The following is a 57496-nucleotide window of genomic DNA, read 5'->3' as shown; positions in this document are numbered from 1 at the left end:
TCGGCAGTGGTCATCGGCCGAACGGCCGTGCCGCCAGTTCGGCCGCGATCCGGTGCGGGTCACCGGTGCGAAACTCGGGGGGGTCGTGTAGCAGGAAGTCGCGGTGGCTGATGTTCCACGCGTACGCGCCGGCCAGGGCGAACACCAGCACGTCACCCACGCCGATCGGACCGGCATCCGCCGATCGGGAAAGCACATCCTTCGGCGTGCACAGCTGTCCGACCACAGTCACCGGGCCTCCGTCGGTGCACGGCCCGTCACCACCGTGGCGCCGGTGTACGGCGAACGGCTGTGGGTGCCCCTTCGCCGCCGGTGTACGAAGGTGGTGCGTGCCCCCGGCCACCACCGCGAACCACTCGCCGTACGAACGTTTCACGTCGATTACTTCGGTTAGGTAGGAGCCACAGTAGGCGGCGATCGAACGGCCAGGTTCGATGCGTAACCGCAGGCCCGGATGCGCGGTCAGTAGATCGGCCAGCTCGCGGCCGTAACCGGCCCAGTCGAACCGTGCCGCCGGGTCGGCGTAGTCGACGGTCATGCCGCCGCCGACGTCAACCTCGCGGGCACCCAGCACAGTAGCCGCCCAACGGACCACCGCGGCGGCGACGGCGCCAGCAGTCGGGGCGTCCAGCCCACTGGCGAGGTGGGCGTGCACGCCGTACACCTCGACTCCGGCGGGTGGTTGACGGGCACATGCGAGGGCGTCGGAGGGGTCCATGCCGAACGGGCTGGGCTGGCCACCCATGACCAGGCTCGCTCCCGGCACGTCCAACGGGAGGTTCACCCGCAGCAGCACCCGCGCGGGTACGCCGAGGTCGTCGGCCAGGGCGCCGAGCCGGTGCAGTTCGGCAGGGGACTCGACATGGATTCGGTCTACCCGGGCGGCGAGCGCGGCGCTGAGGTCCGCATCGGTTTTGCCGGGCCCGGCGTAGGCGGCCGGGGTCCGTCCGGGCAGCACCTCGGCGAGACGCCGCAACTCCCCGCGGCTGGCGGTCTCGAAGCCGGCGACAATCGGTGCGAGAGTTCGCAGTACGCTCGGGTCCGGGTTCGCTTTGACCGCGTACAGCAGCTCGACTGCCCGGGGCAGGGCTGCCCGGACCGCGTGGGCGTGGGCGGCCAACCCGTCGAGATCGTGGACATAGACCGGGCGGATCACTGGCGGCCGCCGAATGGGTTCGGTACCGGGACGAAGGGCGCTGCCCGGTCAGCCTCACGTCGCCACCGGAGTAGCAGGTTGGCCTTCGCGACCAGCTGCTGGCCCGCCAGCAGCGCGTGTAGCTCGGGCGGATCGCCGAGGTCGGCGGCCACCACCGAGACCACCGCCCGCACCTCCTGCCACAGGGTCGACTCCACCTCCGGCCGGGCATCGGCGAGGGCGCCACAGATCCCGGCCAGGTGATTGACGAACAGGCAGTAGACGACGCGGCGCCGGGACTCTTCCGCAGTGTAGGCAGCCTGCGGTGGTACACCCTCCGGCCAGTCAACCCGGCGGGTGGTGTCCAGCTTCACTCCCTCCAGGTCCCGCAACAGCATCCGAACCGGGTAGCCCCCCGGTCCAAGCACCACGACCACGTTCTGCAGGTGTGGTTCGTACACCACGCCGAGCTGGAGCCAGCAGCGCAGTACCGCCGGCACGAGGAGCCCGACGTAACGGTGCCACCAGGCCACCGGGTCGTCCAACGGCAGCGGAGTGGCAGCCAGCGCTGCCGCCAGTACCGGGGTCTCCCCGGGCCCCAGGTGCGGGCGCAGGCCGGTACGCAGGATCGTTCCGTACGCCTCATCCACCCCGGACGTGTCGACGGTTCGGTAGGCGGGTTCGGCGAGCAGCGCGACGCCGTCCGGCAGCGGTACGCGCGACAGTAGTTCGGTCAGCGCCACCGCGCCGGAGAGTTCGTATCGGGCGTTCTTGCGCAGACAGTTGGTGATCCGTACGTGCAGACTGGTCTTGACGAACAGATCAGCGACGGGCGCGTAGAGGGTGCGGACACTCGCGGTCGGTCGGACCGGCGCCCCGGCCGGGCCGAGCCGGCGGATCCGGGAATCCGTGGGTGGCACCAGCGCCAGCTGCCACGGATGAACCGGCAGCACCTGGTGCCCGGCCGGCGGACGGGGCGGGTCCAGGGCCGCCAGCAGCGAATCGACCGGCCCGGCTTCAGCCACGAGGTTGTCCGGCACGGCGAGCCAGTGTAGGGGGAAGGCGGTGCGTAGCTCCGGTGCGTAGGCCCGCCAGCCATCCGGGTCTCCGCTGCGCCACTTTGGCGTGGGATGGTGCGGGTGGCCGAGGACCAGTGACTGCTCGGACGCCACGTACACGTCAATCGCGGTTTCTCCGGTCGGGGTCGGATCGGTGGCCGGTCGTTCGGCGAGTAGTCGGGCCACGACATCCCGGCTGGCCCGCACCTGCCCGAGGAACTCGGGGTTGGCGCGGCCGGTACGGGCGGTGAGTTCCGCCGCGACCAGCTCAGCCAGCTGTTCGGCATCCAGGTTGTCCCATTGATCGTTGCGGAGTTGGCGTCGTACGGGGCCGTGGTAACTGTGTGCGCCGACGGGGGATACCCGGGTCACGTCGCAGCGCAGCATCACCCCGGTGGCCGGCAGCCGCAGCCGCATCTCGTTGCCGGATACGCTGGCCTCGCCGGCGGGGGAGGCAACCTCGCGGACCAGGCAGCCGAACACGGAGTGCGCGGTGGCCAGGTCGGCCGAGTGGGCCGGCGCCAGCCGGAGACGGAGGCCGGTGCCGGTCATCGACTCTCCCGCAGGTAGTTCGGGCCGGTGCGCCGGTAGACCTTGTTCACATCGGTGCAGTCGAGCCGCTGCTTCGACAGCAGGGTGCCGGCGGTGACCATCGCCTTCACCGGCAGACGGTCGGCGTGCAGCACCCACTCGGTGAACATCCGAGCCGCCTCCGGGTCGCCCCACCGGTCGCGGGCCGCGGCGAGCCGGGGAGCCAGCGCGGCAGCGGGCGACGGCAGGTGAAGGCCCCGGGCGGTCAGCGCCAGCAGTGGCGCGGTGGCGGCGAGATGCAGGGTGATGGTGATGAAGACGTCGGCCAACTCGTGCGGATCGCGCACCCACATCCGCGTGTCTCGCAGTGCGACCGAACCGCGGTGGCGCGGGTCGAGGCGGGCGCCGTCGTTGTCCTTGTAGAGCAGGCCGACCGTCCCGTCCGGCGCGAGTAGCAGGTGGATGTTCTGTGGGTGGGCCTCCAGTGCCACGCCGTACCGTAGCCACAGGCAGACGTGCCAGTCGAGGAGTAGGTCCAGGTAGGAGTTCACCAGCGCTAGCGGCTGGCCCCGGCTGACTCGCTCCAGGACGGTGCCAGCCTCCGGATCCGGCGCGGCGAGGGCCGCTACCGGAACCAACCGGGTGCCGGCCAGCTCGCGCGGGAATCGGCGGAGCAGGAACGCGCGGCGGTCGTCCTCGCCGAGGTGGCCGTAGGTGTGCTCGTCGGCGTGTCGAATCCGGCCGGTGAAGGCGGGTTCGGCGCCGGCGATGCGGTTGAGTAGCTCGGCCACCGACGCGCCGTCGGCCAGGCTGTCCGGTCGCAGCCCACGATGGTTGCGGGCACCCAGCGTGGCGGTCGGCAGCGGCAGCTTCAGGTGGGTGTACGGGTCGTCGGCGAGCGCCACGGTGCGCATGGACAGCGTGGGCCGTACGGTCACCGCGGCCCGGGGGATCACCGGTAGGGCGTGTCGAAGTGCGGTGAGTGGGTGCACGGGCAGCAGCAGGTCGGCGCTGCGGTCCGCCGCCGGCCACCAGCTTGGTAGTGGACCCGTGAGCCGTACCTCTGCGCGGGGCGCGACATGCCACCGTAGCGGGAAGCGGGGGGCGTGCTCCGGGGCGAACCGGAGCAGGTCGGCGTCGTCCAGCCCGTGCCGGCACCGGTCGGTTGGGTAGACCGGGTGGCCGGTGTGCGCGGCGAGCACGTCGTCGAACAGCGCTGTCGACATGCCAGCCGGGACGTTCGCCCGCTCGGAGACCACCGCGGCGAACACCGACGGCCGGGCTCGCCGGGCGAGCCGGCGGGCCCGCAGGTCGGCGTGGCACTCGGCGGTGAACGTCCGCCAGCCGGCCTCGGCCTCCGGATCGCCGGTTGGCGCAAACAGCGTGAGTAGGCCGTTCAACGTGTTGACGCGACGGTAGCTGCCGCGACCGTCGCGGACCTGCAGCATCGGCGTCGCGGAACGGAGCGTTGCCTGGAAACCGTCGGCGCGGACCGGGATGCGAACGACCCCGTCCGAGTGCGGCACCTCCCACTGGTCCGGGGCCGTGAGCCGCCCGCGGTGGAGTAGGCCGAGGTGGTCCTCCCGTAGCAGAGCGTCGAGAACCCGGGTGAACACCTGCCGCTCGCTTCCGTCAGCCATCCGTGATCGTCCAGCGCATCCCGTCTCGGAACGCGGCCAGCGCCGTCCGCACGAGGTGCGTGTCCGGACCGATGCCGTGTAGTGCCGCCAGATAGTCGCGGTTGGTGCCGGTGTACTCCCCAACCCGGCCCACCGCACGCATCGGCCGGTTGGACAGCACGACACCGTTGTGAGTCGTGTCCACTCTTCCGGGCGCCTTGGTGAGCCGACCGGAGCGATCCGCGCAGACGTATTCGACCCGGGCATGCCGGCTGATCGCCGCCGGGTCGGGGAGATCGAATGCGGCCAGCGGTTCGCCCAGATGCAGTCGGATGACGTGGGCGAAGAGTGGCACCCGGAGCAGGTCGGTGAGGATGAGGTCCATCCGGTCGCCGATCAGGCGATCGTTCACCTCGATCAGTCGGACCTGGTCGTGCTGTACAACGTACTCCGTGTGGCAGGCGCCGAAACGGACACCGAGCAGGCCGAGCAGCATGCGGAGCCGGGCCTCGTGGTGGGGCGCCGGGAGCGACCAGTCGAGGCTCAGCTCGGTGAAGGTCGGTGGTGGGCCGAGGCTCGTGTGCCAGCCACCAAGAACGGCCAGCGACTCGGCGTCACCCAGCGTCTCGTAGGTGTGCAGCTCACCAACCAGGTACTCCTCGACGACGAGGGCGACGTCCGGCCGTCGCCGCCGGATATCGACGACCCGAGCCGTCAACTCCCTTGGATCGACGACCAGATAGGCGTCCTCACTGGCCACACCAGCACGGGGCTTTACCACCGCTGGAAAGAGATCCCGGGGCACGGTGGGTGTGGCGCCGGGGTTGACGGTGACCGCGCGCACCGGGTCCAGGCCGGCGGCGGCGAAGACGCGGCGCATGGCGGCCTTGTCTTTGCAGAGTCGGGCGGCGTCCGGGTCTTTGCCGGGCAGTCCGAGCTTGCCGGCGGCGATGGCGGTCGCCTCCTGCAGGTGATCGCTGTTGGAGAGCAAGGCGACCGGTGGGTCGGTCGTCGTCGCCGCGACGATCGCCGTCGCGTCCCGAACCGCGCAGTAGTCCACCGGTACGCCGGTCGGCCATTCCGCGGGGCGGTCGGTCAACACCGTGACTGGCAGGCCGAGCGAGTCCGCCGCCGGGAGGAAGCCCTCCAGGACGGCGTCGGTGGGATTCAACGCGGTGAGGTACAGCCGCATCCCGCCTCCTTGGCAATCTCCCCTGACAGCTCAAGATAGCCGAATCTGAATTTAAGGCTTTAGCATCCAGCGTGGGATGTCTCAATCACGGGCGGACATGCGGTCGGCCTGGTGCAGCAGCGCGGCGGGCAACAGCGCGGCGAAGCGGGCGTTGAGCACCGCACCCAGCACGGCGATTCGAGACTGCTGCCAACCTCGGTCATGGTGCCGTCAACGCCGGCCCCGGCGCCCGCCTTGTCCGTGGGGATCGCGCTCGTCACCGCCTCGACGATGGCCGGGTTCGCCAGCGCGCAGCCCGTACCCATGATGAGTAGCCCGGCCAGCAGCGTGCCGTAGCCCTCCACAGGGCCATGGGGGTTGACCGGCGTGGTCGCGGTCGCTGAGGCGCCGCTCATCGCATCGCGGCTTCGTCGTTCGTGGTCGGGCTGTCGAGTCGGTCTATCAGGTGGCCCGCCAGTAGCCGAGGGAGGTGAGCTGGTGTTTGCCGACGCCGAGCGTCCGCCGTACGTGCCGGGTGATGCGGCGGGTGCTGCCGGCCTCGCACCCCACCCAGTAGTGCGCGGTCTCGCCGGACGGTAGTGCGGCGCAGACGGTGTCGACCAGGTGCTGCCCGTCGTCGCGGCGCGGCACCCACGTCACGTCGTGGTGCGCCCGGGCGCGCGGAGTCAACGCCTTCTCGTCTTCATGGGCGAACTCCAGCCACACCGTTGCGGGGATGCCGGCGCCAGCGTCGAGGAGGCTGTTGACCGCCGGTAGCGACGCCGCGTCCCCGACCAGGTAGAGGTGTTCCGGCGCCGGGTCGGGCAGCTGGAAGGCGCTGCCCTGCACGGTCGCGTCGATAGTGTCCCCGGCCTGCGCGGTGGTGGCCCAGCGGGCGGCGCAGCCGTCGTGGATGGCGAACTCCAGGGTGAGTCGCCCGGTTGCGGGATCTGGGTCGACCAGTGTGTACGCCCGCTGGTGTGCCCGGCCGTTGGTCTCGAACCAGAGCCGGATCCACATCGTCGGGTGTACGCCGCACACCGCCAGGAGCCCACCGTCGTCAAGGAGTAGCCGCTGGTAGCGCCCGGCAACCGACTCGGTGCCCAACACGGTGAGCCGGAAGTCCCGACCGCCCATGGCCCGGAGGACCAGACCCTCCCAGTTCCGTCTCACAAGACCTCCAGCTAAGGTCAGCCTAAGTTGGGAGAGGTTAACCTAAGCGGAAGCTTCGATGGTACCGCTTCCCGCCCGCCGGGCACCAAACTGCTGGCCCGATGCTCATCCGCGCACCCAACGAAGGGCGCGAGATCACGTGATCTATCAGGAGTAAATCCTCGACCTTGGCAAGCTGACGCTGGAGCCGGTGTGCCCCGACCTGCGGATCGCGGGGTTCACCTTCGCCGCGGAGATCGACATGCCCGACAAGCGGGCCCAGTTGGCGCTGCTGACCCGAGCCGGTTCGAAGCCGACCATCCGACCCTGGTGGGATAGGAATTCACCCCGCAACGGAGCCCTTCGGTATCGGGCGGGTAGGTGCCGCGCCGCGAGGGGTGGCGTGACCCCGCCAGGCGACTTTACGCCAGGGTTTACCCACAGACATCGGTGGTTGGAACTGCGACGCTTTACGTGGCATGGCGCGGGGGGCTCGCTCGGTGTTCAGGAAGCTCCCTTGTTCGAGGTGGTCCGGAGAGCGGGTAATTCGAGCAGGCTAACGGTGCGTGGCTGGCTGTTGTCATGGTGGCCGCGCTGACGCAAGCACCAGAACTGCTGTTTAAGATCGGGTGAAAGGAAATTTCGTGCACGTGGGTTTGAAGAATCCGAAGCTTGCTGCGCTGGCGGCTGTCGCCGCAGTGGTGGCGGCTGGTGTTGTGGCTCCGGCCGCAGCTCAGGCGGCTCCCACAACACCTGTATTTGGGTCTACAATCGACGGATACGCGGCGTATGACGGCCAGGACACGTGTGATCCAACCGCCAAACCCGGCGTGGTCGCCTTTAGGGATCTGCTGAACGCTACCTATGATACCCACCAGTCAGGTATCGGACGCCAGTGTAGTGGCGGCAGCGTCAGCGAGCACCATGAAGGACGAGCTCTCGACTACCATTTCAACTATTTCAATTCGGCCGATCGTGCGGACGCGGCCGACCTACTCAACTGGCTGCTTGCCACGGACTCCTACGGCAATAAGCATGCTATGGCCCGCCGGCTTGGCATCATGTATATCATCTGGAATAAGCAGATTTGGTCGTCGTACGACGCTTCTTCCGGTTGGCGGCCCTACAGTGGGGCCAGCCCGCACACCGACCATATTCACTTCAGCTTCAGCTGGGCTGGCGCGGAGAAGCGCACCACGTGGTGGTCGGCGAATCAGGTAGCCGGCAACGCCTCGGTGTATGGCATCCTCCCCGACGGCCGGCTGACCTACTCGGTGATCGATGCGCCTACCGGGGACCGGACGTTTGGGCCAGTGATCTCCAGCGCCTCCCTGGGCTTCACCCCAAAGGCAATGGCAACGATGAACTTCAACACCATCCTGGTCACTTCCACGGACGGTAAGCTCTACCGGGTTGATGTCAACACGAATAATGCCTCGCTTACCTTCGAGCCCCCCGTCGAGATCGACTCGAGGGGTTGGGTGCATGACCTGCTCGCGTACGACGGTGCCGGCAACCTCTTCGGCATCTCTGATGGTCAACTGCGTCGGTACGGCGTCACCGTCGCGACGCATTCAGTCACGATCAACAGCAATACGGTGATCGCGGACAGTGGCTTCACGCTGAACACGCTTACCGCTACCGGCCCGAACTGGATCCTCGGGACGACCAGTGACGGCACTCTCCGGTCATACAAGATCAACGGTGCTGGCGACTGGGACGGGGCAACACTCGACCCCGACGGCTGGGGCTTCACCCATCTGATGTCGCCCGGTGGGGGCATCTACTACGCCCGCGACGCGAGCGGGGCGATGTACCACTACCAGGATGTCAACCCGTACGACCGCAACGGCAGCGACGTGGTGTACCACTTGGACGACCCGGTGGATGCGGGCGGATGGACCCAGAGCCTCCTGTCGACCCAGCCTGACACCATCAGCTGACCACGACGACTTCTACGCCGCCCGTCGCGACAACCAGTCGCGGCGGGCGGCGACTGTCAGGCCGCCTCCACATACGAAACGGTTTCGGCTCAGGGTGCGATACGCGGCGACATGTCCCGCGTTCTGCTGATCGAAGACCATCAGACGGTGCGCGATGGACTGCAGCTGGCGTTGACCCGGAGGGGCCCCACGGTGGACGTGGTGGCGACCGGCGAGCAGGGGCTGACCCATGTGCACGAGGACACCTGTGATGTCGTCCTCGACCCCATGCTGCCGGGGATGGACGGGTTCGAGGTCTGTCCGCGAATCCGGAGCCTCGGCGACCTCCCGATCATCATGCTCACCGCGCGGTGCTCTGACGATCGACCGCATCCCGCTGGTGGTCCGTAGGAATGGCGTGCCGGTCGGTCTCGCGCCGACCGAGCTGCGCCTGCTGCTCGAGCTCTCCCGCGCCCCGGGCCAGGTCGAGGACGACTCCTCGAGGCCGTCGAACTCGTCGTCGGGCCGATGCAACCAGCTGAGCGTGGGGGGCGCTGATGCCGGCCCGGCGCAGGGCAGGTGCCTCGGACGCCGAGGTCACCCCGAGCCAGGCGGCGCCGGCGTCCAACGCTGCCCGGGCCACCATCGCCGCGCCGTGACCGAAGGCGGCCGCCTTCGGTCACGATGTGTCACGAGCCGGTAGTGGACGCGGTCCCCCCTTTGGTGGGGTCAGATCCAGCGGCGCAGTGCCACCTCCACGCCGGCCTGGAATCGACTCTTCGCATCGAGGCGTCGCATCAGGTCGTGGACGGTGCGACGGACGGTCCGCTCGGAAAGTTGGAGTTGGCGGCCGATCGCCTCGTCGGTAAGCCCTTGCCGGAGTAGCCGGAGGATGGCCACGGTTTGGTCAGTTAGGCCGTCCCCGTCGGCCGTGGCTGATCTCGGGAATTCTCTGCTCTTCTCCCAGAGCAGGTCGAAGAGGAGGCACAGCGTGGAGACCAGGGAGCTACCGCGGATCTCCAACGCGCCCCGGCGGGGTTGTGGCCCGATCGGGATGAGGGCGAACTGTCGGTCGACCAGGGTCATCCGAATCGGCGCTTCGGACATCACCCGACTCTCCTCGCCCTGTTCCGCCATCAGCTCGGCGTATGCTCGGGATCCGGCATCGTCCAGCGTGCTCTCCTGGTATATGTGGCGGATCGTCACTCCACGGGAGAGGGCGATCCGGGTCAGCGTCTTGGCGGTCTCGATACTTCCCGGTGGCACCGCCCGGCCGGTGGTCAGCGTCATGATGCTCTCGGATGCGGTGCAGGCGTGCTCGGTCAGGCGTTCCCACACGGTGTCGGATCCTTCCAGCCGCACGATTTCCTCCCGCCCGCGGTGGGTGTCGTGGCTGGCGGTGTGGGCGAGCACCGAGGCGCGGGCCGCCAGGAGCTTCGCCTGCTGGGTGATCATCTGCTGCTCGGCCTGGTGCAGCAGGGCGAGCAGGCCGAGCCGCAGGCTCACCGAGCGCAGACTGCCTTCCTGGTTGGGTGGCGGTGGGATGATCGCCTGGTCGGCCAGGGCGGAGAAGGCATCGCGGATGACCGCCTCCGGTACGTCCAGGCTCGTAGCGAGTTCATCGACGTTCCAGGTCGGGTGCTCCACCATCGCCCAGTAGACGGCTTCGATTCCCGCCGATATGCCTAGCCTGTCGAGCAAGGTTGCCTCCACCAGTTCTATCAGGTGTTCACATTAGTGAAATCTGCCCCCTCCGCAAGGTTCGGGTATTGAGGATCGCCTTTGGCTGGTATCGAACGACCTTCGTGGTGCGACCCGTGCCCAGGCCGTTCGGCGTCCGGTGCCCCGGTCGCTCTGGAGATCCGGCTCGGTGCCATCCTCGGCTCCCCACGCCGGGGCGTCACTGTCGCCCGGCAAGCCCATCGGTCCTGGCTGCCCCGGGCGTTGCCGGAACCGGCCACGGCCGGTTCCGGCAACGCCCGGGTGCTGACGCGGACGACGCCGGAGCCGCACGATGATCGCAGCGGCGCTGCCAGGAGACCGGCGGCTGAGGGGAGGTGCCCGATGCGTACCGGGCAGATGTGGATAGTCGACACATTTGTGAAAACGGCAGCGGTCGAATCGCGAATCCGATTAGGGGAGCGGACCGTGAGGCCACTACATCGCGCTATCCAACCGCATTCCCGAATTTGCTCCAGATCATGCGGTATCGCCGTAAATACCAGGTGTTCTCAGACCACATCGGGCAGCGGGGGGCGATTGAACGCGGCACATCGTGCCGCCGCAGGGGTGAACGAGTACCGGACGTCCATGTGGACGGGAGATGGCGATGGAGCCTGTTGCGGTGCACCCGTCCGGCGGTGACCTGCCAGCCCGACCGGCGGTGTTCCGGGTGCTCGGCCCGTTGACCCTCAGCAGCGCTGGGGACACGTTGGTTCTGCCACCGTCGAAGGTGACCTCGTTGCTCGCCGCGCTGTTGTTGCACCCCGACGAGGTGATCTCGGTCAGCACGCTGCAGCAGGCGGTGTGGGGCGACGCGCAGCCCGCCGCGGCCAAGGCCGCGTTGCAGACCTGCACGCTGCGGCTGCGGCAACTCTTCCACCGCCACGGCATCACCGGCAGCGTGATCAGGACGGTGCCGGGTGGCTACCGGATCACCGCCAGCGCCGCCACCGTCGACCTGATGCGCTTCCGCGAGCTGATCGGCCACACCCGCGAGACCACCGAGCCAGAGGCCGAACTGGCGAGGCTGGAGGAGGCGCTCGCGCTGTGGAGCGACCCGATGCTGGCCAACGTGCCATCAGAGACACTGCATCGGGACGTCGTGCCCCGGATCAGCGAGGAGCGGGTTCGAGCGATCGAGCGGGTGTGCGATCTGAAGATCAGCCTCGGTCGGGACCGCTCCGCGCTCGTGGACCTCTGGACCGCCAACCGCGCGTACCCGGCGAACGAGCGCTTCTCCGCGCAACTCGCCTCGGTGCTCTACCGCACCGGTCGGCAGGCGGACGCCCTGGCCGAACTGCGCCGGATCCGGGAACATCTTCGCCACGAACTCGGCATCGCTCCGGGGCCTACCCTGCGTGAGCTGGAGTTGACCATTCTGCGGGGCGAAGCGTCCACTCCGGTCACCCCGGCGGGCCGATCCGCCATCGCGGTGCCCCGGCGCCCGGCCGTGTCCCACCTCATCGGTCGAGACGCGCTCGGTGAGACCATCGCCGACCGCCTCCGCGCGGACTGCCCGATCGTGGTGCTCACCGGCCCACCCGGCGTCGGCAAAACCGCGTTGGCGCAGCACGTTGGGCAACTCGTGGCCCCCCAGTTCCCCGGCGGCCAACTCCGGGTGGCGGCGGCCCCCGGGTCGCGACCTGATGCCCAGGGGCAGGCCCTCACCCCGGTCGACCACGGTCACGGTGCCCAGCTGGGCAGACGACTGCTGATCGCCGACGACGTGGTCAACGGCAGTCACCTACGAGGTATGCCGGCCCTGCTGGCGCCGGGCGACGCGCTGCTGCTGACCAGCCGACAGAGTCTTTCTGGTCCCGTTACCCGACTTGGCGGTTGGCTGCACCGGGTGGAGCCGCTCGACCCCGCCGACTCGCTCCGGTTACTCCGTTCCGTGCTGGGGCCCGAGCAGGTCGATGCCGACCCAGAGAGTGCCGCCGAGATCGCGGCGCTCTGCGACCACCTGCCACTCGCGCTGCGCATCGCCGCCACCCGCATCCTGCTGCGCACCCGGACCGGACTCGCGGCGGCGGTGGAGTGGCTGCGGGTGGACCCGCTGAGCCGGCTGAGTCTGCCCGGCGAACCGGACATGTCACTCGGCCACCGCTTCGACGAGGCCCTGTCCCGAGCCGGCGAAACACTGGCGGCGGCCTTCGTCCGGCTGGCCACCGCGACTCCCACCGTCAGCACCGCCGCAGCCGCCGCAGAGCTGCTCGACGTTGACCCGGCCACGGCTCGCGACCTGCTCGACGGGCTGGTTGACCACAGCCTGGTCGAGGAGGCCGCGGAGCACTACTGGATACGAGCCCTGCTGCGGCGACACGCCCAGCTGGTGGCCGAACGGCACGCCCCCCACCCCGGCCCACCGCACCGAGCGAAGGGAACCCTGCGATGAGCACTGCATACGACACGGTGGCGCAGACCCGACCCCGGGTGCGCCATGACGTGCTGTTCACCCGGACCGAGGACGGAGTGGTGTTCCACAACGCCACCAGCGGCTTCCGGCTCTCCTCCGCCACCGCGTACCGGCTGGCATCGTTGCTCGTCCCGCACCTGAACGGGCGGCATCAGGTCGCGGACATCTGTGCCCGACTGCCCGCTGGACAGCGGGCCCTGATCGGTGAGCTGGTGACCGCTCTCTACGCGCGCGGCTTCGCCCGGGACGTCCCCGAGGCCGAGGTCGACCCGACCACGATGCTGGGCTCGGCGGTGGCCACGCACTTCGCCACCCAGATCGCCTATCTCGACCACTACACCGACCGGGCGCCGCAACGCTTCGCCACCTTCCGGAACACCTCGGTCGCGGTACTGGGCGCCGGTCCGGTCGCCACCGCCTGCGCCACCGGGCTGCTGCGCAACGGCGCCGCCACGGTGACCAGCTCGCCGGCGGTCGTCCGGCGGCTCACCCCGGAGCTGGCTGCGCTGAGCGCCTCCGGCTGCGCCGCGACCGCCGTGCCGCTACCCGACCCGGGTGCCGAGGTCGGCTGGTCCGAGCTGGCCGCGGCGGAGATCGTGGTCGTGGCCGCCGGGGACGACGCGCCCCGCGACACGCTGCGGCTACTCGCGGCCGGAATTCCCCCCGGCCGGCTCCTGCTGCCCGCCTGGGTCGCCGGCGGGCGGATGCTGGTCGGCCCGGTCCAGGGTGTTGGCCGGACCGGATGCTGGTGCTGCGTCATGCTGCGGCTCGCCGACAACGACGAGACCGGTGGCGCCGGGCGGGTGTGGCAGGCGGCGGCGTTGCCGTCCGGGGCCGCGCCAGCCGCCGCCGAGCCGGACGGCCCCCTCGCGGCGATGATCGGCAATCTGCTGGCGTACGAGGTGTTCCGGCTGACCACCGGCGCGCTGCCCGCCGAAACCGACGGGAGTGTGATCGTGCAGCACCTCGCCGCACTCGACGTGCTGACCGAGCGACTGCTCCCGCACCCCCGGTGCGCCTTCTGCCGGCCGGTCCCGCCCGAACCGGCCTGGTTCACCGGTGGGCTGGACGACGCACCTGTCGAGACCGGGCCCGGGGCCGACCCGGCCGCCGAGGCCGAGGAAGCGCTCGCCCGGCTCCAGGCCCACCAGCCGCTGCTCCAGCCACATCTGGGGGTGTTTCGCCGCTACGACGACGAGCGTTGGGACCAGACCCCGGTCAAGGTCGGCGCGGTCGAGTTCACCGACGGCGGCGGCCAGCGTCGTACGGTGGCCGCGTTCGATCTCCACCACGTCGCGGCCGCCCGGCTGCGGGCACTGCGGGTCGCGGCCGTCGTCAACACCAGCAGGATCGCGGCCGCCGTCCCCGCCTCCCACGACCTCCCGCGGATCGATGCCACCCGGCTCGGCCTCGCCTCGGGCTGGGATGCCGCCGAGCCGGACGCGTGGGCCACCGCCCGGTCGCTGTTCACCCGCGAGGCGGTGGCGGTGCCGACGTCCGTGCTGGAGCCGTTTGGGGCGGCCAACCGCGGACACGGTGCCGAACCGACCAACGCCGGCGGGGGATCGGGCGAGGACCTCACCGAGGCCGTCCGGGCGGGCCTCGCCTCGGCGCTCGCCGGACAGCGGCTACGACAGGTCATCCTTGGCCAGGAGACCGTCCAAAAGGTTCGCTCTGCGACCATCGGCGGCACCCCCGAGCTGCTCTTTCTCACCAGGTCGACGGCGAACCTGGGCATCACCATGGACCTGCTCGACCTCGGCGGACAGCGCGACACCGGAGTGGCGGTGCTGCTGGCCCGCTCCTTCGACCCCAGCCGCGGCCAATGGACGTACGCACTCGCCGCCGATCCGGACTGGACGGCGGCGGCCGCGGCGGCGCTACGCGACGTGCTCGGTCAGGCCCAACTACGGGCGCAGGACCCCGAGGTCGTACCGGACACCGGCGACCCGGTGCTGGTGGACTTCGACGCCGGCACGGTGCCGGTGCACGGCGAGGTGGACGCCGCTGGGGTGGTTCACCGCTGGGCCGACGTACTCCAGCGGCTACCGGAGCTCGGCTACGACGTGCTGGTGGCACCCGTCGGTGGGGCGGACCTGGCCACGGGCGGGCTGGTGGCGGTCCGGGTGCTGCTGGCCGCCGGAGGCGACCGGTGAGCGACGGTGCGGCCGGGACCGATGACCTGGTCTGTGCCGGCCTGACCCGGCTGCTCGCCGAGCGGGGCTGCGACGCGGAGGTGGTCGCGCTGGGGGTGCGGGACGAGTTCCGCGCGACCGTTCGCCCGGAACGCGGGCCGCGGGTGCTGCTCTACGGGCAGTTGGCGCTGATCGCACCGGTGCGGCCGGCGGCTGCCTGTGCGACCTGCCTCGCGCGGCGCTGGCAGGCGGTGCGCCACCGCGACCTGCGTGACGCGGTGGAGCTGGGCGGTGACACGGCCGCGGTGGGTCCCTGGCCGTACGCGACCCCGCTCGTCGCGGACTTCCTGCATGCGCTGATCGCGGCGCGTGGCACCGCCGACACCGGATCGGCCAGCACGGGGACGCCGAGCACGGTGTTTCAGGTCGACCTGTCGACCCTGCGGGTGCAGCAGGTGCCACTGCTGCCCGACCCCGAGTGCCCGGGCTGCGGCACGATGGTCGCCGACGCTCCGGAGCTGGCGGCGATCGAGCTGCCGGCCACCCCGAAATCGGCGGCGGACTCGTTTCGTGGCCGGCACCTGGACGACTACCCGCTGAACGTCGCGGCCTTCGCCAACCCGGTGTGCGGGGCGCTCGGTGGCGGCCTGTGGCAGGACGTCACCTCGCTCTCCACCTCCCCGGCGGTCGGCTCGTTCACCCTGCGCTGTGGCCGCTTCCTACGGGAGACGCTCTACGGTGGGCACGCCGACGGTTACCGGAGTAGCGCCCGGATCGCGGTGCTGGAGGGAATGGAACGCGCCGCCGGCCTGCGCCCGCGGGGCAAGCGCACCGCGGTCACCGCGACCCTGCGGGAGTTGGGCGACGACGCCCTGGACCCACGCGAGTGTGGGCTCTACCCCGACGCCTTCTACCAGGCCACTGCGTACCTGCACCGGTTCGACGTGGACCGGCCCATCACGTGGGTGTGGGGCTGGTCCCTGCGGGACCAGCGCACGCTGCTGGTGCCGGAGGTGCTCGCCTACTACCACGCGGCGAGTGTCGAGGAGCGCTTCGTCCAGGAGACCTCGAACGGCTGCGCCTCCGGTGGCTCCATGGTGGAGGCGATCTACCACGGCCTGATGGAGGCGATCGAGCGGGATGCCTTCCTGCTGGCGTGGTACGGCGGCCGGTCCCTACCGGAGCTCGACCCGGCCAGCATCGACCGGCCACGGGCCCGGATGATGGTGGACCGGCTGGCGATGTATGGCTATCGGGCCCGGTTCTTCGACACCCGGATCACCTTCGACATTCCGGTGGTGACCGCGGTGGCCGTCCGCCAGGACGGCGGTCTCGGTACCCTCGCCTTCGGTGGCGGGGCGAGCCTCGACCCGCAGGCCGCGATCACCGCGGCGCTCTGCGAAATCGCCACCGACTCGGTGATGGTGCGAGTGCGCGCCCGCGCCGACGAGGCCCGGTTGCGTCGGATGACGACCGACTTCTCCCGGGTGCGGGGCCTGCATGACCACCCGCTGCTCTACGGCCTGCCGGAGATGGCGCGACACGCCGCCTTCCTGCTTGATCACGGCACGGCACCGGTCCCGATGACCCAGCTGTACGAGCGAGACCGTCCCGCCCCACCGGTCACCCCCGACCTCCGCGACGACCTCGAACACTGCCTAAAGCAGGTGACCGCGCAGGGCTTCGACGTGATCGCCGTGGACCAGACCACCCCCGAGCAACGCGAGCTGGGTCTGACGACGGTGAGTGTGCTGGTCCCCGGACTCCTGCCGATCGACTTCGGCTGGCTGCGCCAGCGCGCCCCGCACGCCCGGCGGCTGCGGACCGCGTTCCGCGCCGCCGGGCTTCTCGACCGCGACCTGCGCGACGACGAAATCCACTCCGTTCCCCACCCGTTTCCGTGAGGTGCCGCCATGACGTCCGAAAACCCCGGCCTCGCCCACGCGTACGCGACCGCGATCCTGTATCGCAGCCGTGAACCGATGCCTCCGGCGGACTTCGCGCCGAACTGGGCCGACGCACCCCGCCGCGGCAAGTACTACCCGGAGGCGACCGCCTTCGGGCTGCCCGCCCCGGCGAGCGCCGACGCCGACCTGGACAGCGCGCTGCGGGGCCCCGGCGACGCCGACGAGCCGTTCACCCTGCCGCTGCTGGCCGGCCTGCTCCACCACTCGTACGGGCTGCTCGGACGGCGGCTCGGCATCCAGGCCAACTCCGATCTGGGAGTGTTGCCGTCGTACGCGTACGCCAACTGGCACCGCGGCGCCGCCTCCGGTGGAGGTCTCTACCCGTGCAGCGTCTACTGGGTCGCCGGGCCCGGAGCCGGAGTCACTCCGGGCGTCTACTACTACGCGCACACCCGGCACGCGATGCAGCGGCTGCTCGGCGGTGACGTCAGCGCCCGGGTGAACACGGCGGTCGCCCCACCCCGCCCCGCCAGCCAGTTTCTGATCGTCGGGGTGAAGTACTGGCAGAACGCCTTCAAGTACAACAACTTCTCGTACCACGTGGTATCCATGGACCTGGGTGCTCTGCTGCAGTCGTGGCGGCTCTGGGCCGGCGCCCAGGGCCGGCAGATCCGACCCGTGCTCTGGTTCGACCAGGCGGCCGTCGCCGACCTGCTCGGCCTCACCCCCGACGACGAGGCGCTCTTCGCCGCCGTACCCCTGACCTGGGCCGCGCCCACGCCCGTTGCGCCCTCGCCCCCCGCATCCACGCCCCCCGCCACCACCGGTCGCGGGGAGCCGCCCACGGTCCGGGTACGGCACCACGACCAGGAGCGGTCGCGGACGCTACTCGACTTCGACACCCTACGGCGGGTCAGCCGCAGCACCGCCGCTTCGGTCGACCGGCCCGCCACCGGGGCGTTGGCTGCCGCCGCCGCCCACCCGGCGCCGCCGGGCGGAACCCGCCGGCCACTGCCCGCCGCCGCGCCGCTGACGCTGCCCGTGGCGGCCGCCCTCACCGCCCGCCGCAGTAGCTTCGGCCGGTTTCTACGGAGCCGCCCCATGGCGGCGGCACACCTCGCCGCGCTGCTGAAGGCCACCGCCGCCAGCACCGTGCCATCCGAGATCGACGGTCCGACCGACCGTCCGCTGGCCCGGATCTACGCCTTCGTCAACGCCGTGGCCGCCGTGCCCGCCGGGGGGTACGCCTACGATCGGCAGGAGCACAGCCTGGTCTCCCTCAGCAGCGGCCCACCCGGCGCGTTCCTGCAACGCAACTACACCCTGGCCAACTACAACCTGGAGCAGGCAGCGGTCGTCCTCGTCGCGACGGTGCGGACGCACGCGGTGCTCGACGCCACCGGCGACCGGGGCTACAACCTCGCCAACGCCACCGTCGGCGCGATGGCCCAGACCTTCTACACCGTCGCCGCCGCGCTTGGTCTCGGCGCGGGAGTAGCGCTGGGCTTCGACGGCGTCTCCTACGTCAAGGAGCTGGGACTCACCGGCAGCGACGAGTTCCCGCTGCTCATCATGCTCGCCGGCGAGGAACGCGGGCAGCTCGGCAACTACCGATACGAGCTGCGGTGAGGCAGGCCGTGCCAGCGCCGGGCCCGCTACCGGACGTGATCGCCCCCGCCGGCTGGCGTACCGGTGCGTACTTCACCGCCCGGATCGCCGGCCTTCCCCTGTCGACGGTCGATTTGCTCCGTTCCCCGGCAGCCCGCACCTGGGCCGACGAGGCGCTGGCCCTGGAGCGTCAGCTCCGTACCGACGGGGCGCAGCTCGGCCAACTCCTGTATGAGCTGGTCAGTGACAATGAGGACGAGTCGGTCCGCCGACGGCTGCTGACGCTGCGTCGACAGGTCTTCAACAACGCCCTGCCGGCCGCGCCCGGGCCGGCGCTCGCCGCGGTCGAGCAGACCCGACCGGCGGCCCTGCCGGTCGTCCAGCGCTGGCTCCGGCGACGCACGCAGCTCGCCCGGCACCAGGCCGAGGGCAGCGCGATCCTCGCCGCTGATGTCGCCCAGGCCCGGGCCGAGCTGTGGCGGCTGGCCGACGAGCCACGCCTGCGCGGCGGGCTCCAACTCGCCTCACCGACCCTCGATGAACAGCTCGCCGCCGGGAGCACACCGGAGCTGACCCGGCCGGCGAACAAGCGGACCCGCCGGGTCGAGCGCTCGCTGCTGTCCTACCTGTACCGCACCGCCGGCAAGACCAGCCCGTTCAGCACCTTCACCGCGGTCGCCCTAGGCCGTTTCACCGACACCGGGTCGCAGCTCCAGTTCCCCGTCAACGAGCAGTGGCACCAGCACGTACGCCTCAACGTCGTCCTGGTCGCCCGGCTCGCCGAGTTGGTCATCGCCGACCCGCGGCGGCGCGGCGACCTGATGGTGGAGCTGAGCCCGGGGTGGCGCCGGGACGCGGACCGGATCCGCTATGTGCGGCACTGGGTCACCGCTGGCGACGACAGCGCCACGGTCAGCTTCGACTCGGTCCGCGACGGTCTCTTCTTCCTCCGCCGCAGCGGCGTCCTGGACGGGCTCACCGCCCTGTTGCAGCAGCGCGGCACGATGCGCTGTGCCGAGCTGGTGGATCGGCTCTGCCGGGACACCGGTGCCGACCGGCCCGATGGCGAGACCTACCTGTCGACGCTGCTGGAGTTGGGAATGCTGCGGCTGGTCGGCCTCGACACCGACGTGCACGCCACCGACCCGATCCGGGCCCTCGCCGACTCGCTGGGGCACCTGGACCGGCCGTGGGCCGGACAGCTCGTCAACCAACTCCACGAGATCATGCAGCTTGTTGACGCCTACCGGCAGGGCGACCTCGGCCGGCGTCGGGACCTGCGGCACCGACTGCGGGCCGCGGTACGCGCGGTGATGCGTACCCTCGGCGAGGAGAACCCGACCCTGCCGCAGACGCTGCTGTACGAGGACAGCCGGGTGGCCGGTGAACCGGTCGCCATCGCGGCCCCACCCTGGCAGCGGTTGGTCGGCGCGAACCTCGCCGCCGTGGAGCGGATCCTGCCCGCCTTCGACCAGAACCTGCCGCACCGGATCATGTTCCACGGCTTCTTTCTGGCCCGGTTCGGCGTCGGCGGCCGCTGCGACGACCTGCTGCGGCTGGTCGAGGACTTCCACGACGACCTCTACGACCAGTACTCCTCGTACACGGCGGGGCGCCGCCCGTTCGCCGCGGACGGTAGCTACACGCCGGAGGAGAACTGGCTGGGCCGGCCCGAGATGTCCGCGCTAGACCAGGCCCGACAGCTTTTCGCCAGGCGGGTGGCAGCGCTCGCCGACGCCGACCCCCGGTGCCCCGAGCTGTCCCTGCCCGTCGAGCTGTTCGACGAGGTGGGCGCGCTGCTCGGCGCCACCGCCCACCAGGTCCACCCGATGGGGCACTTCGTCCAGCTGGCCCTCCGTGAGCCCGACCCGCTGCTGGTGCTCAACCAGTCCTTCGGTGGACTCTCCTTCCCGTTCAGCCGGTTCACCCACTGCTTCGACGCCGACACCCCGACCCTCGCCGAGCGGCTACGTGCCCAGACGACGGAGCTCACCCCGCCGGGCGTGGTCTTCGCCGAGCTGACCGGGGGAGCGGCCACCACCAACCTGAACCTGCACGCCCGCCTCACCGACCACGTGATCGTGTGCCCCGGCGAAAGCAGCAGCGTCCCGGCCGACCGGCAGCTCACCCTCGACGACCTCTACCTGGCCCACGATCCGGAGACCGACCGGGTTGTTCTGCGCTCGACCCGCCTCGACAAGGAGGTCGTCGCCGTGTACCTGGGCTACCTGGTGCCGATGGCGCTGCCGCAGATCCCGCGTACCCTGCTGCTGCTCTCGTCGGCGTCGCTGGTGCGGCTCGACGTGTGGCGCGGGGTGCCGGCGACAACCAGCGACGGTGTTACCGTCCGGCCCCGGCTGCGCCTCGGCAACATCGTGCTCAGCCGCCGAAGCTGGTCGGCGCCGGTCCGCGAGCTTCCCGACGCGGGCGACCCCGGCACCGACCCGGCGGCGTTCCTGGCCTGGCGTCGGTGGCGGGCCCGGCACGGCCTACCCGAGCAGGCGTTCGCCACCATCTACCCGGCCCATGCCGGTCCGCGCACGGCCAACCCGAAGCCGCAGTACGTCGACTTCGGTAGCGCGCTGTCGCTGCAGGCCCTGCGCGCCGCGCTGACTGAGCCGGACGACCGGGTCGTCCTGCGTGAGTTGCTGCCCGCCGCGAGCGAACTGGCTGCCCACAGCGCGCTCGGCGGACACGTCAGCGAGCTGGCCGTGGAGACCTTCCGCGTCCCCGCGCGGCAGACCGTCGCCGCACCACGATCCGGAGGTAGCAGCCGATGACCGCGTCCGCCGCCGCGCCCACCAACGCCGAGGAGACCGCCGACCGGCGGGGAGAATGGATCTCGCTGCACATCTTCTACGCGGCCAACCCGCAACCGTTGCTGGTGGACTGCGTGGCACCCCTCATCCGGGAGCTCACCGAAGCGGAGCTGCTCGCCGGCCACTTCTTCATCAACTACTGGCTGGAGGGGCCACACGTGCGGCTGCGGCTGCGCCCGCGCACCCCCGCCGACGAGCCGGCGGTGCGGGCGCGTGCCGAGGCGGCGGTCAGCCGGTTCCTCACCACCCGCCCCGCGCTGTACGCGATGGGCACCGGCTACCTGCGGGAGCTCTACGACATCCTCTTCGCGCTGGAGTTCCCCGACGGACGGCCGGCGGAGCTGGTCGACGCGGCCGGACAGATGCTGCTCAGCCCCAACAACTCATACAGCTACCGGCCCTACGCACCGGAGTACGGCAAGTACGGCGGGCCGGCGGGCATCGAGGTCGCCGAGTGGCACTTCCAGCACTCCAGCGACACGGTGCTGCACGCCATCTCGTCGATGAACCTGCACCTGCGCCCGGTGCTGCTGGGCACCGCCGCGCAGCTGATGACGGTGCACGCCGGCACCTTCCTGCCCGACCGGGAGCAGCTGGTGGACTTCCTCGACCGGTACCACCACTACTGGCACCAGGCCTTCGCCGGCACCAACCTCATCGGCATCGACGAGTACACCCGCATGTACGACAGCGTCGCTGGTGAGCTCGGCCGTCGCGTACGGCAGATTCTCACCCTCGTCGGGCAGGGCGAAACGCAGCGGCTCCCCGGCTTCCTACGCGGCTGGGCCGAGCACGCGGCCCAGCTCCGCGAGAAGGTGCTCGCCCTGGCCGCCTCCGGCGACCTGACGGTCAGCGCGTGGAGCGGCGACGACCGGGTCGTCACCGACCCGGGGGAGGCCCTCACGTTCCTGCTCTCGCCATACCTCCACATGACCAACAACCGGCTGCACGCCACCATCCGCGACGAGGCGTACCTCTCCTATCTGCTCGCCCGGGTGCTGCGGGAGTCGGCGGTGTCGTCGTGACACATCCGGGCCTGCTGGCCAAACGCCCCCGGCTGCGCGAAGATCTGATCTTCTCGCGCCCACTGCGGCGTGGCCCCGACACGGTCTATCTGCTCAAGGACCGGCGCACCGGCCGGGCGTTCGAGATCCCGCCGAAGGAGCAATTCCTGCTCCGCCGCCTCGACGGCGTCCGATCCCTCGGCGAGGTCGGCACCGAGTACGCCGACGAGTACGGTCGCCGCCTCGGCGACGCGCACTGGACCCGGCTGCTGTGGCTCCTCCACGAGCGGGACCTACTGGCCGTTCACCCCGCCGGCCCGGCCACGGCGCCGGGCGACGGCGGGCGGGCGCCGGCCGACCCGGTACGCTCCGGCGCGCTGGGATGGTGGGCGCACCGACTGCGGTTCCTGCTGCGCCCGGCGGTCTTCGTACTGGTCGCCGTCCTCGTCGTCGCGCTGCTCGCACTGGTCGGGTTGCGGCTCGGCCCGCTCTGGCAGACCGCCCGCCCGGCCTTCACCGACCCGGTCAGCCTGGTGGCGCTGGCGTTGCTCGCCTGGTCGAGCGCGGCCCTGCACGAGTTCGCGCACGGGGTGGTGGCCGTCCACTTCGGTGCCACCGTCAACCGGATCAACCTGGTCACCCTCACCTGCCGGGTCGAGGACTACCTCTACTTACCACGTCGGTCCCAGCAGGTGCTGATCGCGTCGGCCGGCGCGGTAGCCAACGGGCTGGTCCTGCTGCTCGCCGGCGCCGCCCTCATCGTGCTGCCCGGCGCCTTCGCCGATCGGATCCTCAGCGCGTTCGTGCTGGTCGGGGCGGCCCAGACGCTGGTCAACGTCATCGCCCTGCCCCCACTGGACGGCTACAAGGTCCTCAGTCACCTGCTGGACCAGCTGGACCTGGCCCCGGAGAGCCGCCGCTACCTGGCGACCCTTCCCCGGCGCCTGCTGCGCCGGCCCAGCCGCCGCTACCCGCGACGGGCCGCGGTCTGTCTCGGGCTCTTCGCCGCCGGGTGGCTGCTGGCGAGCGCTGCCGCCGCCAGTCTCGTGATCGTCTACCTGGGCGCCCTGCTTCGGCCCTCCCTCGGCGCGCTCGCCTACGTTCTGCCGGCCGCCATCGTCGGTCTGACCGTCGCCGGCTGGCTGGCCCGACCCGGTCGGCCCCGTCCGGCGGACCGGATTCCAGCACCACCCACCAGTGAGAACAACCAGTGAAAGGCGAGCCGATGTCACCCATCGACAGTCCGGCGATCGTGCTGGACGCCGTGAGTAAATCGTATGGCGAGGTGAGGGCGGCCGATGAGGTCTCCATCTCGATCGGCCGCGGCGAGTTCTTCGGCCTGCTCGGCCCCAACGGTGCCGGCAAGACCACGCTCATCGAGATGATCGAGGGACTGCGCCTCCCCGACACCGGCACCATCACCGTGCTGGGCATGGCACCAGCGCCACGTAACCTCGACCTGCTGCCCCGGATCGGCGTGCAGACCCAGCGCTCGGCCTTCTTTACCCGGCTGACCGCCCGCGAGCACCTGGTGACCGTCGCCGCCCTCTACGGCCTCCCCCCAGCCACCGCCGAGAAGGCGCTGGACCTGGTCGGGCTGACCGATTCCGGGAACGTCCGGGTCACCAGGATCTCCGGCGGTCAGCGCCAGCGCCTCGCCATCGCCTCGACCCTCGTCCACGACCCCGAGGTGGTCTTCCTGGACGAACCCACCGCCGCGCTGGACCCGGAGGCCCGCCGCGACCTCGGCCAGATGCTGCGCAACCTGAAGGCGATCGGCAAGACCATCGTTTACACCACCCACCACCTGGACGAGGCGCAGACCCTCTGCGACCGGGTCGCAATCCTCTCCGCCGGGCGCGTCCTGGCGCTCGACAGCCCCCGCGAACTGATCGCCCGTTCCGGCATCGGTACCCGACTGGTCATCCCCGCCGGCCGGCTCAGCCCGGAACAGGCCGGCACCCTCGACGGCGTCAACGGGGTCGCCGTCGAGGACGGCATGCTCGTGCTGCGGACCGCGCACGCGGCCCGGGTGCTCGCCGCCCTCGACGGTGCCGCCGACCTGGACGACGTGGAGACCCGACCGGCCACCCTGGAAGACGTCTACCTCGAGCTGATCGGAGCGCCGCAGGCATGAGCGCATACGCCGCACTCTCCCGAGCCGTCTACAAGGCGGCCGTCCGGGACGCCACGACGGTCTTCTTCACCTTCGCCTTTCCCCTGATCTTCCTGGTCATCTTCGCACTGATCTTCCGTAACCAGGAGGTCGCCGACACCGGCCGCGGATACGTCGACTACATCGCTCCGGGTGTGCTCTCCTGGGGCCTGGCCAACGCCGCCCTCTTCGGCGTGGCCTTCACCCTGATGCAGTGGCGCAACGACGACCTGCTGCGGATCATCCGGCTCTCCCCAACCAGCATCTGGTCGGTGATCGGCTCCCGCTACGTGGTCGCGCTGGGCATCGGGGCGGCGCAGTGCGTGCTCTTCGTCGGCGTCGCGATGCTGCCGGTCTTCGGCATGCGCCCGGACCCGACGTGGCCGCTCGCCATCCCGATCATGCTGCTCGCGGTGACCGCCTTCCTCGCCCTCGGCCTGATCGTCGGATCCGCGGCCAACACCCCGGAGGCCGTCGCCGCGATCGCCAACTGCGTCGTGGTGCCGATGGCCTTCCTCTCCGGTTCGTTCTACCCCCTCGAGCTGATGCCGACCTGGCTACAGGAGGTCTCCCGGGTACTGCCGATGCGCTACGTCAACGACGGCATCACGTACGCCTTCACCGGATTCGGCACCATGACCGACTACCTGATCTCGTGCGCCGCGCTGGTCGTCTTCACCGCCGTGTTCGCGGTCGTCGGGGTGCGGACCTTCCGCTGGAGCAACGACTCATGACCGGCACCGCGGCGGCAGCGCACCCCACCCCCCTCGCCGCCGCCGCGGCCCAACTCCGACAGCACCTGCGCCGCCGTTGGCTGGCCCAGCCGACCGGCGTCGCCGAAGACCGGCGGGCCCGGCGAGCCGGAGGGGCGCCGCGGGTGGTGACGTTGGGCGACGTCGCCGCGCCCGCCGTGGCCGACCCGAACCGGTGCGCCGCCACCGTGCACCTCACCGCCGCCACCGTGCTGATCGGACCGCTCGGTGGCACGGCGGGCCGGGCCTGCGGGCACTGCCTGGCCACCCGGTGGCAGCGGCTGCGCAGCCGGAGCCAACGGGACGCCCTGGAGGTCGGTGACCAGACGACCGCGGTCGGCCCGTGGCCACAGCTGACCGCCTACCAGCTCGACGCCGTCTGGGAGCTCTACCGCGCCAGCCACACCGGCCCACCGCTGCCGCCGCCACCAAGCTGGGACCGGCACAGCATCCCGCTGCCCCGGGTCAGCCAGCTCGACCTGGCCAGCCTGCGGGTCCGCACCTACCCGCTGCTGGCCGAGCCGTGCTGCCCCAGCTGCGCCCGGCAACGACCCGACACCCCCGACCCGCTGGTGCTCGCGCACCAACCCCGGCCCAAGCCCCGCCCCGACACGTACCGGCTGCGTACTCCCGACGACTATCCGCTGCCGGCAGCCGCGCTGGTCAACCCGGTCTGCGGCGCAGTCGGTGCGGGTACCGCGCTTACCGTCACGTCACCGACCACCGCACCGGTGACCGGCAGCGTCTTCATCCGCGGCTACGGCGGGCTGCTCGATGTCTCCTGGAGCGGCCAGTCCAGCGGCTACGACGCGAGCCGCGCGCTGGCCCACCTCGAAGGGCTGGAGCGCTACGCGGGGACCCACCGACGGCGCAATCTCACCCCGGTCCTCGCCGCCTACGCCGACCTCGGCCCGGAGGCGCTACACCCGGACCGCTGCGGCCGGCACCCCGACGACGTGTACGAGACCGACCTGATCCTGCGCCGGTTCGACCCAGAACGACCGATCCCCTGGGTGTGGGGCCAGAACCTGCACACCGGCAGGCCCGTACTGGTGCCGCGCCGGCTGTGCTTCTACAGCTCGCCGGCCGCCGGCGATACCTTCGTCCTCTCCTCCTCCAGCGGCTGCGCCACCGGCAGCTGCCTGCCGGAGGCCGTCCTGTTCGGACTGTTGGAGTTGATCGAGCGCGACGCGTTCCTGCTCGCCTGGTACGGCAACCTGACCCTGCCCCGGATAGACCTCGACACCTGCCCTTCGACGGTGCGCGCACTGGTCGACCGCGCCGAGCTGCAGGGCTACCGGCTCCACGCCTTCGACACCCGGATCGACCTCGACGTACCCGTGGTCACCAGCCTCGCGGTCCGCCACGACGGCGGCCCCGGCCTGCTCTCCTTCGCCGCCGCCGCCCACCTCGACCCGCGGCAGGCGGTCACCGGCGCGCTCGCCGAGGCGCTCACCTACATCCCGCACCAGCCCACCACGGTGCGCCGGCGCCGGGCCGAGCTGGAACGGATGGCCGACGACTACACCCTCGTCCGCCGGCTGCCGGACCACTCGGCACTCTTCGGCCTACCCCGGATGGCGGTGCACGCCGGAAGCTACCTCGACGACCGTGACACGCTTCCCATCGAGCATCTCTTCGCCTGCTACCGGCCCCCCGGCACGCCGGATCTCCGCGACGACCTGCGCCGGGTGCTCGACCTGCTGGCTGCGCGCGGGTTCGAGGCGATCATGGTGGATCAGACCACACCAGAGCAGGAGGCGGTGGGACTCCGCTCGGTCTGCACGATCGTGCCCGGTCTGCTTCCGATCGACTTCGGCTGGATCCGACAGCGGGCTCCGCACCTGCCGCGGCTGCGGACCGCGCCCGCGGTGGCGGGCCTCACCGACACCGACCTGGCCGACACCGATCTCCGCCTCGTGCCGCACCCCTTCCCGTAGCGACCACGGCGTACCCGTCAGAAACGACCGCTCGGGACGGGCCCGTGAGCGTCTTTGCTGAAATCTTGGCCGGGTGCTGGCTACGGTGAACCGGCCGGCGAAGCCGGCATGTGCTCACCACTATTGCGGGTCATTCGACCTATCGGTGCCGAACGGGTTGTCGATGACGTACCGCCAGCGGCCGTCCGGCCCTCGCCGCGCCACGTCGGTAGCCGTGCCCTCCAGGTGCACATGCTTCCCGTCGGGGCCCTGGCCGTCTATGGTCCAATCGACAATCAACAGGGCGATGTCGTCGGCCACGTAAACATGCCGTGGACGAACATCGATTGGTAGTCCCAGGCCGAGGAATTGTTGATTGGCCGCGGCCCGGGCGGCGCCGGTGACAGGTTGGCCTGGCGCGGCGACAAAGACGCCGTCCGGTTCGTAAACCTGCTCAACAGCACCGACGTCCCCGGAGTTAAAGGCTCGAGCGAAGACCAGCGGGTGTTGGCTGGCGTCGTCGGTGAGAGCGACAATGACAGGATGGTTGGTGAAGTCAGTTGGCATACGGTCAGTCAAACCGAGCCCGTCGCAGGTAACCAAACGGTGAGCGACGGCTGGGATCGTGACCTCGTTTTGGACACCCGAGGTGAAACGAGACATCCGGAGCCGACCTGCCCGGTGGAGGTGGCACTCGCCGCCGTCGCCGGCCGATGGACGACGCTGCTCCTACGGGAACTGATGCACGGGCCCCGCTCCTTCAGTCAGCTTCGGGCCGCACTGCCCAAGCTGAGCGCAAAGGTCTTGAGTGAGCGGCTCGCCACGCTGGCGCGGGCCGACCTGGTCGAGTGCGAGCGCCAGAAGGGCTTCCCCTCTCACGCCGTCTACCAACTCACCCCAGTCGGCCGGACCCTCAGGCCACTCCTGATCGAGCTGTACCGGACTGGCGACGCGCTCCTCCGGGAGCGGGCGGCCTGGGGGATTAGGTCCGTTTCAGGGCGAGGGTGAACACTCCGGGGTCCGTCCTCGGTCAGGGCGTGGGGTTGACCATGCGGTTGAATTCGCGCGGGCCGAAAGAGCTTTAGCCGGCGCAAGTAATAGATCGTCTCAGATGATCTCGGTGGGGTCGGTGAGCCATACCTGCTGCCCGACGGGGGTGACGGTCACACCGATGTGCGGGCGGTGGGGCTTGCCATATGCGCTCCACCGGCTGTAGAGGTCCTCCACCTCGGTCCACAGCCGCCGTGGGCCGCCCTGTTCCACCATGCGGGTGGAGATGTCGTGGTACGCCCACGAACCATCCGGGTGGACAAGCCACTGCACCGGGCCGTCCGGGCGGTCGATGTCGAGGCGGGCCACATCCGGCAGCTGTAGCGCCACCAGCGCGGTCCACGCCTCGCCGTCGTCGGCCAGCGGGCCGGGTAGGTGGGTCTCGTGCCGGTCTCCGGTGGCCTGGGAGGCGGCGCGGACGAGCGCCGAGGTTCGCACGGTGGGGCAGGAGCGCAGCGGCATGAACGAGCCGTAGTCGTCGAGCAGGTGCCCGCTGGCCGCGCCGGTCTCGTCCACGGTCAGCCGCAGCAGCAGTCCACCGCCGATCTCGCGGTGCAGGCTGGTCAGGATCACCCCGCCGGGGCGGGTCTGTGCGAGCCAGCCCGCCGGCACCTGCGGCACCGAACAGGCGGCGATGATCCGGTCGTACGGGGCGTTGCCGGGGTGACCTGCCGCGCCGTCGGTGGCGGCCACCGTGGGGGCGTAGCCGACAGCGGCCAACGACCGCCGCGCCCGCCGCACCAGGCCGGCGTCGATATCGACGGTGGTGACCAGCAGTGAGCCGAGCCGGTGCGCGAGGAGTGCCGCGTTGTACCCGGTGCCGGTGCCGACCTCCAACACCCGGTGCCCGTCGGTCACGTCGAGTGCGTCCAGCATGACCGCCATGAGAGCCGGTTGGGTGCTGGAACAGGTCGGCGCGCCGTCGATCGGGCCGTGGCGCCGGGACTCGTCCCAGCGGGAGTCGTCGCCGTCGAGTTGGGTGGGGAGCACGCGGTCGGAGTAGATCAGCTCCAGCGCTCCTGGATCGGTCGCGTCGACCGCTTCGTACCGGCTGCGGTCTGGGGTCTGGCGGAAGAAGCGGGGGAGGAACAGGTGGCGGGGCACAGCGGCAAACGCTGCCCGCCACGCCTCGGTGAGCCGGCCGTGGCCGGTCAGCTCGTGCACGAGCCGGTTGCGCGTCCGTTCGGCGGTGGCCGTCATCGTGTCTCCTTGGTCAGAGCATCGGCTATCGCGGCGGAAATGGGCAGCCCGGTGGCGTCCTGCAGCCACGCCCACTGCCCATCTGGGTTGATCTCCAGGAAGATCCATTCGTCCTGCGGGGTGACGACGAAGTCCAACGCACCGAAGCGCAGCCGAAGCCGGGCCAGCAGTCGCGACACCGCCTCGCGGATCTGGTCAGGCACAGTCACCACCGAGTACGACAGGCTGTCGTAATCAGTGCGCCAGTCCAGTCTGGCCGCCTCGGAGGCACCGTCGAGGCGTACAGCGAAGTACACCTTGTCAACGACGGTCAGCCGCACCTCGTATGCCTTCTCCACCTGCTGTTGGAACAGGTGCGCGGTGCCGGAAACCGTGTGGTCGATCTCCTCGGCGCGCACCCGGTTGGTGTAGATCAGCTTTGCGGCGCCGGCCTCGGTCAGCACACCGGAGCCGAGCGGTTTGACGACCGCGCCGTCGTGCTCGCGCACGAATCGCTCGGCCGCCGCCGGCTCATTCGTGATCAATGTCGGGGGCACGGACAGCCCGGCCGAGCCAGCGGCAGCGAGCTGGGACGGCTTGTACTCGGCGCGGGCGATGTCATGTGGGTGGTTGAGCCACCTTGGGTGCGCGGCGAGCACCCCGCCCAGGCCCATGCGTGCCTCGCGGGCAGCCCAGCGGCGTTCTTCGTCGGTCAGGTGCGCCGGAAGCTCGAACGCCGTCGGGCGCCGGTAGTAGGCGCACCCGAGGTTGTGCAGCGGGGTGCGGCGGCCGGGGAGGCGAAGGCTGCCGTGCCAGCCTTCGCCCCACCGCGCGACGAGCGTCAACCGCTGCGGGAAGTCGCCGGGGTCGCACCGGAATACCGGCACGTCCCGTGCTGCCAGCTCCGCCACCACATAGTCGGCGGTTACGTCGTACGGCTGGGTCAGCACCAACACCGTGCGCTCGTCGCCCACCGGTTCAGTCCTCGGTGTGGTCGGTGTCGGAATCCATGCTCCTGTGCCCGTCCGAGGTCCGGGTGCTGGTTGCCCCGGTCGAGTGCTTGCCCAGGACCGGGGTTCCCGTGGGGTCGACCGACAGCTGTGGGTCCGGGTCGTAGCGAACCGTGGTCAGGTTCACCGGGATCGGCCGTGCTGGCACGGTGGCGAAGCGGAGCGCGAACGGACGCCGGTCGGTGGGGCTCGGCTGCACGTCGTCGTCGCTGCCAACAGCATCCAGCGGGCGACCCAGAGGTAGGTACCCGGGGGTCGGGTACAGCGGGTCGTCGGTCACCGGACGTGACAGAACTGGGCTTGTCGGGGACATGAGACCTCCTGGCAGGTCGATGGGGACAGATCGACGGAGTGGCCTCCGCGGTGCGGGGGCACCCGCGCATGGTCTACGTTGGTCTGGCTCATGCGGCACTCTCGGCGGCGAGTTCGGTCGCGTCGGTGTTGCCGATTCGCTCTCGGACGGCCTGCGCCCATCGGGTCTGTTCACACGGGACCGGTGCCAGCCGTGCCCACCAATCGAGGCACCCCGCGCAGATTCCACCGCGGTTGGTGTGGGAAGCGATAACCGCCTCGGCGCAGGCCAGCAGTTCCCGTACGTCAGGGATTGTGGTCTCGGCTCCCACTGCGACCGAAGGGTCCGGCTCGCCTCGCCGCATCAGAGCCTCCCTCTCGATTGGTGCGGCCAGCCCCCGGAGCGGGAAGACACTCCAACGGTGTGCGGCACCACCTCGCCGGAGCGCGACATTGATACCGGCGGCGCTCGACGCACCGCCTCGAACCAGCCGGGTCTGTCCAGTTGCCGGACGCCGATCAGGTGCGGCTCGGTCAGCCCTGGCACCCGGCGGGGCAGCCGCAGCGCCATCGCGAACAACCGTGATGCCTGTTCCTGATCGGCGCAGGGGCCGGGAACGTCGCATGCCCGGCACCGGCCATGGGCGCTCGACACGCTATGCCGCTCCAGCACTGTCTGTGCGCGTTCGATCTGATCATCGCCGAAATACGTTGCCATCTGTACACCTCCCAGGTGGCGGGCGCGCGCCGTTGCAGCAACACGGCAGCCCGCGTCCGACGGCGCGCGCCTCACTCTCACCCGCCACCACGGCGATCAATACGACACGAAGCAGCGGGGGCCATCAACTGTTCCGTCGAGCACTCCTGATAGGACGTCTCACGTCTGTCGGCGCTTGGCGATCCTTCCGGAGTGATCGGCGGTACCTATAGCGAACCGCGAGTCATGTTCTGTGGGTATGCTCCCGAGCATCGAGAACCGGTGAACATGGTGAAAGATCACCAGTGGTGCGGGAGGCGACCTTTGGCGCGCAACAGCGTTGGCAACGCCAAGCTCGTGGCGGCGATTGCCGAAGCAGGCCTGTCCCACGCCCAAATTGCAAGGGTCGTCGCACAGGTCGCTATCGAGAGTGGAGTCACGGAGTGCGCTGGCATCGGCCGTTCCCATGTCTCGCACTGGGTTCGAGGCACGATGCCATCGGGACGGGCGCCGCTGATCTTGGTCGAAGCTCTGTCCAGGAAGCTCCAACGCGTCGTAACTCTCGAAAAGATCGGGCTACCACCTCAACCGTCGCTCTCCCCGGACGGGCTTGACTGGCACGCCGATACGCTGGTCGGGCTAACGGATCTGGGGAGAGTGGACGTGGACGCTGAGCGTAGACGGGTGCTGGCCACCGCCGCCTACTCACTTGCCGGGCTGACCCTGCCGAGCGGGTCGTGGTGGAGCGAGATGGTGAATCGGGGGCGCGCACGCGGGGGCGCCGAGGGGCGCGCGGTAGGGCGGAGCGACGTCGAAGCCGTTCGGGACATGGTGTCGTTGTTCTCCCATGTGGATCAACGCCGTGGTGGGGGTCATGCACGTACCGCTGTTGTTCAGTACCTCACGGCTGACGTATCCGTGTTTCTCCGGGGCCAATATGCGGACGAGCAGGTACGCCGAGACATGTTTACGGCGGCAAGCGAACTAGCGTATCTTTCAGGATGGATGGGGTTCGACAACGGGGAGCACGCGTTAGCCCAACGCTATTTCAGTTCCGCTGTCAAGCTTGCGGCCGAGGCCGGTGATCCAGCAATGGCGGCGCATGTCCTCCGTGCGATGGCCCATCAGGCGGTAGACCTGGGGCATCGCAGAGAGGCGCTCGAGCTTTCCGCCGCCTCTGTTGATCGAACGCGGTACCTCGCCGCTAGTCCACGTGAACGATCTTTGCTCGGCGTCGTTCATGCTCGTGCTCTTGCCGCTAATCGAGACGCCAAAGCTGCAGCCGAGGCGCTATTGCGGGCGGAGAGCGATCTTGCTGCGGCCTCTCAAGGGGACGATGAGCCGGGGCGGGTCTTCTTTTTCGGTCCGGCAAGCCTCGGTCACGAGACGGCTTGCGCGCTGCGTGACACCGGAGATCTCAGAGCTGCGATCAGCCAATTTCGCCTGAGCGTACGTACCCGCAAGGCGTCATCCTTCACCCGCACGCACGCGGTTACGCTTGGCTATCTCGGAATGGTGCAGGCTCGGCAGGGGGACCTAGAGGAAGCGTGTGCTACCTGGTCAAGATCGCTTGAGGCCATGGAGGGCGTTCGTTCTGGTAGGGCTCGACAGGTCGCAGCCGAGATGAGGGCCGCACTCTCGCCATTTCGGCAGACGAGGAGCGACGCTGTTGCTGAAGTCGATGCCCGCGCGGAACGCTATCTGGCCATCTTCTCGTAAGGTCCATGCATCTGCAGATCGGGACAGGGAGGTTCGAATGGGCGAGGCTTTCACCGTGGAACCAATCGCACACGTCGTGGGAGGAAGGACCGAACCGACTGACGACTACTGGGGAGGGGTAAGGGCAATCGTTCGAATCGACGAGAAGCGCTTCACCCCTGAATCTACCAAAGGGCTTGACGCGTTCTCTCACCTCGAAGTCGTTTTTCGCTTTCACCTTACGGACCCGACGGACCTTAACCTCGGCGCCCGTCGGCCACGAGACAACCCGGACTGGCCGGAAGTGGGTATCTTTGGCCATCGAAACATGAGACGGATCAACTGGCTTGGTGTGTCGCGCTGCCGTCTACTCAAAGTGGATGGCCTAGACCTTCACGTTGAGGGGCTTGATGCGGTTGACGGCACACCGGTGCTTGATATCAAGCCATGGTTTGTTGAGTTCGGTCCTCGTGGCGAGGTGTGTCAAGCGCACTGGACGACCGACATGCTCGGTCACTACTTCGCCACGCAGTCACCCCGCAAGGAATAGGGAATCGGTCGCATTGGCCCTTCGGTGTGCTGAGGACGGCGGGATCGGAGAGCGCTCTCGCCGCTAGGCGTGCCATGCGTGCTGTCATTACGTTCCGTTACATGCTCCGCGCGCAGCGACCCGGGCCCGCCGATGAGCTGGACGAGCGCGTGCCTCCCCGCTCGGAGGGGAGTTGGTTGATCGGGGCAGCGCCACACCTCCCCGACGGACGCCGTGGAGTTGACCCCGACGCGGCGTCATGGTTTGCGATGGTCGTATGAGCAAGGTGTCCTGGGCCTATTTGACCTCCTACGTCCTATCCATGCTGGGGAACTCCATCGCCGGGGTGGTCCTGCCGTTGCTGGTCCTGCAGATCACCGGCAGCGTGCTCGCCACCGGTGCGGTCGCCGTTGCCTCGGCGCTGCCCGCAGCCATTGCGGGGCTGGTCATGGGCGTGGTGATCGACCGGATCAACCGGCGTACGGCCGCCGTGCTCACCGATGTGATCTCCGCGCTCTCGATTGCCGCACTGCCCTTGGTCGACGCCACCGTCGGGCTCGCGCTCGGCTGGTTCGTGCTGTTCGCGGTGATCGGCTCGTTCGGTGACGTGCCGGGGCTGACCGCCCGGGAAGCGATGATCCCGGGCGTCATCCGGACCGGGCGGACGAGCGCCGAGCGGTTGCTGGGACTACGCGAGGCGCTCGGCGCAATGGTCATGCTGATCGGGCCGGCGGTCGGGGCGGTGCTGATCGCGGCGTTTGACGGAGCCGCCGTGCTGTGGGTGACCGCGGCGACCTCGGCCTCGGCCGCGGCGGTCACGATGCTCATCCCGCGCGAGGCCGGCGTGGTCCCGGCTGCGGTGACCCCGGCAGACGAGGCCGTGCCGCAGCGGGTGATGCTGCGCGACGGCTGGCACACCCTGCGCCGTTCGCCGTTCCTGCTGGCCACCACCCTGATCAGTGCCGGTGTGGTGGTGGTTCTGGCCGGCTTTCAGGCGCTGGTCCTGCCGGTATACTTCACCCTGCAGCAGCGGCCTGAGCTGCTCGGACTGGTGCTCAGCTCGCTCGCTGTCGGGCTGCTGATCGGCGGCGGGACGTACGCCGCGGCGGGCAGCCGGGGCCGGCGGCGTAGCTGGTTCCTGACCGGAGTGCTGATCATGATCGCCGGCTTCAGCGCTATGGCGACGCTGGCGAGCCCGTGGCTCGTGCTCGGCGCTGCGGCCCTGGTCGGGCTCGGCAACGGGCTGTTCGGCAGCCTGATCGGCGTGCTCATGGTCGAGCGAATTCCGGACGCGATGCGCGGTCGGGTGATGAGCCTCCAGAACTCGCTGCTCACCCTCGCCCCGGCACTCGGCATGGGCGGTGCCGCGCTGCTGGTCGCGGAGTTCAGCGCTCGGACCGGCGCGATCGTCCTCGCCCTCATCTGGCTCATCACCGGCGTCGCCGCGATCGGCGCACGGGCACTGCGCGACCTGGAACCAAGGCCGGCACCCGAGGCCGAACTAGTAAGTTGACCTGGAGGAACGGATGAACAGCGGCGAAATCGCCCGGCTGGCCGGAGTCAGCGTCCGCACCCTGCGGCACTACCACCAGGTTGGGGTCCTTCCCGAGCCGGCACGGCGGGCGAACGGTTATCGTGAGTACACGGTGCACGACCTGGTGCTGCTGCTGCGCATCCGGCGGCTGGCCGAGATCGGCATCCCCCTCGACGAAATTCCGCCGATACTGGGGGCCAGCGACCGGGCCCACGCTGTCCTCGACGAGCTCGACCGCGAACTGGCCGACCAGATCGATCGGCTCACCGCCCGCCGCGAGGTGATCGCCCAGCTTCGCGCCGCCGGAGCCGCCGCGGACACGCCGTCGGAACTGGCCGGCCTGCTCGCGAGCATTGGCAGCGGCGGCGGCCCGGACCTGCCGCCAGAGATACTCAAACACGACCGCGAGGTAATCCTGCTGCTGCACCACCTCCTGGACAACAAGGGGCGGGCCGCGTTGATCGGTCTGCTCAGTCAGGCCACCGAGCCGGACGTGCTGGCGGCCACCACCGCGCTGGCCGCCCGGTTTGCCGCGCTCGGGCCGGACACCGGCGATGAGGAGATCGACCGGCTGGTCGCCGACTACCACCTCGCCTTGCGCCCGCTGAGCGTCGACGGGTGGACGGAGTTGGATCCGCGGACCCGTGCGCTGCTCATGTCGTACCAGGAAGTGGCTTTCAATGACGCCCAGCGTGAGCTTCTCGTCCGGCTGGCCAGTGCCGATCAACCGTGAACGACTGCGCCGTACCCGCACCCGTCGTCACCCCGGCTGACCTGGGCGTGGGACGGATCAGCACCGGCTCGCTACTCCTCCGCAGCCCCGGCGGCAGCAGTGGAAACAGCCGTGGCCGTCCGCGACGGCCCTACCGGGCGACGGGGCCTACGTCCTACGCGAAGATCAATGCCTGGTCGTAGAACGTCGGGCCACCCCTTCCGGATGGCCCGACGTCGTACTGCTGTTGCTCAGGCCGAGCAACTGGTGGTGGAGGTGGTGCTGCTGCAGGTCGAGGTGGTGGCCGACGAGGAGCAGGAGGCGAGGATCGCCTCGGACGCGTCGGCGTAGTCGGAGATCGCGAAGGTCTCCGACTCCAGCTCCATGATCTCCTCGGCGAGGGCGTTGAGGTCGGTGTCGTGCTCCATGGTGACTCCTCCCGGTCGCGGCCGGCCGGCTTGTCCGGTCGGCCCACCGCAAGCACACCCCAGGGCGCTTACCGATCGCGTGGTGCCGCTGTCACACATCACTGTCGCCCGATGTCAGTGGAATGACAGCGGCGTCGGCTTGGCTGACCGCATGGCACTCGTAGCAGCCGATGCCGCCGAGTCGGCCGGCCCGCCGGTTGGTCGGGAGATCATTGCCGCCGCGGCCCGGCTCTACCGCGACCTGCATGCGCATCCGGAGCTCTCCGGGGCGGAGGAGCGCACCGCGGCTCGCTTCGCGGCTGCGCTACGGGGGGTTGGGTACCAGGTCACGACCGGAGTCGGTGGGCATGGCGTGGTCGGGGTCCTGCGCAACGGGGCCGGCCCGACCGTCCTGATCCGGGCAGAGCTCGACGCGCTTCCGGTCGCCGAGGAGACCGGCCTGCCGTACGCCAGCACCGCTACCGGCGTAGCCGCCGACGGCCGGACCGTACCGGTCATGCACGCCTGCGGGCACGACCTGCACCTGGCCGCGGCGGCCGGCGCCGCCGCCCACCTGGCCCAGGGCCGGGACGGCTGGCGGGGGACGCTGCTGATCCTGGGACAGCCGGCCGAGGAGACCCTGCACGGTGCGGCGGCCCTGATCGCCGACGGCCTCTACGAGCGGTTCGGCCGACCCGACCTGCTCCTGGCCCAGCATGCCGCGCCGCTACCGGCGGGAATGGTCGCCCACGGCGCCGGCGCGATGACGGCCGGCTGTATCACTGTGGACGTCACCGTACCCGGACGGGGTGGGCACGCGGCCACCCCGCATCTCTGCGTGGATCCCGTGGTGCTCGCCGCGAACATCGTCGTGCAGTTGCAGGCGCTGGTGGCCCGCCAGGTCAACCCGGCTGATCAGGTGGCGCTGACCGTCGGAACGCTGCGCGCCGGCCACCATCCGGGGGTCATCGCCGACGAGGCTGCCCTCGGGCTGACGATTCGGGCGTTGCGTGAGCCGACCCTGGACCGGGTGCTGGACAGTGTGACCCGAGTCGTGCGGGCCGCCGGTGCGGCCGCCGGCAGCCCGCGCGAGCCGACGGTACGTGTCGTCTCGCGTACTCCCGGCTATGTGGGGGATCCGGCGGTGACTGCCCGGGTACGGGATGCCCACGCGGGCGTGTTCGGGTCGGAGCGGGTGGGCTGGTGGCCACCGTCCCTGGCGGCGGAGGACTTTCCGCTGCTGGCCGCCGGGGGGATACCGAGCAGCTACTGGATGCTCGGCACGGTGGGGCCGCGACAGTGGCGGAGGGCGCCCGGGGCCAACGCGGCCGAGAAGCTGGGCAACCTGCCGACGAATCACAGCCCGGCCTTCGCTCCCAGCGTCGAGCTGGCGCTGCCGACCGGTGTGACGGCCCTGGTGGTTGCGGCCCGACCGCTGCTCGCCAGCAGCTGACCAGCAGCCCAGGTGATGCTGGTGGGGTGGACTGGCTGCCGGGGCAGGTGTTGGTGCTGGTGTAGCCGGCGTGCCACTGTCGGCGCCAGCCCCGTCCCCAGCTGACCCTACAGATTGTCACCCCAGGCGCGGATGGTGCCCGACGCGGCGGGGGCGGTGACAGCGTGTTCTGGGCGACCGCAGGCGACACGGCGATCGTCTGCGTGACCGCTACCGCCATCGTGAGCAGACACCATCCGGCGATGGCCCATCGCGCCCAGCCGCGCCGGAGCCATGGGCTGACTGCTGGCCGAGCTTCCGCATCGCTCCAACCCTCAGGTGGACAAGAGTCGCTAACCGGACAGGCGCTATTGCTGACCAGCTATCCATCCTGTTCGTGGAGAAATGCCGCAGCCACCGCGACCAAGACTGATGGCTGAGGTCAGGGCCGGGTGCCGGAGTCGCGGCGGATCACGCTGAACTGGCCGTCCGACTCCATTCGCATCTCCCGGACGTCAGCCAGGCTGTCGATGCCCTGCTCGCGTAGCTGCCCGTACAACTCGTCTTCGGTGACCAACTCCCGGCGCATGTTGCGGTGCAACATCCGGCCATCGCGGACCAGGGCCAGTGGTTTCGGTCGGATCAGTCGGGCGGCGGGTTGCCAGCGGTAGGCGACGGCGTCGAGCAGGTACGCCCAACCGATGATCACCGCGACCAGAAGCACCCCGTCGGCGAGTGAGGTGTAGCCGTTCGCCATGCCGTTCTGCGCGGCGTCGGCGATCAGCACGATGACCAGCAGGTCGGTCATACCGGTGGTGCCGCTCTCCCGCTTCAGCAGGACCCGCAGCAGGAAGAACAGCGTCAGGTACATTACGCTGCCCCGGACGATGATCTCCAACAGCGGAGCGTCCGGCGTGAAGACCGCCCGCCAGTCGACCACGGCAGCGGCTACCCGACGACGGCTGCGTCATGCCGGTGAGCTCAGCGCGTTGCTCCGCCACACCTTTCCCAGTCCTGCCGCCACTGCCGTTCATCCGGTTCGCCCGCGGCGGCCACCAGCGCCTCCAGCGTGCCGATCAGCCCGACCTCGGGCGCGGTGCCGGTCACCGCGACCAGCCGCCGGATCTCGGCGCTACGGCGTCGAACGACCTCGCCGACCAGATCCCGGCCCGCGACAGTCAGGCTGAGCCAGGACACCCGGCGGTCGCTCTCGCCGGTCCGTCGGGTCACCAGCCCCCGTCGGGCCAGACGATCACAGGCGCGGGTGACGGTGGAGGGATGGACGTGCAAGCTCGTGGCGAGGTCAACGACCCGGACCGGCCCCCCGGAGACGAGAAGGACCAGAATTCGGTACTGCGACATCGTGAGGTCGACATCGAGGGCGTCGAGCGTACGGACGGTGACGCCGACCAGGGAGCGGCACAGCGCTGCCAGCGCGTCTACCAGTGGTTCGTCTACCTGACGCTCGTCCACCGCCGTCGACGACCCCATTGGCTCCACGTAGAGTCGCATCGGCCCATAGTTACACGGATACTCGCACCACGGTCGGGGGCGATCATGGATAACACCGGCTCCATCAGTCGGCGGGAGCAGCGGGCCGCGAGCTGGGAGCGTCTGACCGCGCTGCCGTTGACCGTTTTCTCTCTGGTCTTCCTGGCCGCATACGCTGCGCCGATCCTGGATCCGCAGCTCAGCCCGGCGTGGATCACGGTCTGTCAGGTGACCACGCTCACCACCTGGCTGGTGTTCTGGCTCGACATGGCTGTTCGATTCATCCTGCACACACAGCGGCGACGCTTCCTCCGGGAGCACCTGTTCGACCTCGCCGTTCTGCTCCTGCCGATGCTCCGTCCGCTGCGGGCGCTGCGGTTGGTGACAGTGGTGCTCTCGCTCAGCCGGCGGACCGAGGCCTGGGTTCGCGGCCGGCTCGGCATCTACGTCGCCGCGACCACGGTGTTGCTGGTGGGCGTGGCCTCCCTGGCGGTCCTGGACGCCGAGCGGCAGGCTCCGGACCCGTCCATCACCAACTACGGCGATGCCCTCTGGTGGGCGGCCGTGACCATCACGACTGTCGGCTATGGCGACTTTTATCCGGTCACCCCGGAGGGGCGGCTGGTGGCGGTCGGCCTGATGATCGGCGGCATCGGGCTGATCGGTTTCGTGACCGGCTCGCTCGCCACCTGGATCGTGGACCGGGTGACCGGGCGGGACCGGCACCCGGCAGCGACCGCCGAGGACGTCGCGGCGCTGCGCCAGGAGATCGCGGCGCTGCGCCAGCAGCTCGACCCGTCGGTCGGCGCCGGCTCCGCCGACGCGGTGGCCCCGCCGGTGCAGCCGGCCCGGACGACCCACACCTGACGGGAAACCTTCGGCGGATGGCACCGGCCGTCGGGGCGGTGTCGGCCGACGGCGACGCGATCGGGTGTTGTCCCGGCGTGCCGGCGCTCGCGGCGGCATGGAGCCGCTGGTATGGATGGCATGGCCGACCAGCATTGGTTCTTGGAAGCGGTGGACCTCCTGGTGCGAGTGGTGGAGGCCGCCGGCATCCTCATCATCTTCGTCGGGGCGATGCTGGCGTTCGTCCGGTTCTTACTTGCGGGGTTGTGGCACCGGCGGAGCCGGGCGTTCGTGCCGATCCGGCTGACTCTCGGCCGGTTCCTGACCCTCGGGCTGGAGTTTCAACTCGCCTCGGACATTATGCGTACCTCGGTCGCCCCAACCCTGGTGGACATCTCCGAGCTGGCCGCGGTGGCGGCGATCCGAACCGCCCTGAACTTCTTCCTCGCCCGTGAGCTCAAGCAGGAGCGCCGCGAGATCGCCGAGTTCGGCTCGCACCGGTCCGCCGACCCGAACCGGGCGGGTGAGGAGCCCACCACGTGAACACCCTGGTCGAGTACGCCACCCTGGCCTGTATCGCCGCGGGCATCGGCTCGGCCGCGGTGGTCCTGCTGGTGTCCCGGGATGGGCTTCTAGCCCTGCACGTCGGCCTCGACCTGTGGTTGGCCGCCAGCCTGCTGCGGCTCGCCCCGGCACCGGTGGGGGAGAACCTGCTCTACGTGGTGGCGATCATAGTGATCCGCCAGCTGGTCCGAGTGGGTTTGACCGCCGGCCGCAGCCAGTCCGGGCCAGCGGAGCGTGGGTTGTCGCAGCGCCCCTCCGTCCGCTAGGCGCACCGCCGTCAGTCGTCCTGCCGCCAACTGCCCGGCGTGCGCGCCGGGTCGTGCCCCAGCCCATAGCCGGCGTGGATCTCGACCGCGCTCACCCCGAGCGCATCGAGACCTCGGTTGAGCTCACGCTCCGCCCGGAACTCGGCAGTCACGTACTGCTCCCCTTCGACCGCGATCGCGGGAGCCCAGCCGCTGCGACCAAGCGCGGTCACGGCCGTGTGCACCGCCACCCACGGGCGGTGCCCGGTGACACCGACCAGTGCGTACACCCGGGTGAAGGACACGGGTCGGCTGATCTCGGCAAAACCGCTCCGATCACAGGTCCGCCTACCGACCCGGTTGGCGAGTGTCGTGGCGACCTCGATGGCGTGGTCCGCGTTGCTGTTCGGCACGTCAACGACCAACGCCACCTGTGCGGCCGCTTGCTCTCGCAGCCAGCTCTGGATCCACTGCGGGACCTCTCCCGCCTCGGTGTCGGTGCCACCGTCGGGATCCGCATCGGTCTCCTCTGACCGGTCGATATCGACGTCACCCGCCGCGTCGGCATTCGCATCGACGTTCCAGTACCCGGTGTCCCGGAAGCGAGCGACCGCGTCGTTCCAGGCGAGAGCGGCCGGTTCGGTGGGGCTGTCGGACTCTGGTGGCGCCGGCTCATTGCCGGACAGGAACCCACGTACGAAGTACCGGGTCTGCGCGGAGCAGTCGCTGATCTCATCCTTCGACACCCGGGTACGGATACCGCGCTCGGCGCAATAGGCGTACATCCGTCCGGGGGACGTGTGGGGGTTGCCGTCGAGGAGATAGTGCCGGCCGCACTGCTCGGTGTCGAACCACAGTTCGGGGTCCACGTCCGGCGGCAATGGTGGGCGAGAGGGGGAGGGCATCCGCGAAAGATAGACCGTTCCGATGGCGGAGCCGAGCGCTTTTCCAGCGTTGACGGCGTCTTACCACGTCGGCGCGGCACCCGGGCCGGTTTGCCGGTAGTTCCGCCGCCGGTGCCGCCGCCGGTCGCACGATGGGTGGTACGAGCGCCGGCACGCCAGGTGCCGGTGGTGAAGCTACCGGGGGTAGCAAGGTGCAGGAGGTTGTGGTCTCGCCGGTGGAGGAGATCGGCGGGGTGCTGCCGGGGCTGGCCGAGCAGGTGTGGACCAACGCCCGGGAGGAACCGGAGGCGGTGCAGTTCGTCCGGCCCGCACCGGTGTCCCGCGCCTGGCCCGCACGGCGCTCGGTGCGCGGTGGGGATGTGCCGGTGACGTGTGCCCAGTTCCGGGACGACGTGCTCAGCCTCGCCCGCGGCTTCCTCGCGGTCGGGGTGGGGCACGGTGACCGGGTCGGGCTGGTCAGCCGCACCCGGTACGAGTGGACCCTGGTCGACTACGCCCTCTGGGCGATCGGGGCGGTGTCGGTGCCGGTGTTCGAGACGGCCAGCGCGGACCAGCTCGGGTGGATCCTGTCGGACGCGGGCGTGGTGGGCTGCGTGGTGGAGACCGCCGGCCAGGCCGAGCTGGTCGCCGGCCAACGTTCGGAGCTGCCAGCGCTGCGCGCCGTGTGGCAGATCGACGCCGGTGACCTGATCGATCTGACCGACCAGGGGCGTGCGGTTGACGCCGCGGTGGTTGACGGCCGGCGTCGTCGGGTGACCGGCGGTGACATGGCCACGATCGTCTACACCAGCGGCACGACCGGTCGGCCAAAGGGCTGTGTGCTGACCCACCGTTCCATCCACTGCGACGTGAGCGCCGCGGTCTCGGTGCTGCCGCAGCTGCTACACGCCGGGGCGACCACGGTGTTGTTCCTGCCGTTGGCTCACGCGTTCGCCCGGATGATCCAGGTCGGGGTGGTGCAGACCCGGAGCACCATGGTGCACACCGCCGACATCGCGGGTGTGCTGGAGCAGCTGCGCCGGCACCGGCCGACGTTCGTCCTGGCGGTGCCCCGGGTCTTCGAGAAGCTGCACAGTCGGGCCCGGCAGAGGGCCGAGGAGAGCCACCGGGGCTGGTTGTTCCGGCTCGCCGAGCGGGTGGCGGTGCGGTACAGCCACGGCCTCGATCGTTCCTGGGGCCCGAACCCCCTGCTCCGGCTCGCCCGAGGCGGGTTCGACCTGCTGGTGTACCGGAAGCTGCGGGCCGCCCTGGGTGGTCGATGCTCCGCGGCGATTGTCGGCGGCGCGCCGCTCGGCGAATGGCTGGGACATTTCTTCCGGGGCGCGGGCCTGCTGGTGCTGGAGGGGTACGGACTCACCGAGGCCTCCCCGGCGTTGACGGCGAACACGCCGACGACACAGCGGATCGGCACGGTCGGTCGACCCCTGCCGGGGGTGAGGATCCAGATCGCCGACGATGGTGAGATCCTCGCCCGCGGCGATCCGGTCTTCCCGGGGTATTGGAACAACGCGGAAGCAACCCGGGCGGTGTTCACCCAGGACGGGTGGATGCGGACCGGTGACCTGGGAGAGCTCGACTCGGACGGATTTCTGCGGATCACCGGGCGGCAGAAGGAGATCATCGTTACCGCCTCGGGGCAGAATCTCGCGCCCGCGCCGATCGAGGAGGCGATCCGCGCGCACCCGTTGGTCAGCCAGTGCATGTTGATCGGCGACGGTCGCCCCTACGTCGTCGCGCTGATAACCATCGATCCGTCCGCCTGGGATCGCTGGCGTTCCGAGCACGGCCGCTCGGACGACGCGACCGTGGCCGAGCTGCGGGACGACCCGGAGCTGTGTGGCGAGATCCAGGCGGCCGTCGACCGCGCGAACGCGACCGTTTCCCGGGCCGAGCAGGTCAAGACCTTCCGCATCCTGCCGCGGGATCTCACCGAGTCCGATGGCGAACTCACCCCCATTCTCAAGATCAAAAAAAGTGTGGTCGAGGAACACTTCAGCGAGGATGTCAACGCCCTGTACCAGGGCCACTGAGCTGGGCGGGGCGCTCGCGTCCGTGCCCGGCAACAGGGCCCACCGAACCGGGTGGGCGCTGGCGTCCGTTGGGCCCGGGCGGAGCTGATGTCCGTCCGGGCGAGGGCCGCGACGGGGGAGCCGTGGCGGCGTACCGGAAGGGGTGCCATGGCAGCCGGCTTCATCGGCGTGGTGATCGTGCTTGTCGTTCTGGCGCTGCTCGGCGCCCTGAGCCTGCGGATCGTGCAGCAGTACGAACGCGGGGTGGTCTTCCGCTTCGGACGGGTGGTGCTGCCCGTCCGGGAACCCGGCCTGCGGCTGATCATTCCAATCGTGGACCGGATGGTCCGGGTGAGCATGCAGACCACGGTGATCGACGTGCCGGCGCAGGGAGCGATCACGCGGGACAACGTGACCCTCAAGGTTGACGCGGTGGTCTACTTCCGGGTCGTGGACCCGGTGAAGGCCCTGGTGAACGTGGAGAAGTATCCGGCAGCGGTGCTCCAGATCTCGCAGACCGCGCTGCGCTCGGTGATCGGCAAGGTGGACCTGGACACCCTCCTCGCCGACCGGGACAAGGTCAACGCCGACCTCAAGTCGGTGATCGACGACCCGACCGAGGGGCCGTGGGGGCTGAACATCGAGCGGGTCGAGGTCAAGGACGTCTCGCTGCCGGAGGGGATGAAGCGGTCGATGTCCCGGCAGGCCGAGGCCGAGCGGGACCGACGGGCCCGGGTCATCGCCGCCGACGGCGAGTACCAGGCGTCCCGGCGGCTCGCCGACGCCTCCCAGACCATGGCCAACACCCCGGGGGCCTACCAACTGCGGCTGCTCCAGACCGTGTCCGATGTGGCGGCGGAGAAGAACAGCACCCTGGTGATGCCCTTCCCGGTGGAGCTGCTGCGCTTCTTCGACAAGTACGCCCGCGGCGCCCCGACCGACCAGGAGGAGGCGGAGCAGGCAGCCGCGTTGGCCGGTGACGGGCACCGCCGCGACGGCGGGCCGCGTCCGGCCCGGTGAACGGCTACCATCGGCCGCATGATCTGGCGACATTGATCCACCGCTGAGTGCCCTTCCCGTGGGCCACCGCGGTCGCCGTACCTCCGGCGTCCGCACTCACCCCACGGGAAGAAACGATGATCTTCGACACGACTCCACTGCGAGGTGGCCCGCACCCGGGCCCGACCGCCTCGCCCGACCGGCGGGTCCGGTCACTCGCGGCGGCCCTCTACGGGTACGCGTTCCTGCGCGACCTCGTCCTGCTCTACCCCGTCTACCCGCTGCTGTTCACCGACACCGGTCTGACGGTGTGGCAGATCTCGACCCTGTTCGTCATCTGGTCGGCCAGTTCGATCGTGCTGGAGGTCCCCTCCGGGGCGTTGGCCGACGCCGTCTCCCGGCGGCTGCTGCTCTGCCTCGCGCCGCTGGTGACCGCCGTCGGCTTCGCGCTCTGGACACTCGTGCCCTCGTACCCGGCCTTCGCGGTGGGCTTCCTGCTCTGGGGAGTCGGCGGCGCGCTCGCCTCCGGTGCGTTGGAGGCCCTGGTCTACACCGGCCTGGACCGGCTCGGCGCGGCCAGCCGGTACGCCCGTGTCATCGGCCGGGCCCGCACCGCGGAAACCCTCGGTGTGTTGGCCTCCCTCGTGTTGGCGGCGCCGGTACTCGCTCTCGGCGGCTACCCCGCTCTCGGCGTGGCGAGCGTCCTGGCCTGCCTGGTGGCCGCCGCCGTCGCCACCCGCCTACCGGAGCACCGCGAGCCGGCCGCCGGGCCGGGCACCGACCCCGACGACGGTGAACCCGGCTGGTGGTTCTCCCTGCGGGGCGGGCTGGCCGAGGCGCACGCCGACCGGACGGTGCGCGCGGCGGTGCTGCTGGTCGCCGCCGTCGCCGCCGGATGGGGGGCGCTCGACGAGTACCTTCCGCTGTTGGCCCGAGACGTCGGGGCGAGCGGGCCGACCGTGCCGTTGCTGCTCGTACTCACCTGGGTTGGTGTCGCCGTCGGCGGTCTGCTCGCCCCGGCGGGGGAGCGGCTGAGCCGTCGCGGGTACGCCGGCCTGATCGGTGGGGCCGCCGGGGCGCTCGCCGCCGGCGCGCTGATCGGTCACCCGGTCGGTTTCCTGCTGGTGGGCGTCGCCTTCTGCGGTTTCCAACTGGCCACTGTGCTCGCCGACGTCCGGCTCCAGGCGCGGATCGGCGGCCCGGCCCGCGCCACCGTAACCTCGCTCGCCGGGATGGCGACCGACACGACGATCATGGCGTGCTACGTCGGGTACGGCCTGCTCGCCACCGTCGCCGGCAACCGGGTCGCGTTCGCGGTGGCGGTGGCGCCCTACCTTGTCGTGGCGCTGCTGGTGGCCGTCGTCCGACCGGTCCGCCGATGACCCAGGCTGTGGATGTGACGGCAGGTACGGCGGTCCGTGTCGTCGCCCCGGCCCGCCCGGTGGAGCTGCTGCGCTTCTTCGGCAGGTACGCGGGCGGCGCCCCGACCGACCAGGACGAGGCCCGGGCGGAGCGGGGCGCCCCGGACGCGTCAGACGACCGATGCCGTACGCAGCGGTCGCCAGGCGATGACAGCGATGAGCGCCAGCACGGCGGCGGCGGCCCAGAACGGTGTGGTGAGTCCCCACGCCCCGGCGAGCAGGCCGCCGAGAAGCGAACCGAGGGCCGCTCCGCCGAGATCGAGTAGCGAGTAGACGCTGCCGACCCGGCCGAGCAGGTGCGCGGGCACGACGCGTTGGCGCAGCGTAACCACGATGACGCCCCAGACCATGGTGTGGATCCCGAAGACGATCAGAACGGCGGCGGCGACGAGTGGGGTTGTGGTGATCGCCAGGGTGACGTGGGTGACGAACTCGACGACGAGGCCTGCGCGGAGCAGGGTGCCGGCCCCGACGATCCGTTGTAGCCGCGGCGCGAGGACGGTACCGACCAACCCGCCGACGGCGAAGGTGGTCAGGAGGAAGCCGAAACCGAGGTCGGACAGGCCCAGTCGCTGCCGGGCGTAGAGGACCAGGGTGGCGAAGGCGGCGCAGAACGCGAGGTTCGCCAGCCCCATACTCACCGCTAGCGTACGCAGCAGTCGATGTCCGAACAGCCAGCGGACACCGTCGGTGATCTCCTCCCGCAGGCTCCGGCGCGGTGCCGCCGGCGGGAGCGCGGGGACCGGCCGGATCGTCGCCACCAGCGCCGCGGCCACGGCGAAGGTCAGGGCGTTGACGCCGAACGGCGCGGCGGCGGCGATGACGAACAGCCACGCCCCCAGCGGCTTGGCGACGAACTGGTTGGCGATGGTGAAGGTCGCCATCAGCCGGGCGTTGGCGCTGGCCAGCTGGTCCGGTGCCACGATGGCGGGCAGGAACGCGCCGGCGGCGGTGTCGGCCAGGGTCTCCCCGGTGCCGAGGAGGAAGAACACCGCGTAGACCAGAGCGACCGTGGCGGTGTCGGTGGCGACGGCGAGGGTCAGCGCGGTGAGAGCCGCGGCGCGCAGCGCGTTGACGGCCACCACCAGCTTGCGGCGGTCCAGCCGGTCCACGTAGGCGCCACTGATCAGGGCGAACAGCAGCCAGGGCAGTTGTTGGACGAAGACAGCGCCACCGATGAGCGCCGGATTGGTGGTGATGGAGGCGACCAGCAGCGGACCGGCCGCCATGGTGACTCCGTCACCGATGTTGGATACGGCTGAGGCGGTCCACAGCTTGGTGAAATCCGCGCCGAGACGCGCGGATACAAGGGCACGCAAAATAGCTCCTCGAGCAAGGAAAAACGGTCGTGGTGGGAGCGACCGCTTCGCGGCGAGGAGCGCCACACCGTGGGGTCTGAGCCCGACGGTGGAACCGGCTAGCGCGCGGTGTGCTCTCGCGGCGAAGCGGTGACCGTGACCTTGCCCTGGCGCATGCCAACTCCTAACTGTCGATCACGGCCAGGATAGCCGCGATCGGGCGGATGCGAGAACCGCTCAGCTGACCCGGCGACGCCGATGGATGCGGGGCCGCCGGTCCGGCCGGCGAACCCGACCGTGGGTGTGGCAGCGTGTACGGGTGCCCACCGTCGACGTTGACCTCGCCCTGGTCGGAGTGGGCGGCGCGGGCTCCCTCGTGCTCGCCGCCCTGGCCCGGCGGGGCGTGCGTGGCCTACGGGTGGCGGTGATCGATCCGGTGCAGCGTCGCGGGGCGGACCGGACCTGGGCCTTCTGGGGCCGACCCGACGACGGGCTCGACCCGCTGCTGACCGCGAGCTGGTCACAGGTGGAGGTGACGACCCCCGAGCGGCACCGTGTGCTCGACCTCGCCCCACTGCGGTACGCGATGCTGCGCTCGGCCCCCGTCTACGACCGGGCCGCCCGCGCCGAGCGGCGGCTCGGCGCGGTCCGCGTCGGCGCCCCGGCCGAGGCGGTCGAGGACGACGGCGACCGGGTCACCGTCCACGCCGGCGGATCGACGTTGCGGGCAGCCTGGGTCCTCGACTCCCGGCCGCGCCCACCCCGGCGGGCCGGGCGTACCAACTGGCTGCAGCACTTCCGTGGCTGGTGGCTCGAGGCCGACCGGCCGCTCTTCGACCCGGGTCGGGCGGTGCTGATGGACTTCCGTACCCCGCAGCCGGATCGGGGGGTCTCGTTCGGGTACGTGCTGCCGGTCAACGACCGGTACGCGTTGGTCGAGTACACCGAGTTCACCCCCGGCCTACTCACCGACGCCGGCTACGACGCGGCGCTGACCGCGTACCGGGACCGGCTCGGGCTGGACCCGGCCCGGCTGCGAGTGCGGGAGGTGGAGAACGGGGTGATCCCGATGACCGACGGTCCGTTCGACCCGCGGCCCTCGCCCCGGGTGGTCCGCCTCGGCACCGGCGGTGGCGCCACCCGACCCTCCACCGGCTTCACATTCGCCGCCATGCACCGGCAGGCGGGGCAGATCGCCGCGGCGCTCGCCGCTGGGCGGGCACCGGTGCCGGCACCCGCGTACCCCCGCCGGCACCGGTGGCTGGACGCGGTCGCGCTGCGCGCGTTGGACCGGGGCCCGCTGGCGGGCCCCGACTTCTTCGACCGGCTCTTCGACCGCAACCCGACCGACCGGGTGCTGCGCTTCCTGGACGGGACCACCAGCCTGGCCGAGGAGGCCGCGCTGATGGGCACCACCCGGCTGGCGCCGATGCTCGCCGCCACCGCCGGTGATGCCGCCGCCCGGCTGCGGGACCGGCTCCTGCCCTGGCGGCGTCCCACCGCCGGGCAGATCCCGCCGCCGGTCACCGGCGCGCCGCGACACCTCCAGCCGGACGAGTGACCCACGCCGCCGGACCTGCGTGCCGCGGTTCACTCCCGGTTCGGGTCAACGGCCCCGGACACGTCAGCCACGTCGTAACCGGCCCGACTGATCTCCCGCGCCGATCGCCGGTCTTCGGCGGGCAGGTCCGCGAAGTCGTCACCGACGTCCTCGGTCTGCGGCAGCGACTCGCCCGGCGGCCGAAGCGACGCCTCCATCGCCGGGACGCCGTCCGGTTCGTCCGTGTCGGCCAGGTCGAAGCGGTGTTGCTCGGTCATGGCGCACTCCCGCCCGTTGGCTTGCGGTGACCGCCCCGGCCACCGCACCTGCCGCGGCGACCGAAGCCGGCTTACCCCGGGCTCACCTACCCGGACGCCGCCCGGGGAAACGCGGGGAGCCGTCGCGGGCGCGCCGTGGGGCTGCCCAGTGCGTGGGTCGGCTGCGCCGCGGCGGAAGACCGGTGGCCCGGTCGCCGCGGGCCGCATCCAGCTGTGACTGGTGCACGAAGAGAGCGCCCGACAGGTCCGCGCCACGTAGGTCGGCCCCGCGTAGGTCCGCGCCGGTGAGGTCCGCGTCGGTCAGGTCAACTCGGCGTAGGTCGGCACCGACCAGCTGGGCGCCGCGCAGACTCGCCCGACGCAGGTCCACTCGGCGCAGGTCGGCGCCGAGCAGGGCGGCGCCGCGGCGGTCGACGCCGGGCCGGCCACCCCGGGCCCGGGCCTGGTCGCCGGCTTGGGCCAGCAGCGGAACGACTCCGCGCCGGTGCGCGTCGACGGCCAGCGACCGCAGCGACTCCGGGTCGCCGCCGGCCAGCCGGTCGGTGGCGGCGAGCGCCTCAGCCAGCGCGGCCCGCAGTGGCGCGGGCAGCTCCATCGTCAGTGCCTCGGTCAGATGCCAGAGCAGTTCGTGGAGCGGCCGTACCACGGTGAAGATGTCGAACATCGCCTGGGCGGTGGGCTGGTCGTCCCGCCAGTCTCGCCCCCCGAAGGTCACCTGGGTCACCCGCTGACCGGCGCCGAAGCAGTCGAAGACGGTGCAGCCGGGGAAGCCGCGGCTGCGTAGGTCGGTGTGGATTCCGCAGCGGAGGTCCGGCCGCAGGTTCGGGCAGGGACGCCCGGCCGGCTTGTCGATCGCGAAGTCGGCCGAGGCGGCGAAGGCGGGCGCCACGCAGCAGATCCCCACGCATCGGGAGCAGTCGGCGCGCAGCTCCTCCGGACCGACCGCTGTCATGGTGACCGATCCTCCTGCCGTGGCACTCGATGCGAACCTCCGATTGTGCCACGGCGTCGGACGTGCACCGGTTTGCGGTGACTGCGTGGTGGCGTTCATCCACGAACATCGACTTAGTTTCGGCAGGGGATTGTGCCCTCCCGACCTTCTCTGACATCCTCCCGGATGGACGCTGCCAGTGACGGTTGCCAATCCCGGAGGCCGCGCTGCGGCGACGCCTTCTTCGGGAGGAACCTTGTGAAGCGCAGACGTCGCCAGCTACTTGCCGGACTAGCGATCGTCGCCCTCGCCGCGACGACGGGTGTTGCCGGAATCCACCTCGCCGGCACCGAAGTGCCGGCCGCCGCCGCGGCGACCGGGGACGGCGAGTTACCGAACGCCCTCGGGGCCCACCTGGAGCAGATGCGTCGGTCGATACCGGGCAACGACGGCATGTCGGTGGACGGTCCGGGCGGCGCCGCACAGCAGGAGTTCCTCAAGCGGGCCTACCCGGCCAACGAGGTGAGCCTCGCCGAGGTCGACCGCTCGAAGGCGGCGTTCGCGGCGGCGGAGCGCCGGTTCCGGGGCGGCCAACGGTGGACCAACGTCGGGCCGAGTGAGGCGGTGTACCCGTTCACCGAGTACCGCAACGCCTTCAACTACGTTCCCAACGAGTACGTCGCCGGTGGCCGGGTGACCTCTCTCGACATCAGCCCCGACTGCAACCGGTGGCTCTGCCGGGCGTACGCCACGCCCTCCGGTGGTGGCGTCTGGGGCACGCTCAACATCCTCGCCGCCGAGCCGAAGTGGTTCTACCTGGGCGGGCCCCTCGGCATCAACGCGGCCGGATCGGTCAAGATCGACCGTAATGACCGGACCGGGCTCACCATCTACGTCGGTACCGGTGAGGCCAATATCTGCGGCTCCGGGTGTGTCGCCGGTGTCGGTCTCTACCGCTCCACCAACGGCGGTCTGACCTGGCAGGGCCCGCTCGGCAAAGAGGTGCTCGCCGGCAAGGGAATCGCCGAGATCACCATCGAGCCGGACGACCCGAAGACAATCTACGTCGCCACCACCACCGCGTTGCGCGGCATGTCCAGCGCCTGCTGCACGGGCGTGACCCGACCGGTGCCCGACGCCGAGAAGTGGGGGCTCTACAAGACCACCGACGGTGGCGAGAACTGGAGCTTCATCCACAACGGCTCGGCCGCCGCCACCGACTGCACCGGCGACGCCGAGGAGTTCGGCAACAACGCGGTCTGCTCGCCACGCGGCGTCCGCTACGTCAAGCTCGACCCGGAGAACTCCGACATCGTGTACGCGTCGTCGTACGCCCGTGGTGTCTGGCGCTCCCCGGACGCCGGAGCCAGCTGGACGCAGATCAAGCCGTCGCTCAACCCGGACCTGTTCCAGACCCGGGCCGCCATCGACGTCACCGCCCTGCCCAACGGCAAGACCCGGATGTACGTCTACGAGGGTAACTTCGGCAACCCGTACTCGCGGTTGCTGCGCAGCGACGACGTGGCCGGCGGAACCCCCACGTTCACCGACCTGAGCAGCTCGAACCCGGCAGACCCGGGGTACGCCACCTACAACCAGTGCACCGGCCAGTGCTGGTACGACATGTTCGTGCACACCCCGCCGGGGCATCCGGACATCGTCTACACCGGTGGCTCCTACGTCTACGGTGAGACGGTCGCGCACAAGCGGGCCGTCGTCCTCTCCACCGACGCCGGGGTCAGCGGCACCGACATGACCTTCGACGGCACCGACGAGCTGCACCCGAACGGGCTGCACCCGGACCAGCACGCGATCGTGACCCACCCGCGTGACCCGTACCAGTTCTTCGAGGCCAACGACGGCGGGATCATGCGCTCCAGCGGTGACTTCGTCGACCGATCCGCCTGGTGTGACAACCCGGACCGCAACCTGACCACGGCGGCCCAGCAGGATCGCTGCAAGCAGATGCTCTCCCGGATTCCGAGCAAGCTGGAGAGCGTCAACAAAGGCATGAACACGCTGCAGTTCATCAGCCTCTCGGTCAGCCCGCACGACGTGAACCTGCTGCAGGGCGGCACCCAGGACAACGGGACCTGGGAGAACAACGGCGAGCGGCGGCGCTGGTCGAACACGATGATCGGTGACGGCGGTGCCTCCGGCTTCGACGTCGGTAAGCCCGAGTTCCGCTTCCACACCTTCTTCAACGCGTCGCCGGAGGTGAACTTCGCCGGTGGTGACATCGCCGAGTGGATCTGGACCGCGGATCCGATCTACGGCCAGCCGGGCACCCTCTTCTACGCGCCGGTGATCAGTGACCCGGTGGTCAGCGGCACGATGTTCGCCGGTACCGGTCGCTCGGTGTACCGGACGAAGACCTTCGGACTGGGCGACCGGAGCATCGAGGAGGCCAACCGGATCTGCAACACCTGGACCGGCACCTTCGAGGAGCAGTGCGGGGACTGGGAGGAGTTGGGCCCCACGCCGCTCACCGACGGGGCGTGGGGGGACCGGGCTGGCGGGGCGGTCTCGGTGGTCCAGCGGGTCGACACCGACTCCGCCACCGCCTACGCGGCCACCAGCACCGGTCGGGTCTTCGTCAGCCACAACGTTGACGCCGAGTCGGCCGCCGAGGTGACCTGGACCCGGATCGACAACCCGGAGACCCCGAACCGCTTCGTCACCAGTGTCCACATCGACCCGGATGACCCGAACCGGGCATGGGTCTCCTACAGCGGCTTCAACTCGAACACGCCGGAGACGCTCGGGCACGCCTTCGAGGTGACGACCGCCGGCACGACGGCGACCTGGACCGACCGTTCGCACGACTTCGGCGATCAGCCGATCACCGACCTGGTCCGGGACGACGTCACCGGTGACCTGTACGCCTCGACCGACTTCGGTGTGTTGCGGCTGGCCGAGGGGGCAAGCAGCTGGACCAAGGCCGGCGGTGGCATGCCGAATGTGGAGGTCGCCGGGCTCACCATCGTGCCGGGCGAGCGGGTCCTCTACGCGGCCTCGCACGGCCTCGGCGCCTGGCAGCTCAACCTGAAGTAGGTCGATCATTCACACCACCAACCGGGTGGGGGGCCGCACCAGCGGCCCCCCACCGCTGTCCGGGAGGATCGGCCGGATCTGGCGTGCCCTGGGTGCGTTCTTCGTTGTGCTCGTCTTCGTCCCGCCGCTCCTGCTACTGGTCTCGGGCTCGCTCACCGAGCCCGGCCTGCCACCGTCCCCCACCCCGCAGTTGATTCCCGATCCCGTCTCCACCGCCGGCTACCAACAGGCCCTGGCGGTCGGCGGGGTGCTGCGGGCCGCGCTCAACTCGCTGCTGGTCGCGGTCGTCGCCGTGCCGCTGAGTGTGCTGGTCGCCGCGCTGGCCGGCTTCGCGCTGGCCCGGCTCGCGCCCCGGCGGGCCGCGCTCGTCGTGGTGGCCTCCCTGGTGGCCCTGATGGTGCCGGCCACCGCACTGCTGGTACCCCGGTTCGCGATCTTCCGCGTGCTCGGGCTGACCGATACGCTGGTGCCCTTGATCGCACCGGCGCTGTTGGGTACCTCACCGCTCTACGTCCTGGTCTACTACCTGGCCTTCCGGGCGTTGCCGCGGGACCTCCACGACGCCTGTCTGGTGGAGGACATGACTCCGATGGGCATCTGGTGGCGGGTCGCGCTCCCGATGGTGCGTCCGGTCACCGCCGCGATCACCGCCCTGACCTTCGTGTTCACCTGGTCGAACTTCCTCGATCCACTGATCTATGTGTACGACCGTGACCTGTTCACCCTGCCCTTGGCGCTGCGTTCGCTGTCGGTGCTGGATCCGACGAACTTCCCGGTGTTCCTGGCCGGGGCGGTCCTGGCAACCGGCCCCGCCGTGCTGGTCTTCGGGTTCGCCCAGCGCCGATTCTTCCACCACGACGACCAGACAGGACGGAACCGGCCATGAGAAGACCCAAGGCGCTGCTGGCGGCGCTGCTCGCGACGGTGCTCTTCGGGTCCGGCTGCGCGACCGGACCCGGGGCCGCCGCCGACGGGCCGGTGCGGCTGCTGGTCTTCGGTGCTCCCGAGGAACTGGCCGCGTATCGCACGCTGATCGAGGCGTACGGTCAGGCGCGGCCCGGTAGCGAGGTGCAGCTGATCGAGGCGAGCGACCGCAAGGACCTGCTGGCCCGGCTCGCCACCTCGGTCGCCGGGGGCGCCCCACCGGACCTGTTCCTGATGAACTACCGCTTCTATGGCCAGTTCGCCGCGAAGAACGTGGTGGAGCCCCTGGACGAGCGGATCGCCGCCTCCGAGAAGGTGAATCCCGTTGACTACTATCCGGTGGCGATGGAGGCCTTCAGCTGGGGCGGTAAACAGCTCTGCCTGCCGCAGAACGTCTCCAGCCTCGCCGTGTACTACAACCGCACCCTCTTCGCCAAATACCAGGTCTCCGAGCCGAAGGCGGGCTGGACCTGGAACGACATGGTCGGGACCGCCATCGCGATGACCCGGGACGACCGTGGTGTGGTGGTCAGGGGCACCGAGAGCGAGGGGGCCGCTGTCCGCCCGGCCGTGCACGGGCTCGGCGTCGAGCCGTCGATCATCCGGGTCGCCCCGTTCACGTGGTCCGCCGGTGGTGAGATCGTCGATGACCCGGACCGACCGACCCGCCTCACCCTGGACACCCCGACCGGCCGGGAGGCGCTGAAGAACCTGGTCGACCTCCGCCAGGCGTACGGGGTGGTGCCCACCGACGAGGAGGTCGAGGCGGAGGACGACGAGTCCCGCTTCGCCAACGGTCGACTCGCCATGCTGATGTCCTCGCGGCGCTCCACCACCACCTTTCGCTCAATCACCGACTTCGAGTGGGACGTCGCCCCGCTGCCGGTCTACCAGGACCAGGTCGGGGTGCTGCACTCGGACGCGTACTGCATGACCCGGGGTGCCAAGCGAAAGGACGCGGCGTGGCGGTTCCTGGAGTTCGCCATCTCCGCCGAGGGGCAGCAGATCATCGCCGCCACCGGGCGGACGGTGCCGTCGCACATCGGTGTCTCGCAGTCCCCGGTGTTCCTCGACTCGTCCCAGCCGCCGCGCAACGCGACGGTCTTCCTCGACACGATTCCCACTCTCCGGACGTTGCCGACCATCTCCACCTGGCCGGAGGTCGAGGACGTGACCGCCGGGATCCTGGAGAACGCGCTGTACCGGGGCGACCGGTTGGACGAGGTCATCCGCGCCCTCGATGAGCGGACCCGCCCACTGTTCGCCCGTGGTGAGCACGGGTGAGCGATGCCGGTCTGACCCATGACGCCGGACTGACTCTGGACGGAGTGAGTGCCGCCTACCGGGGCGTCACCGTTCTGCAGCAGATGCGGCTGACCGTGGCCCGGGGAGAACTCCTGGTGGTACTCGGCCCCTCCGGCGCCGGCAAGTCGACGCTGTTGCGGGTGGTGGCCGGCCTGGAGCCGGTCACCACCGGGCGGGTCTGGATCGCCGGCCGGGATGTCACCGCCGACCGTCCGGGCCGGCGCAACGTGTCGATGGTCTTCCAGTCGTACGCCCTCTTTCCCCACCTGACCGTCGCCGAGAACATCGCGTTCGGCCTGGTGGTGCGGGATGTCCCGAAGGCGGCGGCCCGGGCACGGGCCCGGGCCGCCGCCGAGCAGGTCGGCGCGGCACACCTGCTCGGCCGGCGACCCGGGCAGCTCTCCGGCGGCGAGCGACAGCGCGTCGCGTTGGCCCGGGCGTTGGTGCGGGAGCCGGACGTCTTCCTCCTCGACGAGCCGCTGTCCAACCTCGACCTTTCGCTGCGGGTACAGATGCGGGCCGAGTTGCGGGCCCTGCACGAGCGGCTCGGCGCCACGATGGTGCACGTCACCCACGATCAAACCGAGGCGCTGGTGCTGGCCGACCGGATCGCGGTGCTGCGCGACGGCCGGGTGGAGCAGGTTGGTACGCCGGACGAGATCTGGCACACCCCGGCGAGCCGGTTCGTGGCTGGCTTTGTCGGCTCCCCGGCGATGAACGTGCTCCCCAGCTCCGGCCCGATTCACCCGTCCGGTGCTCCGCCGGCGGGGATGGCCGGCGACCGGGAGATCGGATTCCGCCCGGAGGCGGTGGTGTTGGGGGGATCCGACGGCGTGCCGGCGACCGTTGACCGGGTTGAGGTGGTCGGCACGGACGCCTACGCCTACCTCACCCTCCGCGCCGGGAACCCGGTGGTGGCCCGAGTGCCCGCCGCCCACCGGCCCGCGCGCGGGGATGCGGTTCGAGTCGGGGTCCGCTGGACTGATACGCACGTCTTCGACGCCACCACCGGGCTGCGGTGTACCTCTTGAGGGTGAGTAGGGAGCGGTCACGCGCCGGGGCAGGGCCGGCGGCGCGTGGGCACCGGCAGGTGGCGGTGATGCTGGCGCCGTATCTGGTCGGCCTGGTCGGTCTGGTGTTGTTCCCCGCCGCGGTCACACTCGCCCTGGCCTTCACCGAATACGACCTGGTCAATCCGCCGAGCTGGGCCGGGTTGGCGAACATCACCGAGTTGGTGACGGACCCGGTGTTCCGGGTCGCGCTGACCAACTCGCTGGTGTTCGCGTTGGTGGCGGTGCCGCTTCGGGTGCTGCTCGCACTGGGCCTGGCGCTGCTGCTGCATCGCCGGTCGTTCGGGAGCCGTCCCGCCCGGGTCGCGGCGCTGCTGCCGACCGCGGTACCCGAGATCGCCTATGGCCTGCTCTGGCTCTGGCTGTTCAACCCCTTGTACGGCCCGATCAACCAGCTGTTGCGGGTCGGCGGCGAGAACGGGTTGACCGTGTTGGGTCGTACCCCGCCGCAGTGGCTCACCGATCCCACCGACGCCCGCGCCGCGATCATCCTGATGAGCGTCTTCACCATGGGCGAGACCTTCGTGGTGTTGCTCGCCGCCCGGCGGGCCCTGCCAGCGGATGTCTATGCGGTGGCGGCCTTGGAGGACGCGACCGGTTGGGACGTCTTCCGCCGGGTCACCCTGCCGTTGATGGCGCCGGTGTTGGCCCTGCTGGTGGTGCGGGATCTGATCGCCAGCCTGCACTTCTCCTTTGTGCCGGCGTTCGTGGTGACCGACGGCGGCCCACCGCCGTATGCCACCACCTACCTGTCGTTGTTCATCTACCGCACCGGCTTCGAGTACCTGCGCTACGGCTATGCCGCCGCCGCGACGTTGGTGATGATGCTGCTGACGGTGGCGGCGGTGGTGCTGCAGTGGCGGCTGTTCCGCCGCTACCGGGCCTTCTATCGGCTGTGATCACTCAGGGCCTGTCGGTTCCGTGGCTTCCGTCGGACTCTTAATCCGCGGGTTCGGGGTTCGAGTCCCTGGCGGCGCACCAACGAGCAAGGCCCTGACCTGGTACTTCTGTGCCGGTCGGGGCCTTCTTCGCGTACGGCGGTGGTGGCTGGT

Annotated in this window: 49 protein-coding genes and 3 pseudogenes; 31 read left to right on the top strand and 21 right to left on the bottom strand. The window is 70.3% G+C overall.

What is annotated here, in order from left to right; translation table 11 throughout:
• Positions 1 to 10: 10 nt before the first annotated feature.
• From B118_RS0117500 to B118_RS0117470, 6 genes and pseudogenes are all read right to left on the bottom strand, one after another.
• Positions 11 to 1156, bottom strand: coding sequence for a type III PLP-dependent enzyme domain-containing protein (locus B118_RS0117500; protein ID WP_027646207.1), 1146 nt, complete (start codon positions 1154 to 1156; stop codon positions 11 to 13).
• Positions 1153 to 2745, bottom strand: a complete 1593-nt coding sequence (locus tag B118_RS0117495) for an IucA/IucC family protein (RefSeq protein WP_028188305.1) — start codon at positions 2743 to 2745, stop codon at positions 1153 to 1155. The genes B118_RS0117500 and B118_RS0117495 overlap by 4 nt, the downstream gene beginning before the upstream one ends.
• Positions 2742 to 4364: an IucA/IucC family protein gene (locus tag B118_RS0117490; RefSeq protein ID WP_027648120.1), complete on the bottom strand. Its 1623-nt coding sequence runs from the start codon at positions 4362 to 4364 to the stop codon at positions 2742 to 2744. The genes B118_RS0117495 and B118_RS0117490 overlap by 4 nt, the downstream gene beginning before the upstream one ends.
• Positions 4357 to 5535: an ATP-grasp domain-containing protein gene (locus B118_RS0117485; protein WP_018812290.1), complete on the bottom strand. Its 1179-nt coding sequence runs from the start codon at positions 5533 to 5535 to the stop codon at positions 4357 to 4359. The genes B118_RS0117490 and B118_RS0117485 overlap by 8 nt, the downstream gene beginning before the upstream one ends.
• Positions 5536 to 5652: 117 nt before the next feature.
• A pseudogene (locus tag B118_RS31815) lies at positions 5653 to 5888 on the bottom strand (MFS transporter); the annotation flags it as partial.
• An 88-nt stretch (positions 5889 to 5976) separates the two neighbouring features.
• A complete protein-coding gene (locus B118_RS0117470) occupies positions 5977 to 6687 on the bottom strand; it encodes a siderophore-interacting protein (RefSeq protein WP_026270878.1) in 711 nt (236 codons plus the stop codon).
• Positions 6688 to 6889: 202 nt separating this feature from the next.
• On the opposite strand from B118_RS0117470, the pseudogene B118_RS30615 reads away from it, so the two are divergent.
• From B118_RS30615 to B118_RS0117455, 3 genes and pseudogenes are all read left to right on the top strand, one after another.
• Positions 6890 to 7005, top strand: a pseudogene (locus B118_RS30615) (GNAT family N-acetyltransferase); the annotation flags it as partial.
• Between the two features lie 311 nt (positions 7006 to 7316).
• On the top strand, positions 7317 to 8609 hold the full coding sequence (locus tag B118_RS0117460; RefSeq protein WP_238323968.1) for a VldE C-terminal domain-containing protein: 1293 nt from the start codon (positions 7317 to 7319) through the stop codon (positions 8607 to 8609).
• A 147-nt stretch (positions 8610 to 8756) separates the two neighbouring features.
• The gene (locus B118_RS0117455) at positions 8757 to 8999 is read left to right on the top strand and encodes a response regulator (protein WP_272945102.1); all 243 of its coding nucleotides are present in this window, start codon (positions 8757 to 8759) and stop codon (positions 8997 to 8999) included.
• Here the strand turns inward: B118_RS0117455 and B118_RS32980 are convergent.
• Both B118_RS32980 and B118_RS0117445 read right to left on the bottom strand, forming a co-directional pair.
• Positions 8950 to 9234: a hypothetical protein gene (locus B118_RS32980; protein WP_238323967.1), complete on the bottom strand. Its 285-nt coding sequence runs from the start codon at positions 9232 to 9234 to the stop codon at positions 8950 to 8952. The two genes, B118_RS0117455 and B118_RS32980, sit on opposite strands and share 50 nt — an antisense overlap.
• Positions 9235 to 9317: 83 nt before the next feature.
• The gene (locus B118_RS0117445) at positions 9318 to 10238 is read right to left on the bottom strand and encodes a helix-turn-helix domain-containing protein (protein ID WP_018219583.1); all 921 of its coding nucleotides are present in this window, start codon (positions 10236 to 10238) and stop codon (positions 9318 to 9320) included.
• A 673-nt stretch (positions 10239 to 10911) separates the two neighbouring features.
• Between B118_RS0117445 and B118_RS0117440 the strand changes: the two genes are divergently transcribed.
• Genes B118_RS0117440 through B118_RS0117395 form a run of 10 tightly spaced genes read left to right on the top strand, consistent with a single transcriptional unit; the run spans position 10912 to position 27046 of the window.
• Complete coding sequence (locus B118_RS0117440) at positions 10912 to 12705, top strand: AfsR/SARP family transcriptional regulator (protein ID WP_196231404.1); 1794 nt, start codon at positions 10912 to 10914, stop codon at positions 12703 to 12705.
• The gene (locus B118_RS0117435) at positions 12702 to 14882 is read left to right on the top strand and encodes a TOMM precursor leader peptide-binding protein (RefSeq protein ID WP_018812283.1); all 2181 of its coding nucleotides are present in this window, start codon (positions 12702 to 12704) and stop codon (positions 14880 to 14882) included. The genes B118_RS0117440 and B118_RS0117435 overlap by 4 nt, the downstream gene beginning before the upstream one ends.
• On the top strand, positions 14879 to 16765 hold the full coding sequence (locus tag B118_RS0117430) for a TOMM precursor leader peptide-binding protein (RefSeq protein ID WP_028193092.1): 1887 nt from the start codon (positions 14879 to 14881) through the stop codon (positions 16763 to 16765). Before B118_RS0117435 ends, B118_RS0117430 begins: the two co-directional genes overlap by 4 nt.
• Positions 16766 to 16774: 9 nt before the next feature.
• Positions 16775 to 18397, top strand: coding sequence for a nitroreductase family protein (locus B118_RS0117425; RefSeq protein WP_028193091.1), 1623 nt, complete (start codon positions 16775 to 16777; stop codon positions 18395 to 18397).
• 8 nt (positions 18398 to 18405) lie between these two features.
• Positions 18406 to 21156: a lantibiotic dehydratase gene (locus tag B118_RS0117420; RefSeq protein ID WP_028193090.1), complete on the top strand. Its 2751-nt coding sequence runs from the start codon at positions 18406 to 18408 to the stop codon at positions 21154 to 21156.
• On the top strand, positions 21153 to 22220 hold the full coding sequence (locus B118_RS0117415) for a lantibiotic dehydratase C-terminal domain-containing protein (protein ID WP_018219589.1): 1068 nt from the start codon (positions 21153 to 21155) through the stop codon (positions 22218 to 22220). Before B118_RS0117420 ends, B118_RS0117415 begins: the two co-directional genes overlap by 4 nt.
• The gene (locus tag B118_RS0117410; protein WP_018812279.1) at positions 22217 to 23413 is read left to right on the top strand and encodes a zinc metalloprotease; all 1197 of its coding nucleotides are present in this window, start codon (positions 22217 to 22219) and stop codon (positions 23411 to 23413) included. The genes B118_RS0117415 and B118_RS0117410 overlap by 4 nt, the downstream gene beginning before the upstream one ends.
• Positions 23410 to 24336: an ABC transporter ATP-binding protein gene (locus tag B118_RS0117405; RefSeq protein WP_018219591.1), complete on the top strand. Its 927-nt coding sequence runs from the start codon at positions 23410 to 23412 to the stop codon at positions 24334 to 24336. Before B118_RS0117410 ends, B118_RS0117405 begins: the two co-directional genes overlap by 4 nt.
• Positions 24333 to 25088, top strand: a complete 756-nt coding sequence (locus B118_RS0117400; protein ID WP_018219592.1) for an ABC transporter permease — start codon at positions 24333 to 24335, stop codon at positions 25086 to 25088. The genes B118_RS0117405 and B118_RS0117400 overlap by 4 nt, the downstream gene beginning before the upstream one ends.
• Positions 25085 to 27046 carry a TOMM precursor leader peptide-binding protein gene (locus tag B118_RS0117395; RefSeq protein ID WP_028193089.1) on the top strand — a complete coding sequence of 654 codons (1962 nt, stop codon included), beginning with the start codon at positions 25085 to 25087 and terminating at the stop codon, positions 27044 to 27046. Before B118_RS0117400 ends, B118_RS0117395 begins: the two co-directional genes overlap by 4 nt.
• A gap of 120 nt (positions 27047 to 27166) precedes the next feature.
• Here the strand turns inward: B118_RS0117395 and B118_RS0117390 are convergent, their stop codons facing one another.
• Complete coding sequence (locus B118_RS0117390) at positions 27167 to 27592, bottom strand: YybH family protein (protein ID WP_018812277.1); 426 nt, start codon at positions 27590 to 27592, stop codon at positions 27167 to 27169.
• A 114-nt stretch (positions 27593 to 27706) separates the two neighbouring features.
• Here B118_RS0117390 and B118_RS0117385 point away from each other — a divergent pair, with 114 nt between their 5' ends.
• Positions 27707 to 28033, top strand: coding sequence for a winged helix-turn-helix transcriptional regulator (locus B118_RS0117385; RefSeq protein ID WP_028193088.1), 327 nt, complete (start codon positions 27707 to 27709; stop codon positions 28031 to 28033).
• A 99-nt stretch (positions 28034 to 28132) separates the two neighbouring features.
• On the opposite strand, the gene tgmC is transcribed toward B118_RS0117385, so the two are convergent.
• From tgmC to B118_RS0117365, 4 genes are all read right to left on the bottom strand, one after another.
• Positions 28133 to 29275 carry an ATP-grasp peptide maturase system methyltransferase gene (gene tgmC, locus B118_RS0117380; protein WP_028193087.1) on the bottom strand — a complete coding sequence of 381 codons (1143 nt, stop codon included), beginning with the start codon at positions 29273 to 29275 and terminating at the stop codon, positions 28133 to 28135.
• Entirely contained in the window at positions 29272 to 30228 is a 957-nt protein-coding gene (tgmB, locus tag B118_RS0117375) for an ATP-grasp ribosomal peptide maturase (protein ID WP_028193086.1), read from the bottom strand. Before tgmB ends, tgmC begins: the two co-directional genes overlap by 4 nt.
• A gap of 4 nt (positions 30229 to 30232) precedes the next feature.
• Complete coding sequence (gene tgmA / locus B118_RS0117370) at positions 30233 to 30544, bottom strand: putative ATP-grasp-modified RiPP (RefSeq protein WP_028193085.1); 312 nt, start codon at positions 30542 to 30544, stop codon at positions 30233 to 30235.
• 121 nt (positions 30545 to 30665) lie between these two features.
• The gene (locus tag B118_RS0117365) at positions 30666 to 30920 is read right to left on the bottom strand and encodes a hypothetical protein (RefSeq protein ID WP_026272631.1); all 255 of its coding nucleotides are present in this window, start codon (positions 30918 to 30920) and stop codon (positions 30666 to 30668) included.
• Between the two features lie 620 nt (positions 30921 to 31540).
• Between B118_RS0117365 and B118_RS32165 the strand changes: the two genes are divergently transcribed.
• The 4 genes from B118_RS32165 (at position 31541) to B118_RS0117350 (ending at position 35746) form a co-directional block, all read left to right on the top strand.
• Positions 31541 to 32971: an NsdA family TPR-like regulatory protein gene (locus B118_RS32165; protein ID WP_238323973.1), complete on the top strand. Its 1431-nt coding sequence runs from the start codon at positions 31541 to 31543 to the stop codon at positions 32969 to 32971.
• A gap of 37 nt (positions 32972 to 33008) precedes the next feature.
• Positions 33009 to 33500: an SAM-dependent methyltransferase gene (locus B118_RS30595; protein WP_080645294.1), complete on the top strand. Its 492-nt coding sequence runs from the start codon at positions 33009 to 33011 to the stop codon at positions 33498 to 33500.
• A gap of 256 nt (positions 33501 to 33756) precedes the next feature.
• Positions 33757 to 34992 (top strand): MFS transporter, encoded by a 1236-nt coding sequence (locus B118_RS0117355; RefSeq protein WP_028188312.1) that lies wholly within the window; start codon positions 33757 to 33759, stop codon positions 34990 to 34992.
• A gap of 13 nt (positions 34993 to 35005) precedes the next feature.
• The gene (locus tag B118_RS0117350; protein WP_018812272.1) at positions 35006 to 35746 is read left to right on the top strand and encodes a MerR family transcriptional regulator; all 741 of its coding nucleotides are present in this window, start codon (positions 35006 to 35008) and stop codon (positions 35744 to 35746) included.
• A 230-nt stretch (positions 35747 to 35976) separates the two neighbouring features.
• Here the strand turns inward: B118_RS0117350 and B118_RS0117345 are convergent, their stop codons facing one another.
• Positions 35977 to 36153 carry a thiazolylpeptide-type bacteriocin gene (locus tag B118_RS0117345; protein ID WP_018215603.1) on the bottom strand — a complete coding sequence of 59 codons (177 nt, stop codon included), beginning with the start codon at positions 36151 to 36153 and terminating at the stop codon, positions 35977 to 35979.
• 151 nt (positions 36154 to 36304) lie between these two features.
• Here B118_RS0117345 and B118_RS0117340 point away from each other — a divergent pair, with 151 nt between their 5' ends.
• The gene (locus tag B118_RS0117340; RefSeq protein ID WP_018219601.1) at positions 36305 to 37585 is read left to right on the top strand and encodes an amidohydrolase; all 1281 of its coding nucleotides are present in this window, start codon (positions 36305 to 36307) and stop codon (positions 37583 to 37585) included.
• Between the two features lie 110 nt (positions 37586 to 37695).
• On the opposite strand, the pseudogene B118_RS32975 reads toward B118_RS0117340, so the two are convergent.
• The 3 genes and pseudogenes from B118_RS32975 to B118_RS0117330 form a co-directional block, all read right to left on the bottom strand.
• Positions 37696 to 37888, bottom strand: a pseudogene (locus B118_RS32975) (cell wall anchor protein); the annotation flags it as partial.
• A gap of 118 nt (positions 37889 to 38006) precedes the next feature.
• The gene (locus B118_RS0117335; protein WP_018219602.1) at positions 38007 to 38504 is read right to left on the bottom strand and encodes a DUF421 domain-containing protein; all 498 of its coding nucleotides are present in this window, start codon (positions 38502 to 38504) and stop codon (positions 38007 to 38009) included.
• A 41-nt stretch (positions 38505 to 38545) separates the two neighbouring features.
• On the bottom strand, positions 38546 to 39076 hold the full coding sequence (locus tag B118_RS0117330) for a MarR family winged helix-turn-helix transcriptional regulator (protein ID WP_028188313.1): 531 nt from the start codon (positions 39074 to 39076) through the stop codon (positions 38546 to 38548).
• Between the two features lie 45 nt (positions 39077 to 39121).
• Between B118_RS0117330 and B118_RS0117325 the strand changes: the two genes are divergently transcribed.
• From B118_RS0117325 to B118_RS0117315, 3 genes are all read left to right on the top strand, one after another.
• Positions 39122 to 39922, top strand: coding sequence for a potassium channel family protein (locus B118_RS0117325; protein WP_018219604.1), 801 nt, complete (start codon positions 39122 to 39124; stop codon positions 39920 to 39922).
• Positions 39923 to 40033: 111 nt separating this feature from the next.
• Positions 40034 to 40444 carry a DUF1622 domain-containing protein gene (locus B118_RS0117320; protein ID WP_018219605.1) on the top strand — a complete coding sequence of 137 codons (411 nt, stop codon included), beginning with the start codon at positions 40034 to 40036 and terminating at the stop codon, positions 40442 to 40444.
• Positions 40441 to 40731 (top strand): hypothetical protein, encoded by a 291-nt coding sequence (locus B118_RS0117315; protein ID WP_018812270.1) that lies wholly within the window; start codon positions 40441 to 40443, stop codon positions 40729 to 40731. The genes B118_RS0117320 and B118_RS0117315 overlap by 4 nt, the downstream gene beginning before the upstream one ends.
• Before the next feature lie 11 nt (positions 40732 to 40742).
• On the opposite strand, the gene B118_RS0117310 is transcribed toward B118_RS0117315, so the two are convergent.
• Entirely contained in the window at positions 40743 to 41615 is an 873-nt protein-coding gene (locus tag B118_RS0117310; protein WP_028188315.1) for a hypothetical protein, read from the bottom strand.
• Between the two features lie 131 nt (positions 41616 to 41746).
• On the opposite strand from B118_RS0117310, the gene B118_RS0117305 reads away from it, so the two are divergent.
• The 3 genes from B118_RS0117305 to B118_RS0117295 all read left to right on the top strand — a co-directional run bounded on the left by B118_RS0117305 (position 41747) and on the right by B118_RS0117295 (position 46005).
• Positions 41747 to 43645 (top strand): AMP-dependent synthetase/ligase, encoded by a 1899-nt coding sequence (locus tag B118_RS0117305; RefSeq protein WP_050592224.1) that lies wholly within the window; start codon positions 41747 to 41749, stop codon positions 43643 to 43645.
• A gap of 147 nt (positions 43646 to 43792) precedes the next feature.
• On the top strand, positions 43793 to 44644 hold the full coding sequence (locus B118_RS0117300) for a slipin family protein (RefSeq protein WP_018219608.1): 852 nt from the start codon (positions 43793 to 43795) through the stop codon (positions 44642 to 44644).
• A gap of 116 nt (positions 44645 to 44760) precedes the next feature.
• Positions 44761 to 46005, top strand: a complete 1245-nt coding sequence (locus B118_RS0117295; protein WP_028188317.1) for an MFS transporter — start codon at positions 44761 to 44763, stop codon at positions 46003 to 46005.
• Between the two features lie 149 nt (positions 46006 to 46154).
• Here the strand turns inward: B118_RS0117295 and B118_RS0117290 are convergent, their stop codons facing one another.
• The gene (locus tag B118_RS0117290; RefSeq protein WP_026270871.1) at positions 46155 to 47363 is read right to left on the bottom strand and encodes an MFS transporter; all 1209 of its coding nucleotides are present in this window, start codon (positions 47361 to 47363) and stop codon (positions 46155 to 46157) included.
• 241 nt (positions 47364 to 47604) lie between these two features.
• Between B118_RS0117290 and B118_RS0117285 the strand changes: the two genes are divergently transcribed.
• Entirely contained in the window at positions 47605 to 48903 is a 1299-nt protein-coding gene (locus tag B118_RS0117285) for a lycopene cyclase family protein (RefSeq protein WP_238323965.1), read from the top strand.
• 29 nt (positions 48904 to 48932) lie between these two features.
• Here the strand turns inward: B118_RS0117285 and B118_RS0117280 are convergent, their stop codons facing one another.
• Both B118_RS0117280 and B118_RS0117275 read right to left on the bottom strand, forming a co-directional pair.
• Positions 48933 to 49160 carry a hypothetical protein gene (locus B118_RS0117280; RefSeq protein WP_018823124.1) on the bottom strand — a complete coding sequence of 76 codons (228 nt, stop codon included), beginning with the start codon at positions 49158 to 49160 and terminating at the stop codon, positions 48933 to 48935.
• Positions 49161 to 49242: 82 nt separating this feature from the next.
• A complete protein-coding gene (locus B118_RS0117275) occupies positions 49243 to 50112 on the bottom strand; it encodes a pentapeptide repeat-containing protein (protein ID WP_028193083.1) in 870 nt (289 codons plus the stop codon).
• A gap of 237 nt (positions 50113 to 50349) precedes the next feature.
• Between B118_RS0117275 and B118_RS0117270 the strand changes: the two genes are divergently transcribed.
• From B118_RS0117270 to B118_RS0117250, 5 genes are all read left to right on the top strand, one after another.
• Positions 50350 to 53145 (top strand): WD40/YVTN/BNR-like repeat-containing protein, encoded by a 2796-nt coding sequence (locus tag B118_RS0117270; protein WP_018812263.1) that lies wholly within the window; start codon positions 50350 to 50352, stop codon positions 53143 to 53145.
• A gap of 25 nt (positions 53146 to 53170) precedes the next feature.
• Positions 53171 to 54031, top strand: coding sequence for a carbohydrate ABC transporter permease (locus B118_RS0117265; RefSeq protein ID WP_018219615.1), 861 nt, complete (start codon positions 53171 to 53173; stop codon positions 54029 to 54031).
• The gene (locus B118_RS0117260; RefSeq protein WP_027646194.1) at positions 54028 to 55353 is read left to right on the top strand and encodes an ABC transporter substrate-binding protein; all 1326 of its coding nucleotides are present in this window, start codon (positions 54028 to 54030) and stop codon (positions 55351 to 55353) included. The genes B118_RS0117265 and B118_RS0117260 overlap by 4 nt, the downstream gene beginning before the upstream one ends.
• Positions 55350 to 56405 carry an ABC transporter ATP-binding protein gene (locus tag B118_RS0117255; RefSeq protein ID WP_028188320.1) on the top strand — a complete coding sequence of 352 codons (1056 nt, stop codon included), beginning with the start codon at positions 55350 to 55352 and terminating at the stop codon, positions 56403 to 56405. The genes B118_RS0117260 and B118_RS0117255 overlap by 4 nt, the downstream gene beginning before the upstream one ends.
• A gap of 68 nt (positions 56406 to 56473) precedes the next feature.
• Positions 56474 to 57343, top strand: a complete 870-nt coding sequence (locus tag B118_RS0117250; protein WP_043541491.1) for a carbohydrate ABC transporter permease — start codon at positions 56474 to 56476, stop codon at positions 57341 to 57343.
• Positions 57344 to 57496 lie beyond the last annotated feature (153 nt).

Origin of the sequence: Salinispora pacifica CNR114 (genome assembly GCF_000514775.1) — a bacterium.
GTDB classification, from domain to species: domain Bacteria; phylum Actinomycetota; class Actinomycetes; order Mycobacteriales; family Micromonosporaceae; genus Micromonospora; species Micromonospora pacifica.
This window is presented reverse-complemented; position numbering and strand designations above follow the sequence as displayed.

What these genes read in the sequence shown, in the direction of transcription:
- B118_RS0117495 (WP_028188305.1), bottom strand. Translation starts at nt 2,745, where the DNA reads ATGACCGGCACCGGCCTCCGTCTCCGGCTGGCGCCGGCCCACTCGGCC.
- B118_RS0117490 (WP_027648120.1), bottom strand. Translation starts at nt 4,364, where the DNA reads ATGGCTGACGGAAGCGAGCGGCAGGTGTTCACCCGGGTTCTCGACGCT.
- B118_RS0117485 (WP_018812290.1), bottom strand. Translation starts at nt 5,535, where the DNA reads ATGCGGCTGTACCTCACCGCGTTGAATCCCACCGACGCCGTCCTGGAG.
- B118_RS32980 (WP_238323967.1), bottom strand. Translation starts at nt 9,234, where the DNA reads ATGGTGGCCCGGGCAGCGTTGGACGCCGGCGCCGCCTGGCTCGGGGTG.
- B118_RS0117445 (WP_018219583.1), bottom strand. Translation starts at nt 10,238, where the DNA reads ATGGTGGAGCACCCGACCTGGAACGTCGATGAACTCGCTACGAGCCTG.
- B118_RS0117440 (WP_196231404.1), top strand. Translation starts at nt 10,912, where the DNA reads ATGGCGATGGAGCCTGTTGCGGTGCACCCGTCCGGCGGTGACCTGCCA.
- B118_RS0117435 (WP_018812283.1), top strand. Translation starts at nt 12,702, where the DNA reads ATGAGCACTGCATACGACACGGTGGCGCAGACCCGACCCCGGGTGCGC.
- B118_RS0117425 (WP_028193091.1), top strand. Translation starts at nt 16,775, where the DNA reads ATGACGTCCGAAAACCCCGGCCTCGCCCACGCGTACGCGACCGCGATC.
- B118_RS0117415 (WP_018219589.1), top strand. Translation starts at nt 21,153, where the DNA reads ATGACCGCGTCCGCCGCCGCGCCCACCAACGCCGAGGAGACCGCCGAC.
- B118_RS0117400 (WP_018219592.1), top strand. Translation starts at nt 24,333, where the DNA reads ATGAGCGCATACGCCGCACTCTCCCGAGCCGTCTACAAGGCGGCCGTC.
- B118_RS0117395 (WP_028193089.1), top strand. Translation starts at nt 25,085, where the DNA reads ATGACCGGCACCGCGGCGGCAGCGCACCCCACCCCCCTCGCCGCCGCC.
- B118_RS0117390 (WP_018812277.1), bottom strand. Translation starts at nt 27,592, where the DNA reads ATGCCAACTGACTTCACCAACCATCCTGTCATTGTCGCTCTCACCGAC.
- tgmC (WP_028193087.1), bottom strand. Translation starts at nt 29,275, where the DNA reads ATGACGGCCACCGCCGAACGGACGCGCAACCGGCTCGTGCACGAGCTG.
- B118_RS0117365 (WP_026272631.1), bottom strand. Translation starts at nt 30,920, where the DNA reads ATGCGGCGAGGCGAGCCGGACCCTTCGGTCGCAGTGGGAGCCGAGACC.
- B118_RS32165 (WP_238323973.1), top strand. Translation starts at nt 31,541, where the DNA reads ATGGTGAAAGATCACCAGTGGTGCGGGAGGCGACCTTTGGCGCGCAAC.
- B118_RS30595 (WP_080645294.1), top strand. Translation starts at nt 33,009, where the DNA reads ATGGGCGAGGCTTTCACCGTGGAACCAATCGCACACGTCGTGGGAGGA.
- B118_RS0117355 (WP_028188312.1), top strand. Translation starts at nt 33,757, where the DNA reads ATGAGCAAGGTGTCCTGGGCCTATTTGACCTCCTACGTCCTATCCATG.
- B118_RS0117350 (WP_018812272.1), top strand. Translation starts at nt 35,006, where the DNA reads ATGAACAGCGGCGAAATCGCCCGGCTGGCCGGAGTCAGCGTCCGCACC.
- B118_RS0117345 (WP_018215603.1), bottom strand. Translation starts at nt 36,153, where the DNA reads ATGGAGCACGACACCGACCTCAACGCCCTCGCCGAGGAGATCATGGAG.
- B118_RS0117340 (WP_018219601.1), top strand. Translation starts at nt 36,305, where the DNA reads ATGGCACTCGTAGCAGCCGATGCCGCCGAGTCGGCCGGCCCGCCGGTT.
- B118_RS0117330 (WP_028188313.1), bottom strand. Translation starts at nt 39,076, where the DNA reads ATGCGACTCTACGTGGAGCCAATGGGGTCGTCGACGGCGGTGGACGAG.
- B118_RS0117325 (WP_018219604.1), top strand. Translation starts at nt 39,122, where the DNA reads ATGGATAACACCGGCTCCATCAGTCGGCGGGAGCAGCGGGCCGCGAGC.
- B118_RS0117320 (WP_018219605.1), top strand. Translation starts at nt 40,034, where the DNA reads ATGGATGGCATGGCCGACCAGCATTGGTTCTTGGAAGCGGTGGACCTC.
- B118_RS0117310 (WP_028188315.1), bottom strand. Translation starts at nt 41,615, where the DNA reads ATGCCCTCCCCCTCTCGCCCACCATTGCCGCCGGACGTGGACCCCGAA.
- B118_RS0117305 (WP_050592224.1), top strand. Translation starts at nt 41,747, where the DNA reads ATGGGTGGTACGAGCGCCGGCACGCCAGGTGCCGGTGGTGAAGCTACC.
- B118_RS0117300 (WP_018219608.1), top strand. Translation starts at nt 43,793, where the DNA reads ATGGCAGCCGGCTTCATCGGCGTGGTGATCGTGCTTGTCGTTCTGGCG.
- B118_RS0117295 (WP_028188317.1), top strand. Translation starts at nt 44,761, where the DNA reads ATGATCTTCGACACGACTCCACTGCGAGGTGGCCCGCACCCGGGCCCG.
- B118_RS0117285 (WP_238323965.1), top strand. Translation starts at nt 47,605, where the DNA reads ATGCGGGGCCGCCGGTCCGGCCGGCGAACCCGACCGTGGGTGTGGCAG.
- B118_RS0117280 (WP_018823124.1), bottom strand. Translation starts at nt 49,160, where the DNA reads ATGACCGAGCAACACCGCTTCGACCTGGCCGACACGGACGAACCGGAC.
- B118_RS0117275 (WP_028193083.1), bottom strand. Translation starts at nt 50,112, where the DNA reads ATGACAGCGGTCGGTCCGGAGGAGCTGCGCGCCGACTGCTCCCGATGC.
- B118_RS0117260 (WP_027646194.1), top strand. Translation starts at nt 54,028, where the DNA reads ATGAGAAGACCCAAGGCGCTGCTGGCGGCGCTGCTCGCGACGGTGCTC.
- B118_RS0117250 (WP_043541491.1), top strand. Translation starts at nt 56,474, where the DNA reads ATGCTGGCGCCGTATCTGGTCGGCCTGGTCGGTCTGGTGTTGTTCCCC.